The sequence below is a fragment of the Arcicella lustrica genome (assembly GCF_034930985.1).
Classification (GTDB): Bacteria; Bacteroidota; Bacteroidia; order Cytophagales; family Spirosomataceae; genus Arcicella; species Arcicella lustrica.
Window position 1 is genome coordinate 173,015 of record NZ_JAYGIM010000014.1, and the last position, 57,671, is coordinate 230,685.

Here is a 57,671-nt window from a genome sequence, read left to right on the forward strand (position 1 = left end):
CTTCAATCAAAGCAATGTTTTGCTGAATCACCTGCTGAATATCAAAAGCTATGGTATTTACTTGCATACCGTCCATTTGGCTTCTTGCCCAATACAATAAATTATCAAGCAAATTGGCTGTTACATGAAGACTCTGAGAAGCTTTTTCGATAAAATATTCTTTTTCTTCCTCATCCATACTTTCAGTTTTCAACATATCCATCATTCCTGAAATAGAATGAACAGGTCCACGAAGGTCATGCGCAATGATAGAAAAAATCCTATTTCTTACTAGAATCAATTCTTCTAAATGTTGATTTTTATTACTGATGTCTCTATTTTGTTCTTCTAATTGCTTGATAAGCTTCTTTTTATCAACAAAGTTTTTCACCAAAAGCAAAGCCAGTACCAATAAGAATAAAGCTACCGCAGTAATCAAATTCCGTTTTAGCTCGGTATTTTTTAATTCTTCTTGTTTAATAATGGCACTTTTTTTCAGTAAATTAATTTGTTGCTGCTGCTTTTCAAGACCATAACCAGATTGAATTTTTGTGATAGCCCTTGTTTTCTCGACACCGCCAAGGCTATCTTTCAAGGCTACTTCCAAATTCCTAATTTGCAGTGCTTCTTTATAATTCCCAAGTTTAAGGTGAATCAAATACAATACATTATACACTTGCTTTGAGATTTCATTAATCCCAATTTTCTTATTTTCTTTCAATGCCATTTGGGCATATTCTAGGCTCTTTTTATATTTCCCAGTATGATAATAAACCAAAGCAAAAGCACTATGACAATAAGTGATACCTTCGTCATCGTTCATTTTCACGGCTAAAGGCAATGCTTTATTAAGGTAATTTTGGGCGAGTTGATAGTTTTTTAGGGCAATGTAATTCTCACCAATATTGTAGTATGTAACAATAATTCCAAAGGTATCTTTCGCTGCTTGGGCAATTTTAAGGGCTTTTTGATTGTAAGCAATTGTAGAATCAGCGTGATTTTTGTACTTAAATACTTCACCAATATTAACCAATTCATTGAAGGTAGGATAGTTATGTTGAAGCGCAATATTATAAGCCTTTTTATAATAAAAAAGAGCATTATTGTAATCTTCCATGTCGGCATACACGATACCAATGTTATTAAAAACATTCTGAGAAAGACCAATCAATCCTAATTTTTCACTCATGCGAAGACTCTGAAAAAGGCATTCGAGTGCTTCGGGCAAGCGTCCTTTCGAAACTAAAGATACCCCCTTTGTAAGATATGCCAAAGCAATTCCTTTATCAAAATGGTTTTTTTGAGCAAGAACAAGCGATTTTTCTGCCATAAAAAGGGCAGTATCTGCATTTTTATTCCAGTAATATCTTGAAAGGGAATAATATGTATTTACTCTGTCGGTATCATGTTTGGCAGTTCTGAGTTTCTCTTGCAAGGTTTTCAAACGACCTGTTTGAGCATGACAAACTAAGGAACAACACAACATTAATCCCAATATAAAAAAGAAGCCTTTTTTAACCATATTTCTTGTATGAAACCCAGATTTGTAAATGGTAGGTTTACCCATATAAACTTTAATTTGCGTGTGTTATTTCAAGAAAAACATAAGGCGAAACTATTGTTGTGAAACAAAAAAGAATTAAGAATATAAGTTTTTAACTCTTTAATCAGCAATCATTTAATATACTTTGACAATGTTTTAATAATAAACTTATACAGAATGGCTTAAAGCTACAAGGCTAATCGTTATTTTTTTCTATGAGTTTTATCATACTATTATCATACCAACATTAAAAAGGTAATTAAGAACAAATCATTCAAATTTGGTAAAAACAGAAAAATGCCCTTCAATCCCGAAAAGACAGGTTAAAGGACATTTTTTATTTTTTTCAGAAGAGATTATTTTGTTAAAATATTGCTTTTCAAGTTGTTAGAAATCTTAATTAAGATCCTCATAAATTTCACAAATAAATACTATTTACTTCTCCTAAAATTAGGAAAGTAAATCAATTTCGAAATTTACTTCAATCAAAAAAGGCTTAGAAAATGCTGTTAAACAATTTTCTAAGCCTTCATGATAATACTTATTGAATCCTTATTTTTTCTTTTTCTTCGGGTCAGCTTGTTGAGCTTTCTGTGTTTCCTCAACCGCTTTCATTTGCTTTGAAATATACTCTGAGAAACGAGATTTCTTCACACCACCCGCAGCAATTTTCTTGCGATTTTCTTCTAAAACTGCTTTGATTTTATCTTCATCTACAAATTTACGAATACCAATTTGTTGTCCTATAGTCACTAAGTTAGAAACGAAGTAATAGAAACTCATACCTGCTGGAAGTGAGTTCATCACAAACATAAAGATTACTGGAGTGATGTATGCCATTTTCTTCATGTCAATTGGTTGTCCTGTTTGGTCTGGTGTATTTTGATTATTATAATAACCGTAAGCAATACTTGAGACCGTCATCAACAAAGTAAACAAACTGATATGATTTCCGTATAATGGAATACTGAAAGGTAAAGTAGCGATAGAGTCAAAAGTAGAAAGGTCATTTGCCCACAAGAAAGACTGCTGACGCAAATTAATCAAGTTCGGGAATAACATAAACACCGCCATCAAGATTGGCATCGTAGCTAAGACAGGAATACAACCACTCAGTGGACTTACTCCTACTTCGCCATACAATTTCATTTGTGCTTGTTGTTGCGCAGCGGCATCATCTCCAACTTTTTCTTTGATAGCATTCAATTCTGGTTGTAGAATTCTCATTTTTGCCATACTTACATACGATTTATAAGTAAGTGGAAGTAAAGCAAATTTGATAATTAAAACCAAAGCAATGATTAATAAACCGTAGTTATTAAATACTGTTTCTAAAACATTGAATAACGGAACGAACACATAACGAGTAATTGGCAAGAAAATATCATAACTCAATTTCACGTTTTTGCCGAAACCTGGCGCTACGTTTTTGATAAGGTTATAATCGTTTGGACCGAAGTACCATTGATAATTTCCTTTTCCAGATTTTAAGTCAGCTAAATCTAAATCCATGTTAGCTCTTAAAGTCTTGATATTTACAGAATCTGTTTCGTTGGCAGTTGCTACGATATTCGCTTTCTGGATTGGAGCATTTTTAGTGATAAAACCAGAAAGGAAGTATTTCTTTTTGAAAGAAACCCATTTCACAGGTTTTTCTAAAGATTCTTCTTTTGAACCTGTTGGTGTTTCAGCCAATTGGTCAAATTCTTCATCTTCATTCAATAAGTAATTAACAGTTGCTTTACGGTTTTCTGTTAAATCTTTTTCAGTTGGACGAACATTCTCAATCCAATTCAATTTAACTGATTCGTTTTTCAACAAACCATCCAAACCTTGTAATTTAACGTCTTGGTCTAACAAGAAACCTTCGCCAGCTAAAGTATAAGTTTGTTCAATACTTTGTCCGTTCGCTAAGTTTAAAGTAAAGCTAACTTTTTGTGTTTGTCCTTCTGCAACTACTCCACCTTTTGAAGAAGTATTGAAGTACAATTTGTTTAAATCAACATTTCCTTTAGTCGTTGGCAATTCGAAAGTTACTTTATCAAAAGCTTCATCAAAAATCAAAAGAGGTTCTTTTTTCTGTGCCGCAAATGAATTGTACGTTTCGTAATTCTTTAATAATACTTGTTTCACTTTACCACCTAAAGTAGAGAAAACCACTTTGATGTCTTTATTTTCTAACACAAGCTCTTGTGCAGTACCAATAGCAGCCGATGCAAAATCGCCAGCAGCGGCTTTTAAAGCAACTGAATCAACCGTTGTAACTTTAGCTGCTGTGGAAGTTTGAGCTACTTTTGCTTTTTCAGGTGCTTTTTCTGGTTCAACTTTAGGGGCTAGGAAAAACTGGTATCCCAGCAACATCGCCATTATCAACAACAGCCCCGTGACTTGATTTTTGTCCATCATTATCTTTTGAATTTGTCTTTTTCGAGTTTAAGTACTTTCGTACATCAATTCGTTTGTCTGTTAATAGTATCGGTTTTATTTCTAAAGAGTTTCTATCTCTAAAAAATAAGAACGAAACATAAAAAACTTTCTATCAAATAAAACCGCCAAAGCTTTTGACTTTAGCGGTGCAAAATTACTACTTATCTTTAATTAAATCATTTTAAATGATAAAAGGTTACTTAGTAGTTCCTTTCATTAAAGGAATAGCGTTTCTTAAAGCTGCCTTTACAAAGTGAACAAATAATGGTGCTGGATTAGCAACATTCGATTTATACTCTGGGTGAAACTGCACACCAATAAAGAAAGGATGGTCTTTAATTTCAACGATTTCTACTAAACCTGAATCTGTATTAATCCCTGTTGGAATCATACCAGCAGCTTTAAATTGCTCTAAATAAGCATTATTGAATTCATAACGGTGACGGTGACGCTCCTGAATATTCAATTTTCCATATACATGATGCGCCAAAGAACCTTTTTCTAACTTACAAGCATAAGCACCTAAACGCATAGTACCGCCTTTGTTAGTTACTAATTTTTGTTCTTCCATCAAGTCGATTACTGGATATGGTGTTTCTTTGTTCATTTCAGATGAATGAGCATTTTCAAAACCAACCACATTTCTAGCATATTCAATAACGGCACATTGCATACCCAAACAAATTCCGAAGAAAGGAACTTTGTTTTCACGAGCATACTTTACTGCATTGATTTTCCCTTCGATACCTCTTTCTCCAAAACCCGGAGCAACCAAAATACCATCAAGGTTTTCTAATTTCTTTTGATAATCGCCTTCAACTAAGTTTTCAGATGAAATCCAAACAACATTTACTTTTGTTTCATTTACTGCTCCAGCATGAATCAATCCTTCAGCAATAGATTTATATGAATCTTTCAGCTCAACGTATTTACCAACCAAACCGATTGTAATTTGTTCCGTTGGGTTTTTCAATTTGCCCAAGAAATTTTTCCATTGTTCTAAATCAGCGTCTTTGTCATTATAAATATCTAATTTATACAAAGCACGTTGGTCTAATTTCTCTTTACGCATCAACAAAGGCACATCGTAAATTGTCTCAGCATCCATTGCTTCAATTACATCATTTGGCGAAACGTTACAGAAAAGAGCAATTTTACGACGCATTTCCTGTGGAATTGGATGTTCTGTACGACAAACAATAATGTCTGGCTGAATTCCGTATTCCGACAAAGCACGTACTGAGTGTTGTGTTGGCTTAGTTTTTAATTCACCAGCAGCAGCGATATATGGTACTAAAGTAAGGTGAATGAAAAGTGTATTTTTCTCACCTAAATCCCATTTTAATTGACGAGCGGCCTCGATAAAAGGAAGCGATTCAATATCACCTACACAACCACCTAATTCAGTAATAACAATATCATACTGACCTGTAGCACCCAACAAAAGAATATTTTGTTTGATTTCGTCAGTAATATGAGGAACAACTTGAACCGTTTTTCCTAAATAATCACCACGACGTTCTTTTGTAATAACATTGAAGTAAACTCTACCAGTAGTAATGTTATTTGCCTGAGAAGTTGGTACGCCCAAAAAACGCTCATAATGACCCAAATCAAGATCCGTTTCCGCTCCGTCGTTGGTTACATAACATTCACCATGCTCATAAGGGTTTAACGTTCCCGGATCAATATTGATATATGGATCCAGTTTTTGGATAGTTACTGATAGCCCTCTAGCCTGTAATAATTTGGCTAATGATGAAGCAATAATTCCTTTTCCTAAAGATGAAGTTACACCGCCCGTAACGAAAATATATTTTGCGGTTTTAGGTTGCCCTTTACCTGACATTGTAATAAAATTGAAGTTTGAATTTTTCTAAGAGGATGTGTACAAAAAAAGTACAGAGGAAGAATGGAGTTCCGCAACCCTTAGTTACGGGATACAAAGTTAGCGTATTTTCATGGAAGTATTTTGCCTTTTTTTGAATAAAGACTGAAAACTTTCGCTAAACAACCCAATAAATCACTGTATAACAATGCTTTACAATTGTAAATTTTTAACAATTAAAATTTCTGTTACATCAAAACTAAAAGCTGATTAAAGAATCTAGTGAATCATCCTTACTGATGAAAGAAAGCTTACTCTGCTATTTTTATCAATACTTTAATCGACTTCTTAACAAAATCCTAAAGGCTTTATCTCTACTAATTCAGCAGTCTTTTGTACTTTTGTCAGTATAACCAGAAATTATTCCTTTAAAATAACAAAAGCAATTATGTTAAAATCTGTTCCTTTCGACCAAACTCATGCTTTTTCTTTACTGACAAAGCACAAATCTGAAATTGATGCAACTTCTATAAAAGAACTCTTCGCTAACGACCCAGAGCGTTTTGATAAATTCTCAATCCGTTTTGAAGATATTTTAGTGGATTATTCTAAAAACATAATCAACGAAAAAACGAAAGCCATCTTAGTAGCGTTGGCAAATGAATGCGAATTGGATGATGCTATCGAAAGAATGTTTACTGGCGATACTATCAACAAAACTGAAAAGCGTGCTGTTTTACACGTAGCATTAAGAAATCGTTCAAATACTCCAATTGCAGTTGATGGCAAAGAAATTATGTCAGATGTAAATGCTGTTTTGGAAAAAATGAAAGGCTTTTCAGAAAAAGTAATTTCTGGTGCTTGGAAAGGATACGCTGGCGAAGCGATTACAGACATCGTTAATATCGGAATTGGTGGTTCGGATTTAGGTCCAGTAATGGTGACTGAAGCCTTGAAACCTTATAAAAACCACTTGAATTTACATTTTGTTTCAAACGTTGACGGTACGCATATCGCCGAAGTATTGAAAAAAGTAAATCCTGCTACTACCCTTTTCTTGATTGCTTCTAAGACTTTCACGACGCAAGAAACAATGGCGAATGCGCACTCTGCTCGTAATTGGTTCTTGGCAAATGGTGGTTCAATTGAGAGCGTTGCCAAACACTTCGTAGCAATTTCTACCAACGAAAAATCAGTTGTTGAATTCGGAATTGACGCTGATAATATGTTTGGATTCTGGGATTGGGTTGGTGGTCGTTACTCATTGTGGTCGGCGATTGGTTTATCAATCGTTTTATCAATTGGATTCGAAAATTTTGTAGAATTATTAGAAGGTGCTCATGCCATGGACAAGCACTTCCGTACCGCAGATTTCAGCGAAAACATTCCTGTTACTTTAGCTTTGTTAGGAATTTGGTATAATAATTTTTACGGAGCAGACACCCAAGCAATATTACCTTACGACCAATACATGCATCGTTTTGCAGCTTATTTCCAACAAGGAGATATGGAATCAAACGGTAAATATGTAGGACGTGATGGCAATGCAGTAGCTTACCAAACAGGTCCAATCATTTGGGGAGAGCCAGGAACAAATGGTCAGCACGCATTTTATCAATTAATTCACCAAGGAACTAAATTAGTGCCATGTGATTTTCTAGCACCAGCTGTTTCGCATAACCAAATCGGTGATCACCATACTTTATTGTTGTCAAACTTCTTTGCACAAACAGAAGCTTTGATGAATGGTAAAACATTGGAAGAAGTAGTCGCTGAATTTAAAAAAGCTGGAAAATCTGACGAAGAAATTGCTGAATTGGCGGCTTTTAAAGTATTCAAAGGAAACCGTCCGACAAACTCTATTTTGTTTAAACAATTAACGCCAAGAACTTTAGGAAGTTTGGTAGCGATGTATGAACACAAAATTTTTGTTCAAGGAGTAATCTGGAATATTTTCAGTTTCGACCAATGGGGCGTAGAATTAGGGAAACAATTGGCAAACAAAATTTTACCAGAACTTACCAGCGAAGAAAACATTACTTTACATGATTCTTCAACAAATGCTTTGATTAATGCTTATAAGGCTTGGAGATAAGGCACAGTTGTAAAATTGAAATATCCATAACAAAAAATCCACGTGAGCTTAGCGCAATTCACGTGGATTTTTTTGTTAGTTTCATTACTATCTTGAACCAGTCAGTTTATAAGATATTGGTAAAGTAAATCTTGAGCGAGCATTTTTTCCACGTTGTTTTCCAGCAATCCATTTTCCACTTGATTTTTTTACTACTCTTAAAGCTTCTTCATCACAGCCATATCCTACACTTTTCAGAATTTTATAGTCACACAAGGTGCCATCAGTACAAACGGTAAATTGAACATAAACTTTTCCTTCAACATTTTTCATCTGAGCATCTCTAGGATAATGAAGATTTCCTTGTAGAAAACTAGCATAAGCATTGAATCCACCTTTAAATTCGGCCATTTCCTCAGTATTTTTATAAGCCACCGAATCGGACTCCGTATAAGCAATACCTTCAATTAGTTTACCTTTTCCATATTGCTCAATAAATTCTATCTTATTTCCCAAAGTTTTTCCTATCCATTTTCCTTCTTTTAATCCTTCCTTGATTAGTCCAGTTTCTTGAATGGTATTTTCAAGTTTATCAGAATATAAAGTACACAATCCACTACCATCTTTCACTAATTGATTTCCAAGCGTATCCCAAACTGCAATATATTTTTCTTCATTTAGCTCCTTATCTTTAGAAGAGCTTCTTGTTTTTACATAAAAAAGTTGTCCGTTAGCATGCCAGTTAAATTCTTTAGTAAATGTTATGTTGCTATCGTTCTCTTTTGAAGTATCTTTTTCAACAACCTTTTGGATTCTTCCATTTGGATAAAAAAAATAGTTTTTATCATCTGTCAATCTACTTTCTAGTTGACCATTCTTATAGAAAGAATTAGTAAAAACAGGGAAATTATAATTATTGAAAGCTGTCTTTTGGTAAATCTTCAAATCATCTGTTTTCTTTTCACAAATTGAAAGACTAACTCTTTCAAGAGAATCTAATCTCAAAGGCGAAAAATCTAGGTATTTCGCTTTTTTATCTTCCAAAATGTAATAAGTTATCCCTTTTTCGATAATTCCTGTCAAAGTATCTAACTCATAACGTGCCATATATTTTGTTTCACCATCATCATAAACTCTCTTTTTAGCTTTATCAAAAAGCATAAATACTTCTCCATTATCGTACAAAACCTTTTCCGACGTAAAAAAAGGAATCGAAACAGCTATTCTTTTTTTACCATTTAATCTTTCCTGTAAATTTTTGACATTGATTAATTTGGCAACTCTTAAGGCTTCAGCATCACAGTCACTCCTGAGACTTTTAACAATTTCATAGCGCACTGGCAAATTATCTTCTCCCACAGAAATACGAACCGTCACATCACCTTGGACATCAGCCACTTGAGCCAAGAAAGGAATCTTAACAGTTGCACTGATAAATTTTTGAATAAGGTCGATTTCCTCTGATTGGTTTTGAGCAAAAGAGCTAAAAAAGAAGAGTAATAAAATAAAAACTTTAAGTGTAATTTTCATTTTGAGAGTTGTTAAAATTTATTTGAAATTCATAAAAATATTCATTAGAAAAATTATTGACTCGTAACAAAACTAATCGGCATAGTCATCTTTGATTTCACGGCTTTTCCTCTTTGCTTACGAGGATTCCATCTCCCACTTGTCAATTCTATTACTCTTGATGCCTCTTCGTCACAACCAAAGCCAACACTTTTAATGACATTAACATCACTTAAAGAACCATCTGTAAGAACTGTAAATTGTACATAAACTTTACCCCCAGCATTTGCTCGTTGAGCTTCAGCAGGAAATTTCAAGTTCCGTTGCAGATGTTTTAAAAATGCTTGCATTCCTCCTTCAAAATAGGCTTGTTCATCTTGCATGCGATAAACAGTTCGTTTTTCTTTCTCAAAAAAAGTCCCTTTGATAAATACTCCTTTATCAAAAAATTCTTCATAAACCATTTCACCCTTTGTATCTCTTATTTTCCAAATGCCATCTTTAACCCCAGAAGTTATTAAACCTGACTCTGCCAAAGAATCATCATTTCTTGACTTACAATATTCACAAAAACCTTCACCATTTTTTACAATTTGGTTTCCTAATGAATCCCAAACAGCAAGGTATTTATCTGCCACTTCATCGTTTTCTTGATTTGTATTTGGTATATGAGTAATAATTGAAGCCATCAGTCCATTGGGATGCCATTTTATTGTATAATTCTTGATAAACTTATCTTCCTTTACTATTTTATGAAAAGATGAAATCCTTCCATTTGGATAGTACTCATAGTTTTCATCATTAAAATTTCGATACACAGCTCTTCCATTTTTGTAATAAGATTGGCTCAGAGCAGGAAATTTAAACTTGCTAAATGCTGTCAGTGTGTAAATTTTGTTTGCATCAATTTTGTCAATCAATTCTGAAGAATTTTGCTGAGAACTATCAATCTGTAATTTAGAAACCTCAATCAATGATGGCATTTTATCTTTAATGACAAAATACTCTACATTACCAATAAGTCTTCCAGAAAGCGTATCTACCAAATATCTTCTAGCATACATCGCTTCGCTTCCAAAATGTCTTTTTTGATATTTATCAAAATAATCCATTTGGTAGCCTTTACTATAAAAGACATTGAAAGAATTCAAGAAAGGTACTTCTAAAACAATTCGTTTATTCTCCGCTAATTTATCTTTTAGATGTTTAGGGTGGATTAATTTGACTACTCTAAGTGCTTCTTTATCACATTCATCAGTCAAGTTCTGAACTATTTCATACTTATCTGGCAAATTATTTTCACCCATCGTAACAGCAACCGATACGATTCCTTTGATATTAGCAACTTTAGCCATGAAAGGTACTTGAGTAGTAGCGCTAATGAATTCTTGAATGGGGTCAATTTCCTCTGTAGGGTTTTGAGCAAACGAAGTAAAAAAGAAGAGGGTAAGAACAATGCTTGTTAGTGTTTTTTTCATTTTGAGGGTGTTTGTATTGATTTGGTTGAACAATCTCCAAAAATAAAAATAATCTGATAAAATAATAGTTGCTCCAAAGAAAAACGGCATTAACAAATATTAAATTTATTAATGCCGAAAGCGTTTTATTGTAATTTGCTGATTACTTCTTCAAAAGTCAATTTCTCTTGTTCTCCTGTAATCATGTTTTTCAAAGTCAATTTTCCGGTTTCCATTTCTTCAGAACCGATGATGCAGACATAAGAAATTTTCTTTTTATCAGCATAATCTAATTGTTTTTTGATTTTACTGACATCAGGATAAACTTCTGTATTTATTCCTGCCAAACGTGCTTTTTGCAAAAGTGGCAAAGCAAAATTCAACTCTTTTTCTCCGAAATGACAAAGTAATAATTTAGTCGTTACAGAATTATTTTCAGGGAATAAATTCAATTCCTCTAAAACATCGTAAATTCTATCAACACCAAAAGAAATTCCCACGCCTGATAAACCCGCTACACCAAAAGTACCTGTCAAATTATCGTAACGTCCTCCACCTGAAATAGAACCCATTTGAACCTCTAAGGCTTTTACTTCAAAAATCGCTCCTGTATAATACGAAAGTCCACGAGCTAAAGTAATGTCTAATTCAATATTTTCTTCTGTTTGACCAAAAGATTGAAGCAAATTCCAAACGGCACGTAATTCTTCGATTCCCTTTTTTCCAGTTTCTGAATCTTGTAATAATTCCTCTAATTTGATAAATTTCTCTTGGTTCGTTCCTGAAATTCCAAAAACTGGGTCTAGTTTAGCCAAAGATTCCATTGAAAATCCTTTTTCGGCTAATTCTTCTAATACTTTTTCTTTCCCAATTTTATCTAATTTATCAATGGCAACGGCAAGATTTCCTTCTTGTCCAGCCGCTCCAATCGCTTCCGAAAGTCCAGTAAGAATTTTACGATTATTGATTTTTAAAGAGAAATTGATACCAAGATTTTTGAATACTTCATGAATCATCAATACGATTTCAGCTTCACAAACCAGAGAATCAGTACCTACTACATCGGCATCACATTGATAAAATTCACGATAACGTCCTCTTTGTGGGCGGTCGCCACGCCAAACGGGTTGAATCTGATAACGTTTGAAAGGCATCGCCAAATCATTGCGATTCATTACTACAAAGCGAGCAAAAGGAACTGTTAAATCATATTTTAAGCCTTTTTCAGAAATTTTTAACGTTAACTTCTTTGCTCCTTCATCTAATTCATTTTGTGTAATTTTCTCAGAAAAATTACCAGAATTCAAGATTTTAAATAATAATTGGTCTCCTTCTTCACCGTACTTCCCCATCAAAGTTGAAAGGTTTTCCATCGCTGGCGTTTCGATTGGCTGAAAACCAAATTTTTGAAAAACAGCTTTGATTGTATCAAAAATATAATTGCGACGAACCATTTTATCTGGTCCAAAATCTCGTGTACCTTTTACTAAACTTGGTTTCATGGAGTATAAAATCGGGCAATAAACCCGAGAACGTGAAAACGGACAGGATTGTCCAATGACTACAAAATTACAAAACCCATGAAGTTTTTGGAAACTTCATGGGTTTTATTTCTTCTTAGACTAAGTGACTGAAAGACTTCTGGACGATTGATACTAGTTTTTTTACTTAACCTTACTCCTAATCCTAAAGTATCAAATCTTAAAGTCTAATTATTAATTGCCTATATGTTTGTTTCAAAAAGATATTATTCCTAATTTTGCACCTCAATTTAAAACTCTGTTCGCAATGGCTGTTACAAGACTAAAAAGAAAAGACAGAAGAAACAAGGCTATAGCCACTAACAAAATCAATGCAATTAAGCATTTGACTCAAACTCCAGAAATTAAATTGGTGGACATTGAGGCAATCAAAGCTGAGTTTGCTGCGAAGGCTGCGAAGTAATTTGTACAATTTCTTCTAAGAGATCTAAACCTCGTCTAAATAGACGAGGTTTTCTTTTTTACTCTTTTTTATCTTTATCACCAGTTTTAGCTTTTTTCTCCTCTTTCTTATCTTCTTTTCCACGAAGTACTTCACCTAAATGATTTAACTTTTTAATCTGTTTCATCATTTCTTTTTCCTGCCTGCTAAAACGCTTATTAATATCCATCAATACTCTAAAACGAATCGCTTGTCCAAACGAGAATAGCCCTAAACTTGAGATAATTAAACCATAAAGTCCCCAAATAAACCATCTAAAAAATGGCACATTAGGTTCAGCCCTAATCGTTGATGCAGTTCCTACGACTGAAATACCAAAACCAAAAAGTAATAAACCCATTACGGCACACAAAATCCATTTGGTGCGTAAAGGCATTCTTTTTACTAATTTTTGACCGGGAGCTTTTTTAGGAATATCAGGTTTCATATTGGTTATCGTTTATATTTTTAGAAAATCATTGCCAGCTAGCTCCTATTAGGGTTTCTATTGCCTGAAATTCATCTTTTAAATTATTGGGAATCGTATGTTTTGAATACGTAAAACCATGTTCTTGCCATAAAATTATGGTATAATAATCGGTTTGATAAACACCTTTTGCCATATTTCTTATAATTGCGACTTTATCGGCAGGAAGCTTTTTTTCAACAGTCATCATAAAAAAAGCTTTGGTTTTCATCATCAGTACTTTCTTTTTACCAATCGTTTTAGTGACTACACTTGCTCTGCTATCAATACTTTTTAAAGCTGTTTGTGGCAAAAAAATATCTTGATTCCTTTCTATATAAAAATTACTTCCGTTTGCACGCATCGACCAACCTTTAATCAATTGACTTCTAACCAATTGTATTTTCTTGTCTCGTAATATTACATTCAAATCTAAAACAGCCTGCGCATCTTTCCCTCCACTAACAGTATTAACAAAAAGCATAAATCCACACAGAAAAGCTAATTTTATCCAATTTCTTTGAGTAATTTTCATAAATAAATTATTATTTCGCAAGATATTCTTGAATATTGCCGTTCAGTATAAAGCATGAGATTATTTATCCAGAAACAAGAATAGCTTATTTTACGCAAATTAAAATTAAAATAAACATAAACTATAATTCAATGACGATCAACAAGAAATTTATTTTGGGTTTAAGCCTTAGTTTGGCGGCTTTTTCAATGAATTCTGCCAATGCACAAGATTTCCGTTTTACTCAAAAGAATCCTGATAAACCAGAAGCGACAGAATTCTGGGATCCAGAAGTAAGAGTAGTGACTCCTGGGGCTGTTCCATCTGATGCAATCGTTTTATTTGATGGAAAAAATGCAGACAGTTGGGAATCTGCGAAAGACGGTTCTGCTGCAAAATGGGATGTAAAAGATGGTATTCTGACAGTAGCAAAAGGTGCAGGTACAATTTCGACCAAAAAGCACTTTGGTGATTGTCAATTACACATCGAATGGCGTTCACCAATCGAACCTGAAACCTTGAAAGGACAGCAAAAAGGGAACAGTGGTATTTTCTTTGCTGGAATTTATGAAGTACAAGTATTGAATTCGTATCAAAACCGTACTTACAGAAACGGACAAGCAGGTTCAATTTATAAACAAACGGCTCCATTGGTAAATGCTACGTCTAAAATGGGTGATTGGAATGTTTATGACATCATCTATACAGCTCCACGTTTTACGGCTAATGGTGGTATTGAAACTCCTGCTTATGTAACAGTTATTCACAACGGAGTTATTGTACAAAACCATACTAAAATTCAAGGTGCAACAAACTATATTGGGCAACCAACGAACCCAGTTCACGAAAAAGGACCGATTTCTTTACAAGACCACGGCAATTTGGTAAGTTACCGCAACATTTGGATTAGAGAAATATAGTATTCAGCTTCTTGATTTTTGATAATCAGATATTGGGAATGATTTTTTACCTTTGTGTAAAAATCATTCCCTTTTTTAGTTTGTAACATTTTAAATCATTCAAAACGGAATCCAAAACGTTTCAAGTTTAAATTATGAAATCAATTATTAGCTGGACACTCAGAAATATTCCACGTAAATATCTTCAATTAGTTTCTCACTTTGCTATGAAAATCTATGCCATCTTTTTAAGAGGCACTAGAGTATCCTGTCCAGTATGTAAATCTAAGTTTTCAAAATTTGTTCCTTATGGTCGTTTAGAGCCAAGAGACAATGCTTTATGTCCAAACTGTTTGGCATTAGAACGCCACCGTTTGATGTACATGTATTTACAACAAAAAACGAATTTCTTTCAAGCAAAACTGAAAGTGTTACACGTAGCACCAGAATATTGTTTCATCGACCGTTTCGAGAAAATGAAAAATCTGGATTATATCACTGCTGATATTGAATCGCCTTTAGCTAAAGTAAAAATGGATTTGCACCATATTCCTTTTGAAGACAATACTTTTGATGTAGTATTCTGCAATCACGTTTTAGAGCACGTTGAAGACGATATTCAATGTATGCGAGAAATGAGAAGAGTATTAAAACCTACAGGCTGGGCAATTATGCAGTCGCCACAAGATTGGAGTTTGGCTACTACTTTTGAAGACAAAACCATTACAGACCCTAAAGAACGTGAGCGTCTTTTCAAGCAAGATGACCATTTTAGAATTTACGGAAGAGATTATAACAAACGCTTAGAACAAGGTGGCTGGAAAGTAACAGAAGATAAGTTTGGCGTAAATATGCCACCAGACCAAATCAAAAGATTTGCTTTGCCTAAAGACGAAATTATTTATTTGTGCCAGAAATAATATCTTTTAAAATATGAAATACTTACCCATCAACAACTCGCTATTCATTGAAAACCGTCAGCGTTTAGCACAACTTTTAAAACCAAAATCTATTGCTATTTTTAATTCCAACGACCCAATGCCAACTAATGCAGACGGAACGATGGGATTTCAACAAAACTCAGATTTATTTTACCTTTCAGGAATCGACCAAGAAGAATCTATTCTTTTATTGTTTCCTGATAGTCCAAATCCTGCGCACAGAGAAGTATTATTTTTGAGAGAAACCTCAGAATTAATTGCCATTTGGGAAGGTTATAAATACACAAAAGAGCATGCTCGTGAAGTTTCAGGCGTGCAAAGTATTTATTGGATGAGCCAGTTTGAGGCTGTTTTAACAACTTTGGTCTTTGAAGCAGAACATATTTACTTGAATTCAAACGAACATATTCGTAATCATTCTGTTGTTCAAACTCGTGATGCTAAATTCATTTTATGGGCAAAAGAACATTTTCCTTTGCATAAATTTGAAAGAGTTGCTCCGTTGATGCACCAATTGAGAGTCATCAAAAATCCAATTGAAATTGAGCAATTGAGCGAAGCAATGCGTATTACTGAGCTTGGTTTCAGAAGATTGTTGAATTTTGTAAAACCAGATGTTACTGAGTATGAAATTGAAGCAGAACTTTTACATGAATTCGTAAGAAATCGTTCAAAAGGTTTTGCTTATCAGCCAATTATTGCTTCTGGCGCCAATGCTTGCGTATTGCATTATATCGAAAACAGTCGTCCATGTAAAGATGGTGATGTTATTTTACTAGACGTTGCCGCTGAATATGGTAATTACAATGCTGATTTGACCAGAACAATTCCTGTAAATGGCAAATTTACACCACGCCAACGTCAGGTTTATGATGCGGTTTTGCGTGCTTTTAAATTTGCTAAATCAATTTTAGTTGTTGGCAATTTATGGGATGAATATCAACAAGCTGTTGAGAAATTCATTGAAGAAGAACTTATCGGCTTAGGCTTATTTACTCGTGAAGACGTTGAAAAGCAAAATCCAGAAGCTCCTTTATTCAAAAAATACTTTATGCACGGCGTTTCACATCATTTAGGACTTGATGTTCATGATGTTTGGAACAAGTACCGTCGTTTTGAAGCAGGGATGGTCTTTACAATTGAACCGGGAATTTATATTCGTGAAGAAGGTTTAGGCATTCGTTTAGAAAATAACATTTTGATTACAGAAGATGGTAACATCGATTTAATGGCAAATATTCCAATTGAAGCAGATGAAATTGAAGCTTTAATGAATAAGATTTAAGAACTGTGCATTAATTGAGATGAGTAGTGACTTAAAAATAAATATGAGAATACTTTACGACCATCAAGCATTTACAGGACAGAGATATGGAGGCGTGGCTCGCTATTTTCATGATTTGATGGAATCTTTACTTGAAATGGGTGTCGGCGTGAAATTATCCTTACCTTTTTCAAATAATGAATATTTAAAAAATAGTTCTGTTCGTCGCCCAAATAAGTTTAAGCATATTTTTGGCTTTATGCCTACCAATATGTTGGTTTCCAGAACCAACCGTTTAAACAGTATTGTACAGCTTCAAAGAGGTAAATTTGATGTTTTTCATCCTACTTTTTTTCATAATTATTACCTCAATTATTTAGGGAAAAAACCTTTTGTATTGACCTATCACGATTGCATCAAAGAGCGATTTAACCTAAATCACATCGATAATGCAAGTCATGCACAGAAACAGGATTTGCTGAACAGAGCCGCTAAAATTATTGCTATTTCTGAAAATACCAAAGCAGATTTATTAGAGTTTTATCAAATAAAGCCTGAAAAAATAGCAGTAATTTATCATGCTACTTCGTTCAGAAATCATGAATTGCCCAAAGATTTTCAAGTAAAAACACCTGAAAAATACTTGCTATATGTTGGTGCTAGAAATGACTATAAAAACTTTACTGGTTTTGTTACATCAATAGCCTCTGTTTTAAAAGAACATTCAGACGTCTCTTTACTTTGTGCAGGTGGTGGCGATTTCAATAAAACTGAACATGAATTCATAGCGAGTTTGGATTTACAAAATCAAGTAAAACAATTTAGTTTTCAGAGCGACGATACGCTTTTTTACTTGTATCAACATGCTATCGCTTTCGTTTATCCTTCATTGTACGAAGGTTTTGGAATTCCAATCCTTGAAGCTTTTGCTTGTGCTTGTCCAGTGGTTTTGAGTAATACTTCCTGTTTTCCAGAAGTAGCCCAAGATGCAGCTTTGTATTTCGACCCCAACAATCAAGAAGATATCGCTGATAAAATCACCGAAATTATTCAGAATGAAGCTTTAAGAAAAAGTCTTATTCAAAAAGGTACGATTCGTCAGGAATACTTCTCTGCTGAAAAAACAGCTACCCAAACCTTAAATGTTTATAAAAGTATTCTGTAGCAGCAAACACTTATCATCTCATGTCTTTTCAAAAAACAGTTTTAATCTTTGAACCTGATGCCAGCGGACATCATCCCGGCTATCTGTATCATTTGCTAATTCATTTTTTAAATGAAAAATATGATTTTCGTTTAGCTGTTTTGGTGAATCCAGATTTTTTTGAAAAGCATCCTGCCATTATTCAAAATACTTCAGCAGAAAATATTGAATGGTTAAGTACCTCAGAAACAACTTATAACGACTGGAAAAATAGCAAAAGTGATGTAATCAAAAGAGCAAAATTAGAATGGACAATTTGCGCTGAGTATGCTAAAAACTTACAAGCCATTCACATTTTAATGATGTATTTCGACCATCTTCAACTGGCTTGTTTAACCGAACAAAAACCGATTTGTCCAATTTCAGGCATTTTGTTTAGGCCAACGCTAGTTAATTATCCTGTTAATTCTGTAAAAGAAAAGATTAGTTTTTGGCGTAAATATTTGTTGCTTAAAGCCATTTTACATCGAAAAGCTTTAAGTACTTTATTTTGTCTTGACCCTTTTGCCGTTGATTTTATTCAACAAAATTGGAGAAGCGACAAAGTTAAATTCTTGCCAGACCCCGTACAAGTTTATCCTAACAAAAAATCTATTCGTTTAATAAAGGAAGAATTGGGAATTACTGAAAGCAAGAAAGTATTCTTAATTTTTGGGCATTTAGATGATAGAAAAGGTATTTCAACAGTAATGGATACTTTCGCAAAACTCTCTGATGGTAAAGCAAAAGATGTTTGTTTATTGATTGTTGGTCCTTGGGATGCACAAGAAAAATCGCTCTTCGAACAAAAGCTTGCTGTACTCCAGCAAAAAAACAGCGTACAAGTTATTACTCGCAACCATTTTGTAGCCGACGAGGATATTCAGTCTTTTTTTGAAGTATCAGATTATATTTTGGCTTTGTACCAAAAACACATCGGCATGAGTGCCATTATGGTAAGAGCAGCCAGTGCGCAAAAACCTTTAATTACTTTTAATTATGGCTTGATGGGAAAAATTACAGCTGAAAAACAGTTAGGCTTACTTATCGACGAAGCCATTGAAGATGATTTTCAACATAAATTAGAAGCTCTTCTAAATAGCAATTCACAAATTGGTAATCAAAAAAGTATGAAAGAATTTGCTGATTTGAATCAAGCAAAAAATTATGCAAAAGTGATTCTTGATAGTTTTTGAGCTTTAAGTTATAAGCAGTGAGCGTAGAGATTTTCAGCCTGTTATAATCAAAAAAACTCAAAATTAATATCTCATTACTAAAAGTTTAGAGACACAAATCTTCTAAATCTTCTTGAGTACCTAAAAAAACATTAAAATCTACTGTACCTTTTACACCTTCACACCAGCCACGTTGGTTATGTTGCCAAAACCAAAGATTGGAATTATAACCTTTCAAACTTTCTCTTGAATAATCTGCAATCCAAAGCGGATAATCATCAAAATTCCCTTTAATAAATTTCTTATAAAAATTGGGATTCGTATAAATAATTGGTTTTTTGTGGTAATGATTTTCAACAATTTCCAACCAAGTTTCTAATTCTTCAATAATTTGTTTGTCGGGTTTCAAAGAATTTTGTTCAATATCCAATACTGGTGCCAAATCTCCTTCTTCCAAATCTACAGAATTAATAAAGTTTTTAGCTTGTCCAACGGGCTCACGCCAAGCGATATAAAAATGGTAAGCACCCCGTTTTAGGCCGCTCTTTTTTACTTGTTCCCAATTTCTTTCAAACTGGCGGTCGGCATGGCTCATACCTTCGGTTGCTTTCAGAAAGCAAAAACCTAGTTTTAAATCTTCCTCCGAAAACCTCATTTTTTTTACTTTCTTCCAATTGATAACACCATTATGATGCGAGACATCAATGCCATGAATTTTATAGCGCAAAGGCAAAGTAATTCCTAATTTGGATACTTTCGTCCAACCATTAGGATTAGGGCGTAAGCTAATATAAACGACAAAAGACAGAAAAAGGAAAAGTATAGAAATAAGTACAATCCTTACAGTTCGAGGGAGTAACCGATAACGCTTTCTTAGTAGTTTTAGATAATTCATGTCACAAAAATACAAAAAGGCAAGAAAGATATTTCATCTTCTTGCCTTTTCTAGTCAATGATTTTAAATCATTCAACGATTATTTGTTAGGTTGAGGCGTTGTTCTCAAATAAGGTTTGATGATTGTAAACCCTTTTGGGAATTTAGCCGCTGCATCTTCTGTTTTTACAGCTGGCGTAATGATAACATCTTCACCATCTTTCCAGTCTGCTGGAGTAGCCACTTGGTAATTAGCCGTCAATTGAAGTGAATCAATTACTCTTAATAATTCTTGGAAATTACGTCCCGTTGAAGCTGGATAAGTAAGTGTTAATTTCACTTTTTTATCTGGTCCGATAATAAATACCGAACGAACAGTTGCTTTTTCAGAAGCATTTGGGTGAATCATATCATACAAAGTAGCCACGTTGCGGTCTGCATCTGCAATGATTGGGAAATTCACTTTAACACCATTTACTTCTTCAATATCTGGAACCCATTTATTGTGTGAGTCTAAATCATCTACAGAAACTGCAATTACTTTTACTCCTTTTTTCTCGAATTCACCTTTTAATAAAGCTGTTTTGCCTAATTCAGTCGTACAAACTGGCGTAAAATCTGCTGGGTGACTGAAAAGTAAAGCCCATGAATCACCAATCCATTCATGAAAATTAATCGTTCCTTGAGTTGTTTCCGCCGTAAAGTCGGGTGCGATATCTCCTAATCTTAATGACATAGTTTTAATCAATTTAAAGTTTATAAATACTTACTCTATTGGAATACAAGATTAGCAAAAAAAAGGTTTCAAGATACTGGCTAATTGATATTTTTTTAAGAAGTCGGCTTTCAGCTCTCGGTCATCAGATTTCAGATTTCAACGCTACTTTCTGATTTAATTATATAATGAAAGTAAATAATCAAAAAGCTGAAATCTGAAAGCCAACGACCGAAATCCGAAAACCTACACTGGCTTTTCAATAATAAAGTTATGATTCGTATAAATACAAATATCTGCTGCGATGGTCAATCCTTCACGAACAATTTCCTCCGCACTTAAATGAGGCGCATGTTTACGCATTGCCAACGCTGCCGAAAGTGCATAATTACTTCCTGAACCAATGGCCGCAATACCATTTTCTGGTTCAAGCACATCACCAGTTCCTGAAATAATTAAGGTTTCTTCTTTGTTAGCCACAATCATCATAGCTTCCAACTTGCGTAAATAACGGTCTGTTCGCCAATCTTTAGCTAATTCGATACTTGCACGCTTCATATTGCCACCATAAGCATTTAATTTTTCTTCAAAACGCTCCAACAAAGTAAAAGCATCAGCCGTTGAACCCGCAAAACCAGTTACGATTTTCCCATCTAACATTTTTCTGATTTTTCGCACATGATTTTTCGCAACGGTATTTCCCATCGTCGCTTGTCCGTCTGCACCAATCGCTACTTCGCCATTATGCACTACCGCCAGAACGGTTGTAGATCTAATTTTTTCCATTTTAGGTAATTATTTTACAAGGTTTTAGACACCAGTCCACCTTTTTTACTATCGATTTCGACAGTAAATTTATCACTTTTACCTTTAACAATCCAACGTACTTTTACAACTCCCATTCCCGGAATACTTGGAACAGCAATTGTTTGAGGATTATTGATTTGTTCTTTTGTAAGATTTGTATCTTCATTTTCAACAATCATTCCAGCTACAACCGTTGCATTTTTTAAGCTGATAAAATCGGGACGTTCAATTTTGTATTTTACATCGTGTGCCGAATGCGTTGGAATTACTTTTTCGTTTACAATTGTAGCCGTTACTTCTGTAAAACCACCCGCCAAAGCTTTTTGCTTTACTTCTAATACATCTAATTTCGGCATTTGTGAAGCGTGTAAAATTGTAAAAGCCATATTTCTATGAGCATCTTCTTCCAATAAAAAACCCGGATGCGCTCTTACATAATTTTTCTTCGAACCACCAATTTCAATATCACCATATTGTGGATGTTTGAAAGGCTTCCAAGTAACATAAGCATCGCCAAACAACATCAAACGACTGAATTCATCAAATTCATTATTTTGGAAACGACCCTCTTCGGCAGTTTTATTGAATAATTTATAAGAAGTCATCAACTCAGTAGAGAAAGTAAAAATTCCTCTTCCTAAAGCCAACCAATCTATTTCACCTCCATAAACAGTATATAAATCTTTATAAATCACAAAGTACTTATAACCCGGATTCATTTTTTCACCAATCTTTCCGAAGTAATCATATACCGATGCATCTTGTGTTGAATAAAAAGGTGCATCTTCTTCCGCACCCGGTCCACGCAAAAACATCCCACCATTATTATGATAACTCTGCGCACCTGCAATATTTGGATGAGTCATGATAAAATTCTTGATATTTTGTGTTTCTGACAAAGTTCCCGGATAAAATAATGCCCCACGTTGCACGTAATCTGGCTGCCAATTCCAAGCCCAATCACGGTTCGGATCATAATATCCCAAAACATCTTCGTTGATTAAACCATCGCCATCATTATCAATTCCTTCATAACCAAGCATTTCGTAGTCTCCTTTTTCATCCGCTTTAACAGGAATCATTCTCTGCGGATTTTCTGGATCTACTTTCCAACGACCCGTCGCCGAACGTCTTCGCATCATGACAATGTTGCCATCACCATCTAAATCATCATACTTATCTTCGTCAGCTTGTCCGTCGCCATCATCATCCATCGCCATCATACCCGAACGTGGAGAATTGGCATTGTTAGGATTTTTCAAGAAATCTTCACGAGCATCAGGGTTAATTGTTGGAGTAATATAAAATACTTTATCTTGTAATAATTGCTTGATAAATGGTACTGAAGCAAAGTTTTCAACCAAATACCAAGCTGTGTACATGGCTACTTCTGTTCCTTGAATTTCGTTTGAGTGAATATTTCCGTCGATATAAAAACCTGGTTTCCTAGCTACATTGCCAGTTTTGGTATCACTGATAGTCAATACCCACATTTCTTTGCCTTGATAGGATTTTCCCATCGATTCTACTTTTACTAAATCGGGATACGCTTTGGCTAAATCCTGACAGAATTTCGTAATCATGGCATAATCATTATAATGATTCCAAGCCATTTTTACTTTTGGGTTCGCTGGTGAGCCAATAGCTCTTAAACCAGTAAGGTCATCATTCTGAATTTTCTCTTGAGAAAAAACTGAAAACGAGCAGGTTAAAAGAATTAAGATGATATATTTTTTCATTGATTTATTTCGAATTTAAATTGAACGTTTAAGTAGCCTTACAATTATTTCAAGCTAACATTTACCGTTTTCACCCCAGTTGTTGGGCAACCTGTTTCAATGCTGATTGAACCATTTCCACTGATTAACCAAGAGTATTCTTGTGTTTCGCCAGCAGCTAAAGCACTTCTTAAATTAATTTTCTTGCCAGAAACAATTGCTTGATTTCCTGTTAATTTCAATTCAGTTTTTACTTTCTGAACCCAACGCACTTTGTCGCCAATTTCAGCATAAGTTGGTAATAAACCTGTGTTGATTACTTTGATAGAAACACGAGTAAGTCCCGTCGAAACAGTTTCAGCATTAACATCAACAATTTGTAATTCAGGCATTTGAGATGCTAAAGCAGATACAAACTTCAAATGTTTATTCGCAGATTCTGTTAAATAATTTACAGGAGGATTCATTTTTGCATAAGGAGCGATTCCTCCTACTTCTACGTTTTTACCCACAAAATCCGGATGTTTTATTGATTGCCAATTCACAAAAACATTGCTTAGCTTTTGTGAGTCTGCCCATTTTAAATATTTAATTTCTTCATTATCAGAAGCTTTTGCCAACGGGTTTACTTCTTTTTTGGTAGAATCTTTCGCTACTTGTACTTTGGGTGCCCACCAACCCGGACTTGTAAAACTGAATCGTCCTGCATGAAAATAAGCAGTTTGTGAGAAATTTCCTTTTGTTTGTGGCAAAACTGGAGCGTCTTTCAAACCCGTTTGAGCATTATATAATTTTGAAATTTGCTCACCAACACTTGCATCTTTTTCAAGTAAACCTGTGATAATTCTCTTTGCAGTTTTACTTCTATCAAATTTTATTGCTTCTGTTAAATTGTTCGCAGGACCAAAAGTAAGTACTGCAAAAATGTTATTTGCTTTGTACAAGAAACTCAATAAAGCTTTTGTTTCAGGTTCAGAAGCTGCAAAATCACCAGAACCTAGTGTAAAAATTGGATAATCGTAAGTCATGTTTTTATCAATATTCACGCCTCCGATTCCATCTTCATTAAAAGAACCATCTTTATCATTATCAATACCTTCTGTCAATAATAAATATTTGCCCTTTTCACCTTTTGCTGGGTCGGCTTTTATCAATACTCTTGGGTCTTCTTTACTGATGATAAAATTCCCAGTTGGATCTTCCACACGAATTTGTGTAATAATTCCATCACCATTCAAATCTTCAAAAGAGTCTTCATTGATATAACCATCACGGTCATCATCAGTTTCTGTATCGTTCCCTCCTCTTTCAAATTTTAGCTTTGCAAAAAACTGTTCTTGAGCATCAGGATTCACACTTGGAATAAAGTAAAACGTTTTGGAATCTAATAATTTAGCAATAGAATCTGTACTTGCTCCAGCCAATTTTTCAGCCATTTGTATCGCCAATTCTGTTCCTGCTAAATGAGTACCTTCTACACCCGCAATAATCGCAATAGCAGGTTTGTTATTTGCATTGCCTTTACTGATTGCTAAAGCCCAAATGTCTCGATTGCCTTTACTTTTTCCGATAGATTGAAGAGTAACATTGGAAGCAAATTTTGAACTCAATGCCTTGATTCTTGCAGAAAGCTGTGTGTGGTTTTGGTAAGAATTTTGAGCGGATGTCCATATTGAAATCGACAATAAACCCGACAAAAGGAATAGTTTTTTCATATTTTGTTATGAAGTTTGTTTGAAATGTAATTTAACGCAAAATACTTCTTTGCATCGACTTTTACTATTCTATCTTATGAGATTAGATGTATAGCCCAAGTTCGCAGTTATAAGGAGATAAACAGAAGATGAAATAGAATCGGAAAAGCCATAAAACAAAACAGGTATCACATTAGCTGCGATACCTGTAAACACTCTACTATTATCCAATTTAATATTTTAAATGACTACCTGTTTATTTCTTGGGTTAAACAAGTGCATAATTCCCCATGCTAAAAGGTATGCACCACCACACAAGATAAAAATAATATTATAACCAGCAGTAATATTTCCTTGCGCTTTGTAGGTATCTAATAAATAACCTACGATTAATGGGAATAAAATACCTCCTATTGAACCTGCCATACCACCTAAACCAACTACCGAACTTACGGCTTTTTTAGGAAACATATCAGAGGCTGTAGTAAAAATATTTGCACTCCAAGCTTGGTGAGCCGCAGCTGCTAAACTGATTAACACTACAGCTTGCCAAATGTTTGTACAATATTGTGCAAAAACGATTGGAACAACCGCAATAGCAAAACTCAACATCGCTGTTTTACGAGCTTTGAATACTGGCCAACCTTTTTTGATTAAATAACCAGAAATATAACCTCCGCCAATACTTCCAATGGTAGTTGCAGTATAAACCACGATTAATTCTAAACTTGGTTTCTTTAAATCCAATTGAAAAGTTTCTGAAAAATAAGATGGTAACCAGTAAAGGAAAAACCACCAAATTGGGTCAGTAAGCATTTTACCAAAAATAAATGCCCAAGTCTGACGAATGCCTAACAAATTTACCCATTTTACTGGTTCTTCATGCGAAGTATCTGGTTCATTATCTGACTGAATATACAATAATTCTTCTTTAGATAATTTATTTTGTCTAGCTGGTAATTCATAGCCAATCCACCAAAAAATTAACCAAATAAAACCGACACCACCAGTAATGATAAAAGCAACCTGCCAACCAAAAGTAGCTAAAATAAACGGAACCATTAAAGGAGCCGCTACTGCACCAATATTAGCACCAGAATTAAAAATACCAGTAGCTAAAGCTCTTTCTTTTTTAGGAAACCATTCTGCTACACTTTTGATAGCTGCTGGAAAATTTCCACCTTCGCCCAAACCTAATAATGAACGAAATACGCCAAAACCAAAAGTACTTCCGGCAAAAGCTGTTAAAACACCCGCAGTACTCCACCAAGCTACAGCGATAGCATAACCTAATTTTGTACCAATTTTATCAATAAATCCACCAAAAATCATTAACCCAACGGCATAAGCTGCTTGAAATGCCATCACTAAATTACCGTAATCACTTTCAGTCCAGCTAAATTCTTTTTCTAGTGTTGGTTTTAACAAAGCAATTACTTGTCTGTCAAGATAACTAATTGTGGTCGCAAAAAATAGCAACGCTACTACTCTCCAACGGTATTTACCTAGGGTATTTTCCATGAATTTTTATAAAATGAGGTAAGCTAAATAAGAGTTATGAATGATGAGTGATGAATGGTGAACAGGTCTGAAATATTGATTTATTCACAAAAAACATCGTTCATTTTCCATAGACTACTTAATTTAAAAGATTATTTTTTAGATTTTAAACCTTCAACATATTCCATCAAAGAGGCTACTGTATGAGTCAATTCATCAAATTTAGCACTTGCCAATAAACTAGCAGGGAATAACTGAGAACCCATTCCTACCGCTGTTACACCAGCAGAGAACCATTGTTTTAAACTTTCTTCTGTAGGTTCTACGCCACCCGTTACCATTACTTTCACGTTTGGCATTGGTCCTTTCATTGATTTTACAAAACCAGGGCCAACAACGTTTCCTGGGAAAATCTTCACGATTTCTGCACCTAATTGCGTAGCTGAGTAAATCTCATTCAAAGTAGCTGCTCCTGGAAACCAAGCTACTGCATTTTCTTGACAAAATGCTCCAACTTCTGCTGTGATGACAGGTTGAACAACAAAATCAGCACCAACTTCTATAAAAATTTTAGCTTGTTCTACTGTAAAAATTGTACCAATCCCTAATGCCATTTCTGGGCAATTCTCACGAATAAAAGGGTAAATCGCTTTAAAAACATCTAAGGCTTTTGCTCCACGATTGGTAAACTCAAAAGCACGCATTCCACCATCGTAGCAAGCTTTGATTACATTTTGAGTTAACGCAATGTCTTCATGATAAAACACTGGAACTACTGGAAAATCAGCCAGTAATTGATTTAATATTTTGGGTTGAAAAAAAGCCATGCTTGTTTTTTAATTTTTTAAGAAAATTGTTTGTCCATTTCTTTACAGCATTCCTCAATGGCTTCAACCATGCTCGACGAACCAATGTATAATGGCGAGCGTTGGTGAAGATTTTGAGGCTGTATTTCTAAAATTCTCTGTTTACCGTCCGAAGCTTTTCCTCCTGCTTGTTCAATAATAAAAGCTAGAGGTAAACATTCATAAAGTAACCTTAATTTACCATCAAGGTTATGACGAGTTGGAGGGTATAAATATACTCCACCTTTCAAAAGATTTCTATGAAAATCTCCAACCAAAGAACCAATGTATCTACCTGAGTATCTTTTTTGTTTACACTCTGTCAAATACTCTTGAATACATTCAGGGAAATCATAGAAATTACCTTCATTGCAAGAGAAAATTGTTCCTTCTTGATTTACTTGCATCTGTGGATGAGAAAGGAAATACTCTCCCAAAGAATTATCATAAGTAAATCCGTTTACTCCTTTACCAGTTGTATAAACTAAAATGGTTGAAGAACCATATAAAATATACCCAGCCGCTACTTGCTCGTCACCTCTTTGGATACAATCCTTTAAAGAAGGTACTGAACCGATAGGTGTTTTTCTACGAAAAATTGAAAAAATTGTACCAATTGAAACGTTAGAATCAATATTCGATGAACCATCCAGCGGGTCAATTGCTACGACATACTTAGCATGATTATTTCCAGTCAGAATGATTTCGGGTTCTTCCTCCGAAATGATAGCACAAACTTCTCCACCATTTTTAAGGGCTCTCAAAAAACGAATATCAGCAATGACATCCAATTTTTGTTGGGCTTCACCTTGTACATTTTGCGAACCTAACAGCCCTGTTACATCAGCCAATCCAGCACGATTGATTTCTCGATTCAGGATTTTACTTGCCAAAGCAATATCTCTCAATAATTGCGACAATTCCCCAGAAGCAAATTGAAATGCTTCTTGATTGCGCATAATGAATCGATCTAAAGTAATACCAACAGGTAAAGCTAAGTTTTCATTTTTCATAAAAAAAGCCAATATTAATTGTTAAACAAATAGGTTATTTCAAGTTTACGAGCTGGTTTTGAATACAACTCGTAAACGTCAATGACTAAAGGTAATTTTCAAGAATTAATTTTACTGCTTCCACTTTTTGTTGGGTTGCATCGCCGTACTCTTGGAGTTTTCCATAAGCAGCGGCAGCGGCAAAATTGATTACTTCTTGAGCTTCTTGTTTCTGAGATAAACCATAAATTAAGCCTCCCATAAAACAATCTCCACTTCCGATTTTATCTACTACTGAATCAGCAAAAAATACTGGTGACTGATATTGATTTCCCTCTGTAAAAAGAGTTGTATAATATTCAATGCCCGTTTTGTTGTGATCAAATCTATACGTATTGGCTACAAATTTACATTTTGGAAATGCCTTTTGAATGGCTTCGGAAGTTGCTTTCCCATGTGCTGGATAATCATAAGCATCCTGTTTTTCCAAACTTGTTAATAATAATGGGTCAATTTCTATCCCTAATAAAGTATTGGCGGCCCAAAGATTACCCATGATTACATCACAATACTGTGCTAATTCTGGCATAATTTCAGTTGGCTTTTTGCCGTATTTCCATAGTTTTGAACGGTAATTCAAATCTACAGAAATAGTAATATTCATTTCTGAGGCTACTTTCAATACTTCCAAACAAACATCGGCCGCATCTTGATTTAAAGCTGGACTAATGGCACTGAAGTGAAACCAAGAAACATCTTTCAAAACTGTTTTCCAATCAATTTGACCAACTTTCAAAGAGGCAAATGAAGAGTATGCTCTGTCATAAATCACTCCTGCATTCTTTAAATCAGCTCCTTGTGGAAGATAATACGTTCCAATTCTTTCACCAGAAGTATTTATAACCGAAGTATCAATGCCTTTATCAGCTATGTAATTTTTAATATCGTTCGCTAAAGAATTTTCAGGTAATGCCGTAAAATAACTCGCATTGATTCCCCAATTTGCTAAAGCCGTAGCCACGTTCAATTCTGCTCCGCCTACAAAAACTGGCATTGAGGTTTCTTTTATCCAAACGCCATTAGCTTTTGGTGAAAGACGCAATAATAATTCTCCGAAACAACAAACTTTGTTCATGATATATCAGCAGTGAGCTGTGAGCCTCTAGCCATGAGCTTAAGAACTCATCGCTCATTTCTCATCGCTAATAGCTCAAAGCTTACATCAATTTAAAATTTAAAATACTCCTTTGCATTATTATAACAGATATTCTGAACCATTTTACCGATCCATTCAATATCGTTTGGTAATTCACCATTTTCGATTTCGTTTCCTAATAAATTACAAAGAATTCTACGGAAATATTCATGGCGAGGGAACGATAAGAAGCTACGTGAATCTGTTAACATTCCCACAAAGCGACTCAATAATCCCATGTTCGACAATGCATTCATTTGTCTTTCCATGCCATCTTTTTGGTCTAAAAACCACCAACCAGAACCGAACTGAATTTTACCAGCTACAGAACCATCATTGAAATTTCCAATCATAGTTGCCATTAACTCGTTGTCACGTGGGTTAAGGTTGTAAATAATTGTTTGCGCCAATTGGTCGTATTCATCTAAACGACCTAAAAACTTAGATAAAGAAGCTGCCTGAGAGAAATCTCCGATTGAATCCCAACCAGTATCTGGACCTAATAAGCGCATTGCACGAGTATTGTTATTTCTCAAAGCACCTAAGTGGAACTGCTGAGTCCAACCTAATCCATGATAAATTACACCTAATTGATGTAAAATTGCCGATTTGAATAATAGAGACTCTTCAGCACTGATTGATTCGCCCGCTATTTTTTTCTTCAATACTTTATTAGCATCTTCTTCGGTGAAATCTGCTGCATAAATTTGCTCCAAACCGTGGTCAGCTAATCTTCCACCCATTGAAGCAAAGAATTCTGCACGAGTTTTCAAAGCTGAAACTAAAGCTTCAAAACTACTGATTTCAGTATTGACAAGTACTCCTAATTTCTCAATGAATGAAGCATAATTAGGATTATCAATTAAAATAAATCTGTCTGGACGAAATGTTGGTAATACTTTAGTATCCAAAGTTCCATCTTCTTTAATAGCTTGGTGATATTCTAATGAATCTAAAGGGTCGTCTGTAGTACAGGCAACTTTTACATTCATTTTACTTAATAAACCTCTAACGGCATATTCTGGTGACTGTAATTTTTCAGAACACTCATCAAAAATTTTACGAGCCGACGATGGATTTAAAATTTCATGTACATCAAAATAACGCTGTAATTCAAGGTGAGTCCAGTGATACAAAGGATTTCTCATTGTATATGGAACCGTCTCAGCCCATTTTTCAAACTTCTCATAATCAGATTTATCACCTGTACAATAGCTTTCATTGATACCATTCGCACGCATTGCACGCCATTTGTAGTGGTCGCCATAAAGCCAAATCTGTGATAAATTTCCAAAACTTTTGTTCTGAGCAATTTGGTCTGGTGGCAAATGGTTATGATAATCAATAATTGGCATCTCTTTAGCAAACTCATGATACAGTTTACTAGCAGTTGCAGTTTGTAAAAGGAAATCTTCGTCTAAGAATGTCTTCGTGTACAGCATTTTTGTTAAAATTTTGATTTAGTATTGAGAAATTAAATAAACGAGGATTGATTTTGAATCTTAAAATTGAAAATCAATCCTCGATACTCAATTTTCAATCCTATAAAGATACTCCTCGTTTCCAAGGAATAAAATCATCTTGTCCATTTCTAACGGCACAAATTTCAATTTCGCCACTAGCTACTTTTATTGCGTATTCTAAAATACGTTCGCCAGCCTCCTCAATCGTTTCTTCACCTTCAATAATTGTACCCGTGTTGATGTCGATAATGTCTGACATCTTTTCGAATAACTTTGTATTTGTTGCAATTTTCACAACCGGAGCAATAGGATTTCCTGTTGGCGTTCCTAAACCAGTGGTAAATAAAACAAGGTTTGCACCCGATGCTACTTCAGCAGTTGTCGATTCCACATCGTTACCCGGTGTACATAAAAGAGTCAATCCTGCTTTTTTTACTGGTTCTGGATAATCTAAAACAGAAGTAACTGGAGAAGTTCCTCCTTTTTTAGCCGCACCAGCCGATTTAATAGCGTCGGTAATCAAGCCATCTTTGATATTTCCAGGCGAAGGATTCATATCAAAACCTGACCCTACAGCCTTAGCACGGTCGTTATAAGTATTTACTAAATGACTGAACAATTTAGCATCTTCTGGGTCTAAACAACGGTCAGTTAATTCTTGCTCAACACCGCACAATTCTGGGAATTCAGCTAAAATTACCGAACCACCTAAACCAATCAATAAATCTGAAGTATAACCGATTGCTGGGTTTGCTGAAATACCAGAGAACCCATCAGAACCTCCGCACTCTAAACCAATACATAATTTACTTAATGGTGCTGGTTTACGGGTATTTTGGTTTGCTTCAATCAATCCAACAAAAGTTTGTTTCAATGCCTGAGCCATCAATTCAGACTCTGTACCAATATTTTGTTGTTCTAAAATATATAAAGGCTTTTTGAAGTCAGCATCACGTTTAGCAATTTCTTCTTGTAGAATACTCGCTTGTGCATTCTGGCAACCTAAACTTAATACTGTAGCACCTGCGCAGTTTGGATGCGTGATATAACCCGCTAATAATCCACAAAGTGCTTGAGCATCTTGACGAGTACCACCACAACCGCCATCGTGTAGCAAGAATTTTACGCCATCAACATTTGGGAAAAGTTTTTGCTTAGCGTCTTTCTCTCCTTGACTTTGTAAATCTGCTTGTAAAATTTCTTCAATCGTTTTTCCTGCTTTGTATAATGCAATCAAATCATGTGTTTGACTTTGATATTCATGTTTACGAGCATAACCTAAATCATCTACCAAAGCTTCACGAAGTACTTCAATATTACGGTTTTCACAAAATACCAATGGAATTACTAACCAATAATTAGCCGTTCCAACGCTACCATTAGCACGATGATAACCGTTGAAAGTTTTGCCTTCAAATTTTGTTAAAGATGGTGCTTCCCAAGCAGCATGGTTTTCACGTAATTCAAAAGAATCTACCGCATGTTTTACATTGAAAATATTGATACTTCCACCTTTTTTGATAAATGATTGAGCTTTCCCTACTAATACATTGTACATTCTAATCTCTGCTCCTACTTCAAAATCTTGCATAGCAAATTTATGTTTAGCAGCAATATCTTCTGTCAGTGTATAAGTCTGACCATCCAATTCCACAGTCTGACCTTTCGATAAATCTGCTAAAGCGACAATCACGTTGTCGTTCGGATGAATTTTTAAAACGTTTCTTTTCACGATGAATATTTGATGATTGGTTAAAATTTTAATTCTTTGAGTTCACAGAATAATTAAACTTAAAAGTAAGACTATGCTCTACTATACTCAACCAATTCACCTTTATTAAGATATGATTTTAAAGAAGCCTTCACTGTTTTTTCAATCATAAGATTTAAAAACGTTGCAACGCTTTCAGCAAAACCTGTAATACTTGTCAAATCTGTTTCCCAAAGATTTTTATCACTCAAAACCGATGTTACCAATTCTTCACTTGAGAAATTAGCCCATTTAGTATAGAAATACTCTGCTTTATCGTCTTGAATTTGATAATATTCCCCAGCGTGAATTCCATAATATTTACCATTTTCTTCTTTCACAGCCTTCATAAACAATAAATAAGCGGCAAATCCAAAAGCAATATATTCGGGTACGCATTGATAAATTTTATGATATTGCAAAAGCGTTGGAATATTTCGCATGCGCATTTTAGACGTGTACTGCACCGTAATACTTAACCATTGGTGGTCAAGATTTTGGTTACGGAAACGGTCTAGTACTTGCATACCAAATCTTTGTGCTACTTTATCATCTACTTTATAAGGAATACCTAAGCCAATTTCAGCCAACATTAAATTACTGACAAAAGCTGACATTACTTCATTTTGCATGGCTTCTTTCACCGTTTTGAAACCTGCTAAAAAGGCTAAACCACAACTCAAAGTATGTGTACCGTTGAGTAAACGTAATTTTAATTCACGGTATAAATCAATGTTGGGTTCAATGATTACTCCTTCGTCTGCTTGGTGAAATGATAATACATTTTTTACCTTCTGATTCCCTTCAATTGCCCACAAACGATATACTTCTGAAACAATCAATAAATCGTCTTGATAGCCTAATTCCACTTCGATATTGGCTTTTACGTCAGCACTTGGTTTTCCGGGTACAATTCTATCAACTAATGAATTACAGAAAGTTACCGATGATTCTAGCCAATCAATAAATTCTGATTCTAGTGCATTTCTATGTGCTAATTCAAAAATGATACCTTCTAATTTTTTACCATTATCAGTGATTAATTCTGTAGGAACAACCACCATTCCATGTTCTTTACTTCCTTCAAACGCTTTGAATCTAGCATGAAGAAATGCCAATACTTTGCCCGGAAAAGAAATTGGCGGACTTTGCTTAATATCATCCTGCACCAATTGAATTCCTACTTCGGTGGTATTTGAAGTAATAATCTGTAAATCAGGATTTTTAGCACATTCTAAAATAGCATCCCATTCTGTTTTAGCAGACAATACTCTACTGATAGCAGATGAAATGGTATTTTTCTCAAATACATTTCCTTGTTGAATACCTCTTTCACAAATGGTATAAAGGTTATCTTGGCGCTCAAAAGCTTCAGCATCGCCTCCGTCTGTTGATTTCACCACGACGATTCTACCATTAAAAATACCTTGCTGATTGGCTTTATTAATAAAGTAATCTGGCAAGCCTCTTAACAATACGCCCGTTCCAAATTGTAATACCTTTTCAGGTAAATTGAACAAAGATTCAGGAAGAGCAGCGTTGCTTTTACTGAGATTTTTATGATTTTGAGAAGTATTCATGATGATTGAAAATCTTTAATAGAGGATACTTTAGTTGGATTGTGAATTTCGACAACCCAACTATTGATTTATATTAATTAATAATGCTTGATTCTTTTTTTAGCTATTAGCAGTGAGCGATGAGCCATGAGCTTTTAAATATTTTAGACTTTAGACTAAAATATTTAAAGATGAAGAGATTTCTAGTGTTAGAAAAACAATCACTAAATCACAATTCACTAATTCCTTACACAAAGTCTGCTCGCATCGGTGAAAAGACATCTATCAATTCTCCAGCTTCTAAGCAAGCTGCCCCGTGCAATACTTCGGATGGAACAAAGTAAACATCGCCTTCTTTCAGTACCTTTTTGTCGTCGCCAATGGTGATTTCAAAAGCACCTGCGGAAACGTAACTTATTTGCAAATGTGGATGAGAATGAATCGCTCCGACCCCACCTTTTTCAAAAGCTACTTTCACCAGCATAATGTCATCGTTATAAGACATTACTTTTCTTTTAATGCCTCCTCCGAGTTCCTCCCAAGCTACTTGTTCATCAGTCACTAAGGTTAATTCTTTTACTGACAACATATTATTTTTGATTGCTATAATTGCTATATATGTTTTTGGATACTTTTTTACCGAACTCTACTTCCTTCTTCGCTTTTGAAGTATTAGTATTCGATAATTTAATGCCTTGTGAACGCTCACCAGAGATTTTCAACAGTACCTCAGCATTTTCATAGCGAATATCGTCAAGACTTATGTTTTTACTGTTCTGTACCTGCATGGTCGTTTTATCTTTTGTTATCAACGTAACATTTTTCAATGAAATATTTTCCGCTTCAATACAAAGTAAACCAGTATTGACTTGTAAAACAGCATTTTCAATCAAGACATTCTTCACACTCATTTCAGGTAAACCTCTCACTTTGATGCCAGTTTCTGCTCCTAAGCAATTAATATTAGTTACATAAAAATCTCTGAATTGTGGCGTTGCTTCTGATAAAGGTTGAGCATCCATTTCTGGTAATTCATCTGATTCTCCATTTAAAGCAATAGGGTCTTTTTTAGCGTAATACATATCAAATAACACCGCATCACCAACAATTTCTGTCATTTGAATATTGTTAACGTAGATGTTTTCTACGATTCCACCTCTTCCTCTTGCCGTTTTAAAACGTAAACCCACATCAGTTCCCAAGAAAGAACAATTAGAAACATACATATTTCTTACTCCGCCCGACATCTCCGAACCAATTACAAAACCACCATGAGCATGATATACTTTGCAATCTTTAATGATAAAGTTTTCTGTGGGTACTCCTCTTTTTCTACCTTGCTCATCTCTTCCAGATTTAATTGTAATACCATCATCACCAGTATCGAAAGTACAATTTTCCATGATACCATTTCTGCAAGATTCTAAATCAACACCGTCACTATTTTGAGCATACCAATAGTTTTTTACATCTACATTTCTCATCGTGATATGGTCACAAAGTAATGGATGGATTGTCCAAGCTGGTGAATTTTGCAAATGAATATTTTCTAATAAAATGAATTTACAACGAGTAAGACTCAACATGTTTGGTCTCAAGAAACCTTTAATATCTTCGTAATCTTTAGCCGTTTTTCCATTTGTAAGTTTAGTTCCACCAACAACTTTAGCACCTTTTCTTGATTGTTCGTTTGGATACCAAGTATTTTGCTCTTCATCTAAAACACCTCCAGATTTTATCAATTTTTTCCATTGAGGTTCTGTTTGTTTACGTTTTTGGATAGCTCTCCAAACATCTCCACCACCATCAATTACGCCTTCACCAGTTAAACCAATATCAATTAAATCAACACCTGAAATAGGTGCTTGACAACGATAAGCTTCTTCGCCTTCCCAAGTTGTTGCTATGATTGGATAATCATCAATATTTCTACTGAATTGTAATATTGCTCCTTTGGCAACATGTAAATTCACATTCGATTTCAACACAACTGGACCAGTCAACCATAAGCCACTTGGAATTAAAACTGTACCTCCACCCGACTCTGCACAAATGGTAATGGCATGATTGATGGCTTCCGTATTTAAAGTAATTCCATTTGACTTTGCTCCATAACGGATGATATTAAACGTATCCTTTTTAAAGACTGGCGTGTAATACTTTGGCAATTCAAATTCATACTTTTCATGAAACTCTGATTTCTTTAAAAAACTCTTCAAACCAACATTCGCTTCTACAACTCCTTCAGCCACTAAACTAGCCATAACCGATGCACCATACTTTGAAAAATGTGTATCGTCAGTAACTCCTTTTGGAAATTTACCAAAAACGCCACCAATGTAGTGCATAAATAATTTCTTTGAACCTTCTATGCCATGTTGTTCAATCACTGCTTTACTTTTAGCATGAAGGTCAATCAAGGCTACTCCAAATTCTTTTGCTACAGCTTTTACCACAGCAGGATACTCTCCATGCTGATCGACGAACTGTCCATTACTATCAAACTTTCTACGCATTACGGGTGTAATCAAAACAGGATTTGCCCCTTTTGCTCTAGTTTCATTGATAAATTTAATCAGGTTATTTCTATAAGTTGTTTGCGGAGCAGCGTAACGAGTACTATCGTTAATCTTCTGGTCGTTGTGACCAAACTGAATTAAAACCCAATCTCCTTTTTTCAATTGTTGGCTTACTGCATCCCAACGTTTTTCAGTGATAAAACTTTTAGTACTTCTACCATTTACAGCATGATTCTGTACTTGAACAGCCTCATTAAAGTAATTTGGAAAAACCATTCCCCAACCCGTTTCTGGACTATCTGCTGGAGCTTTATTGGCACAAGTTGAATCTCCAATGAGAAATACAGTTACTTTATCATCTGCGCTTTTGAAAGCCATCAGGATAACACAAAATATGATACCTAATATTTTTTTCATTGTTAATAGAGATTGTAATTTTTTATAAAATCTTGAGAGTGAAATAAACTGTCGGTTTCGATAGTTAAACAAAACCGACAGGTAAGCAAATTAAATATTCTTATCTTAAAGATGGAATTTCTACAAAATCCATATCTGTAAATAGTTGATTTTCGCCAGCCATTGCCCAAATAAATGAGTAATTTGCCGTACCACAACCTGAGTGAACCGACCAAGGTGGTGAAATAATAGCTTGGTGATTTGAAACAAACAAATGACGAGTTTCCTGAGGTTGTCCCATCAAATGCAATACTGCTTGATTTTGAGGAACATCAAAGTAACAGTACACTTCCATTCTACGGTCATGTGTGTGTGCAGGCATTGTATTCCAAACACTACCATTTGCCAATACAGTTAAACCCATTACTAATTGACAACTACGGATACCATCTAAATGAATATATTTATAAATCGTTCTTTCATTAGAAGTAAGATTACTTCCCAAATTCACTGGCGAAGCCTCTTCTTTTTTCATCAAACGTGTTGGATAAGCTTGATGAGCTGGAGAAGAAATCAAAAAGTATTGAGCTGGATTATTGGCATCGATACTTTCGAATGAAACTGACTGAACGCCTTTTCCTAAATACAAACAATCTAATTTATTAATCAAAAACACTTCCCCATCAGCTGTAATTTTGCCATCACCACCAACATTGATAATACCTAATTCTCTTCTTTCCAAAAAGTATTCACTTTTCAAAGCGTCATAATTTGGTAAACTTACCGCTTCACCAACTGGCATTACACCACCAGTGATTACTCTATCGTAATGAGTATAAGTTAAACTTACTTGGTTCGCTTCAAACAATTTTTCGATTAAAAAATTAGCTCTTAGGCTTTCCGTATTCATTCCAGCCACTTCTTTTGGGCTACTTTCGTATCTACTTTGCATAGGATTAAATATAAATAATTGAATAATAAAAATATAAGATGATTAGCGTCCCATCCAACCACCATCTACAACTAAAATCGTTCCGTTTACATAAGCACCAGCTTCTGAAGCCAAGAATACTACTGGACCCATGAAATCTGTAGGCTCGCCCCAACGACCAGCAGGAATACGATCTAAAATTGATTTACTTCTTTCAGCATCAGCTCTTAAAGCAGCAGTATTATCTGTAGCGATATAGCCTGGAGCAATCGCATTTACATTAACCCCTTTTGAAGCCCACTCATTTGCCAAAGCTTTTACCACACTGCTAATTGCACCTTTTGAAGCTGCATAACTAGGAACGTTAATACCACCTTGAAAACTTAATAAAGAAGCCGTAAAAATAATTTTACCTGAACCTCTAGCTACCATGTCACGACCGAATTCACGAGCCAAGATAAACTGAGCATCCAAATTGATTGATAAAACTTTATCCCAATATTCGTCAGAATGTTCAGCAGCTGGGTTTCTTAAAATCATTCCGGCATTATTAATCAAAATATCAATATTACCATGTTTAGTTTTTACTTCATTAATAAAAGCATAAAGTGTTTCTCTCTCACTTAAATCTACATTATAACCTGTAAAATTTCTACCAAAACCTCTCACTCCTTTTTCAATTTCACTATTTTCTGGTTCAATGGTAAGGGCTGCACCTACGATGTCTGCTCCTGCTTCTGCCAAAGCCAATGCCATTCCCATTCCGATACCTCTGTCACAACCAGTAACCAAAGCCACTTTACCTTCTAAACTAAATAATGATGATAAACTCATAAGTTCCGTTTTTTTTAATTATTCCAAGATTTTAAAAAATTAGTAAGAAATTAGTCCTACTAAGCCCTGAACAAACCTATACTTAATAAATACAGCGTTCAAGTAAATATTGGAATATTTTTATGCAAACGTTATCGGGAACGTTCTCATTCAGAAACATTTTTATACTTATTCAATAGATTTTGATACTTTTAGTAGAATATCATTATTTTAGGTATTTTTAGCTCATAAAAAACTTATACTTTTGTAATTGTACAAATCAAAGAACAAAACATTGGAACTGATTACAATCAAAGATATTGCTAAAGCATTGAATTTATCCACTTCCACAGTGTCAAGAGCTTTGCGTGGAAGCTACGAAATTAATCCTGATACTAAAAAACTGGTTATTGAATATGCTGAAAAGTATAACTACCGCCCAAACCCAATTGCACTGAGCTTAAAAGAGAACAAAAGCAGGTCGATAGGAGTAATTGTTCCTGAAATTGACAACCCTTTTTTCTCGCAAGTAATTAATGGAATCGAAGCAATTTCATACAATCGTGGTTATCACGTTGTAATTTTTCAAAGTCATGAATCTTTTGAAAGAGAAAGTATCAATCTAAAACATATTGCTTCAAGAAGAGTTGATGGTTTGCTGATTTCTTTAGCTGGCGAAACGAATGATGTTTCTCAACTCAAAGAACTTCATGAGAAAGGAATGCCAATTGTTTTGTTTGATAGGGTTTCGGATGAAATTAACACTCATAAAGTAATCTCTGACAATTTTGAAGGAGCATTTACGGCTACGGAACATCTTATTCGTGAAGGAAGAAGAAGAATTGCGCACATTACAGCTTCGCCTTATTTATCAATTACCAAAGAAAGAGTAAAAGGTTATATCGCTGCGCTAAACAAATATGAAATTCCAGTCGATGAAGCCATGATTAAATACTCCAATTATTCTTCAGAAAATATGGAATTAATCATCGATGAACTTTTATCTGAAACGAATCCACCAGATGGAATTTTGACGGTAAGTGATAGACTCGCTTTAGGTTGTTTGGCTACTTTAAAGACGAAAAAAATCACAATTCCTGAACAAATCTCAATTGTTGGCTTTACAAATCTCAAGGCTGCCTCTATGCTAGAACCAGCCTTGACGACCGTCGTTCAACCTTCTTTACAGATGGGTCAACGTTCTGCGGAATTACTGTTGGATTTAATTGAGCGAAAGACTTCAAGTATTCCCACGACTTATCAAACATTCAAACTTTATACAGAATTGATTATTAGAGAATCGTCGGTGGTTGGATAAATTTCTCAGCTTTCGGACATCGGACATCAGTCGTCGGTTGTATAAGCAACTAAAGGCTTACACAAATTGAAAGAATAGAAATTTTAACAATAACTTGCTCTCTTTTAATTTAGAAATCAGAAATCAGAAATCAGAAATCAGAAATCAGAAATCAGAAATCAGAAATCAGAAATCAGAAATCAGAAATCAGAAATCAGAAATCAGAAATCAGAAATCAGAAATCAGAAATCCTAAACCGTCACCATCGCCTTAATCACTCTTGAACTTGGATCAAGCCATGATTCAAAAACATCAGGTAATTCTTCAAACGCTGCTTCATGCGTAAGCCAAGCCTGTGTTTGAATATTTCCTTCTTCCATATTTTTAATAATCATTTTAAAATCAGCTGGAAGTGAGTTTCTACTAGCAAATAGTGTCATTTCCTTGCGGTGAAAATCTGGGTCAAAGAAAGTAACATCTCCTTGAAATAAACCAACGAAAACTAATTTTCCACCAAAAGCTAAATATGAAAATGATTTCATCATCGACTGAGGATTACCCGTAGCGTCAAAAACCACCGTTGGTAATACTCCATTCAAAGTAGCTTTTAAATCATCAGCAGTGAAACCTTCTTTCGCCAAAACTGAAACATCAGTATCAAACAATTGCTTCGCAAAATCAAGTCTTTGTACATTAAAATCCATCACCACAATTTTAGCTCCATGCAATTTTGCAAACTGAATGACAGATAAACCAATCGGACCAGCACCAATCACCAACACAATATCATTCTGACTAACACTTGCTCTTTGTACAGCATGAGCGCCAATACCCAAAGTTTCTACCAAAGCCAATTGTTCATAACCTAAAATCTTTGAACGGTGTAATTTATGAGCAGGAATTTTCACGTACTCAGTCATTCCACCGTCGGTATGCACACCCATTACTTTGATGTTCTCACAACAGTTTTGTTTGTTATTCAAACAAGCTTGGCATTTCCCACAGTTTAGATAAGGTTCAACCGATACTTTATCACCAATACTTAATTCACTTGTATCAACAGCTTTTCCTAAAGCAATAACTTCTGCTCCTAATTCATGGCCAAGTACTCTTGGATACGAAAAAAATGGTTGTTTTCCTCGATAAGCATGATAATCCGTTCCACAAATACCAATTTTATGAATTTTGATAAGCGCTTCGTTATCGGCCAACTTATCATCTATTTCCCTTGAGATTAACTGAAACTCGCCAGGTTGATTTAGAATAATTGTTTTCACTACTTTTAATAAATTTAATTATGCTTGATTAAAAATTGTTCCGAAATCATTTGTAAAGACATTAGGTTTCCAACTGCGAACAAATGAGTTCGCAGTGATTTTAACCAAACATTACAAATAACTATTTGATTAGACCTATATGGATTTTCGTAATTGTCTTATAATAAGATTTTAGAACATGAATCCTTATAGGATTATGCTCTAAAAATCAAGTTTATGCTTTTACTTTCGAACCTTTCCAACCGAAGTAAAAAACAACAAAAAAGCAAAGCAATGGAACAGAATAAGCCACTTGAATACTCATCAAATCTGAAATTCTACCCATGATAAGTGGAAAAATTGCTCCGCCCACGATTGACATAATTACTAATGATGAGCCAATTTTAGTTTCTTTTCCTAACGATTGAATACTTAAAGAGAAAATTGTTGGAAACATGATTGACATAAAGAACTCTACACCAATCAAGCCATAAACCGAAATCATTCCGCCATAAATAACTACTACAGTCAACAAAACAATATTTGCTAAAGCGTATATGGCTAGAAGTATATTTGGACTGATGTATTTCATTAAGAAAGTACCTATGAATCGTCCAACCATAAAACATAATAGCGCAGCAGATAAATAATTGGCAGCTGTTTTTTCATCAATACCAGCCGTTTTCCCTAAATAGCGAATAAAGAAGCTAGATACACACACTTGTGCGCCTACATAAAAAAACTGAGCTGCAATTCCCCAAATTAAATGTTTATGACGCATAATCGACTGACTTCCTGTTGGTAACTCAATATCATGCCCAGCTTCAGTAATTTCAGGCAATTTACTTTTGTACAATAAAACAGCAACCAATAAAACGATAATCCCGATGATTAAATAAGGCAATTTTACAGTTGCTGCTTCGCCATCTAAAAATGCACTCATTTGCTCTGTCGTCATTGAAGCGGTTTCAGCACTGGTTAAAGTATTGCCAGATAAAATAAAAAGTCCTCCTAATAACGGAGCAATCGTAGCTGCCAAACCATTGAAAGATTGAGCAAGGTTTAATCTTTGAGCTGCCCCTTCTGGTTCACCTAACACAGTCATATATGGATTGGCAGCTGTTTCTAAAAATGTTAACCCACTAGCAATCACAAATAAAGCTGTTAAGAAAAGTCCAAAAACTCTTGTATTAGCAGCAGGAATAAATAAGAAAGCACCAATAGCAAATAAAAGTAAGCCTGCAATGATACCAGTTTTATAACCAAATCGTTTCATTACCATACCTGCTGGTATAGCCATGATGAAATAAGCAATAAAAAAAGAGCCATCAATTAATGAAGATTGAAAATCAGATAACTGACAAGCTTTTTTAAGGTGTGGAATTAGAATTGGATTTAAATTATGTGCAAATCCCCAAAGGAAAAACAAGGTAGTCAATAAAATAAAAGGTACTAAATATCTGTTTTTCATAAATAAATATTTTAATAGTTTAAGATTGATACATGTTGAATCGTCTATAACAAGTAGAAAAAATCATAAAGTACTCTTCTTTTTCATTAATAATTTGATAATACAAAGAAAAAACATTTACAAACATATATCATTCACATTATTATCAAAGATTTATGGTATTTTAGCATGATTCTTTCAGCTTTGCCTCTTAAATAGAGATTTTTATATAAAAATTAAGATAGTAGGTAAAAGTACAAAACCAATAGGTCAAAAAAGCTCATGGCTCAAAGCTACCAGCTCTTAGCTTAAATTAAAGATATGTTTTCATTTTTTAAAAAATCATCAGATACTCCTAAAGTCACAGATTTTTCATTTATTGGTACAGATATTCATTCTCATCTCATTCCTGGAATTGATGATGGCTGTACAAATATTGAGAACTCAATTATTTGTATACAAAAATTAAAAGAATTAGGCTTCTCTAAAATCATTACTACGCCACATATCATGGCTGAAGTATATCCTAATACGCCTGAAGTGATTAAAGACGGATTAAAAACCTTAAAAGAAGCACTTGTTGAAGCTAATATTGACATTGAAATTGAAGTAGCAGCAGAATATAAAATTGATGAGCAATTTACAGGATTATTAGAGAACGATAATTTATTAACCTTTGGAGATAAATATATTCTAGTAGAGTTTTCATTTGTGGCAGCCCCAATCAATTTAGAAACTACCATTTTTAATTTGCGGACAAAAGGTTATCGACCAATCATTGCACATCCTGAAAGGTATTTATACCTGAGTGAAAACCTTAGTAAATTTGAAGAATTAAAAGCATTAGGCTGTCATTTGCAACTAAACTTAATGTCTTTAGTAAATCAGTATGGAGGCAAAGCCAATGAAGTAGCTAATAAATTATTAGATATGAATGTCTATGAGTTTTTTGGAACAGATTTACACAGACCAGAAGATTTGAGAATATTAAATAAAGTATTACAGTCCAAAAGTATTCTCAGTAAAATATCAAAATTGAAACATTTAAATCAAAAAGTATAAAATAAAAAAGGCTTTAGAATTTAGTTCTCAAGCCTTTTTTATTTCTATTAATATGCCATGTCTTCACCTCTGAACATATTATAGACAGTCATAATTACTATCTTAAAATCAAGCCAAGGCGTCCAGTTTTCGATATACCAAATATCAAATACAACTCTTTTTCTCATCAAACTGAAATCTTTTGTTTCACCTCTCAAACCGTTTACTTGCGCCCAACCAGTTACTCCTGGTTTTACCCAGTTACGTAAAGCATAATTATTTATCAAAGCCTGACTTTCAATGTTATGTTGTACTGCATGTGGTCTAGGTCCAACAACTGACATTGAACCACCTATTACATTTAAAAACTGTGGAAGTTCATCTAAATTAGTTTTTCTCAGGAATCTACCGATTTTAGTAATCCTTGGGTCATTTTCAGTAGTTTGTTGAAATTTACCATCGACTATTACTTTGCTTTCGCTATACATAGTCCTAAACTTCAAACAACGAATGATTTCTCTATTTCTTCCCCATCTTTCTTGAATAAAGAAAATACTTCCTTTTGATTCAAGTCTAATCAGTAAGGCTATTATTGGGAACAACCAAGAAAAAATAAATATCGACAGCAATAAACTAAAAATCAAGTCAATGGTTCTTTTAATTAGTCTCCAATGCAATTGATTCAGAGGTTCGTCTCTTACTGTAATCATCGGAAAATTACCGAACATTCCCATTTTAAATTTATTCGAGCTAAATCTGAAATAATCAGGAATAATTCTAGTTCGAATAGCATTCCGTTCACCAGCAGCTATAATTTTATCTAACTGTTGTTTATTGAACTGAGGCATTGCAACAACAATTTCATCAATGCTATTCTCAATAATAATTTTATCAACCTCCTCAAAATTACCTTTATACAAACCGTTGAGATACACAGACTTTGTTTCATCTATAAAACCTACTGGATTATAACCGAATTGAGTATTATTCTTTACAAAATCAAAAAACGAAATACCCATTTCTGAGCTACCTACAATTAACAAGTTCCTAGTATTTCTACCTTTTTTTCTAAGGAATTGGAAAAACTTTTTTAGTAAATATTTTTTGATAGCAAGAAACAAAAAAAGCATTCCGCAATATTCCACAACAAACCTACGAGCATTATCTCTATCATTAAGAAAAAATAAAAAGAGGATTATAACTAATGCTTGAATAGCAATAACTGGTACTAATAGTAGAAATTCATCAATAAATTTAAGCGTTCTAAAATCATCATAAACATGAATAATTTTACTAGAAAAGTACCAAACTATTACTAAAATCACAAAAACCTCTCTATCGTGAATAAAATTATTACGATTACTAACTACTGAAGTCAGATAAAAAGAAAGTGACAACACTAAAATATCAGTGAGTAATCGTAAATAATAATGTTCTCTTCCAAAGTAGTCTTTCATCATAAATTTATATTTAATGTGCTATTGATTGATTTCTCATGGGGCAAATTTACAATCTATGTTGGATAGTCACAAAAAAATCTATTAAACGGTATATTTATAAGAGTGTTACAGTTTTAAAAAACTGAGTTTAAGCATGTAAAAAAGAAACAACAATTTATAAGTATCTGATAAACAACGCTGTAAAGAATTATTTTTCCTTAAATTTCAATTTACATTGAAAATAAAATATTTACAAAATAAACACAATAAAAATCAAAATATTACAATATTTTGATTTTTATGACAAAAAGCAATACAACATAATATCGTATTGCTTTTTGTTATGATTGAAACACATAATTCTCAATAAATTAATATGCCATTTCTTCTCCTTTAATTACATTATAAACTGTCATGAATATAATTTTGAAGTCTAACCCTAAAGACCAATTTTCGATATACCAAATATCATATTTTACTCTTTGTTCCATCTGCTCAATAGTTTTAGTTTCTCCTCTATATCCATTTACTTGAGCCCACCCAGTGATTCCCGGCTTAATCCAATGTCTCACTAAATAGCTATCTACCTCATCTTTAGTACGAATATTATGTTCATGCGCATGTGGTCTTGGTCCAACTATTGACATATCACCTAATAAAACATTTATAAACTGAGGTAATTCATCTAAACTTGATGATCTCAAAAACTGCCCTAATCTAGTAATTCTTGGGTCATTCATTTGAGCCTGATTAAATGTACCTTTCTCAGTAACATCCTTACTTTCAGCTTTCATCGACCTAAATTTAAAACATTTGAATTTCCTATTATCCTTACCCCAACGATATTGTCTAAAAAATACAGGTCCTTTAGAATCCAACTTAATTAAGATAGCAACGATTGGAAATAACCATGAGAAAATAAATACAAAGACAAATAATGAGAATACAATATCAAAAACTCTTTTTACTAATCTCCAATGATATTCCTGTAGAGGTTCACTTCTAAAAGTGATTAATGGATAATTACCAAAAAACTTGAATTGTAATCTACTTGGATAATAAGTAATATAGCTTGGAACAATTTTAGTTCTAATCGCCCTTCTTTCTGATAATACAAATATCTTTTGCATCAAATGATTGGAAATCTCTTCAGTAGTGATAATGATTTCATCAATTTTATAGTCTTCATTCATTATTAGGAATTTTTGCAAATCTCCTAAATAAGTGTTTCCACCAAAATCATAACCCTCTTCCTCTTTAGCGATAATACCAATTACTTTAAATCCATAATGAGGGTTATCTTGAATTTGTGATATTAGATTTGAAGTAATTTCATTATAACCGACAAAAACTACATTTTTTATATTCCCTCCTTTTTGACGATACTTCAATAGTATTTTTTTAATAATGTAGTTTTTAATAATTAAGACGATTGATAGAATGATAATGTAAGCCAGAACAAATCGTCTAGTATATTCATGCCTATTCAAAATAAATAAAACCTGTCCAGCTAATATAGACTGTATTAGTACATTCTGAAAAATCAACAACAATTCTCCTATATACCTTTCTGTTCTAAAATCATCATAAGTACTAGAAATTTTAGTAGAAAAGTACCAACCTATAATAAGTAATATTAATAATATGCTATCACTTTTTTCAAATTCAGGTTTAGTGATAAACGAAGAAAATACAAAAACACATACGATAGCGATGATATCAGACAACAACCTGAAATAGCTCACTTTACTTATACTTTGAGGCATAATAGAAAATATTTATTTGGATGTTAGCGAATTATAAATGCTGAATGACAATAATTGAATTTAAACTTTTAGCCCAAAATGAAAAACAATTATTTCTTAGAATATTCACAAAAATGGCACAATCGTTACCGTTTAATAAATAGATGAGGGATTTCTAATAAATTTAACTTAAATAATCGTAAATTCGAATACTATTTAATATTGTTTATCATTTACACATCTTAACCTTCTTTACATTATGAACAATGAATCAAAATACACACTTCAAATATGGGGACGAATTACTTTAATCATCCTTTTGGCAGCACTGACTTATTTTATTAATTTTTAAAGAATAAAATAAGTATTAAAAAAGCCACCATCTTTAGAGATTGGTGGCTTTTTTATTTTTTACCTTTATATAAAAAGAATAGATTAAATAATCCTACTCACCAATCTTGTTTAGGATTTAAGTTCTTTTATACAAACTGTTAAACTATCTCTCCAATAAGGAATTTGAATTCCTAATGAACTTTTAATCTTACTTTTATCCATTACAGAATAAGTAGGTCTTGTTGCTTTTGTAGGATATTCAGAAGTCTTAAGTGGTTTTACTCTAACAGAATAATCAGACAACTCAAAAATTGCTTTTGCAAAGTCATACCAAGAAGTCACGCCTTCGTTACTGTAATGATATAAACCATAAGCATCACTTTTAGAAGTAATTATTTCCAAAATACAACCTGCTAAATCAACTGCATAAGTTGGCGAACCTACTTGATCAATAATAACCCCTAATTCATCTCTTTCTTTGCCTAATCGTAACATCGTTTTAACGAAATTATTAGCAAATTCAGAATACAACCAACTAGTTCTTAATGTAAAATATTGACTAGTAATCTGTGAAATCCCTTGTTCCCCTTCTAATTTTGTCAAGCCATATACGTTGATAGGTTCGGCAATATCTTCCTCATTCAAAGCTTTGGCAAGATTTCCTTCAAAAACGAAATCTGTAGAAATATGGATTAAGGTTGTATTAAATTGAGCACAAGCTTTAGCAACGTTTTCAGCCCCTGTTTTGTTAATTAGCCTTGATAAATCTATTTCATCCTCAGCTTTATCCACGGCTGTGTATGCTGCACAATTAATAGCATATTTAGGTTGATATTGCTCAAATAGACCTTTTAGCAATTCTTTATCAAGTATATTACCTTGAATTTCATCTAAATAAATCAACCCTTCTATTCCACGGGTATCTGCTACTTTCTTTAGACATTGACCTAACTGTCCAACACCTCCAAAAACTAAAATATTCATATTATCTTCAATTAAATAAAGTATGATTCAAATGTTGGCAATATCAAGTCTTTATCAGATATATTAGGATTTTCAACTGGCCACTCAATCTTCAGAACAGGGTCATTCCAAATGATTCCACCTTCAGATGCTTTATTATATCCTGCGGTACATTTGTAAGAGAATATACTATCTTCTAAAGCTAAAAAACCATGAGCAAAACCAACTGGGATATAAACCATCTTGTTAGATTTTCCATCTAATTCAAAAAACTCCCATTTCCCAAAAGTTGGAGAATCAGGTCTAATATCAACTGCCACATCCAGTACTCTTCCTGTAATTACTCTAACAAGTTTCCCTTGGGCAAACTCTCCTTGCTGAAAATGCAAACCTCTTAAGACACCCTTTACAGAGAAAGACTGATTGTCTTGAACAAATTCTGATGGCAAACCTTGTTTAGCCCATGTAATGCTGTTGAATGATTCAAAAAACACTCCCCTAGCATCTTCAAACACAGGAGGTTCTAAAATCAAAACGTCTTTTAAACTTGCTTCTGTTACTTTCATTTTGATAAATTTAGTGTGTTGCTACAGCTTTATTAAAACATTACGCTTTCAACAACCCCAAAAGATATTTACCATATCCACTTTTCACCAGTGGTTCTGCTACTTTTCTGAGTTGTTCTTCATCAATGAATCCCATTCTGTAAGCTACTTCTTCAATACAACCTACTTTTAATCCTTGTCTTTCTTCAATTACTTGTACAAATTGTCCAGCTTGCATCAATGATTCAAAAGTTCCAGTATCTAACCAAGCTGTTCCTCTATTCAATACACCAACTTTTAGTTTTCCTTGTTTCAAGTATTCTTTGTTTACGTCTGTGATTTCATATTCTCCTCTTGGTGAAGGTGCTATGTTTTTAGCGATTTCAACCACTGAGTTATCATAAAAATACAAACCTGGAACTGCATAATTTGATTTTGGTTCAACTGGCTTTTCTTCAATTGAAAGTACATTGAAATCTTCATCAAATTCTACTACTCCATATCTTTCTGGATCATGGACTTGGTAAGCATATACCACACCACCTTCTGGGTCGTTGTTAGATTGAAGTAATTTACTTAATCCACTTCCATAAAAAATATTATCTCCTAAAACCAAAGCAACTTTATCATCACCAATAAACTCTTCTCCAATTACAAAAGCCTGAGCTAATCCATTTGGTAAAGGTTGTTCAGCATATTCAAATCTACAACCCACTTGCGAACCATCTCCCAAAAGCTTTTTGAAATGTGGTAAATCGTGAGGAGTTGAAATAATTAAGATTTCTTTAATGCCCGCCAACATCAGAATTGAAAGTGGATAGTAAATCATTGGTTTGTCGTAAACAGGCATTAATTGTTTACTTACTGCTAAGGTTAGTGGATGAAGACGGGTTCCCGAACCACCAGCTAGAATAATTCCTTTCATTTTTTCTTGGTTTATCGGTTTGTGTACATTGAATCGTAATATTTCTGATAATTTCCAGAAGTAACATTATCAAGCCATTCTTGGTTGTTCAAGAACCAATCTACGGTTTTCTCGAGACCCTCTTCAAATTGTAAAGATGGTTTCCAACCTAATTCGTTCATGATTTTTGTAGCATCAATGGCGTATCTTAAATCATGTCCAGCACGGTCAGTTACATAAGTAATTAACTGTTCAGAAGTACCTTCTGGTCTTCCAAGTTTACTGTCCATCGTTTTACAAACCAACATAACGATGTCTATATTTTTCCATTCGTTAAAACCTCCAATATTATAAGTTTCGCCTAGTACTCCATTATGGAAAACTGTATCAATCGCTCTAGCATGGTCAACCACAAACAACCAATCTCTTACATTTTCACCTTTTCCATAAACAGGTAATGGTTTATTGTTCAAGATATTGTGAATCATCAATGGCAATAATTTCTCAGGAAAATGATTTGGCCCGTAATTATTAGAGCAGTTCGTAATAACAACTGGCAATTTATAAGTATTACCATAAGCTCTTACAAAGTGGTCAGAAGAAGCCTTTGAAGCAGAGTAAGGAGAACGAGGGTCATAAGGAGTTGTTTCTGTAAAGAAATCTTCTGGATTGTGTAACTCTCCATAAACCTCATCCGTAGAAACATGATAAAAACGCTTTCCTTCATATCCAGAGGCTTTCCAAGTATTTTTAGCAGCGTTCAATAAATTACAAGTACCTACAACATTGGTCATGACAAAAGCCATTGGTTCAGAGATAGAGCGGTCAACATGAGATTCAGCAGCTAAGTGAATAACCCCATCAAACTGATGTTCAGCAAATAAAGCGTCGATAAAACTAGCATCAACAATATCGCCTTTTACAAAAGTATAATTAGGTTGATTTTCAATATCTCTTAAATTCTCCAAATTTCCAGCATAAGTCAATTTATCCAAATTGAAAATTTGATAATCGGGATACTTTGTAACAAATAGTCTGACAACATGTGAGCCAATAAAGCCCGCTCCGCCTGTGATTAATAGTTTCTTCATAGGTTTAAATTAATATTTAATAATAAACTACCCACACAAGTATAGTTTATTATTAATAAAAAAATTACTTTGTGAATAATTTAATATCAGCCTCCATCATATCCTTCACCAGAGCAGGTAAGTCATATTTAGGTTCCCATCCTAATTTAGTTTTAGATTTAGTTGGATCTCCAATCAATAATTCTACTTCCGTCGGTCTGAAATAACGTGGATCAACAGATACTACCACTGTACCTACTGGAACTTGATATAACGGGTTAGAGCATGCCACAATCGTTCCTACTTCATCCACACCTTCTCCAGAGAATGCTACTTCAATACCAACTTCAGCAAATGCCATACGCACAAATTCACGTACTCTTGTTGTTACTCCTGTAGCGATAACATAATCTTCAGGTACTTCTTGTTGTAAGATTAACCACATCGCCTCAACATAATCTTTTGCATGTCCCCAGTCACGTTCGGCATTTAAGTTTCCAAGATATAATTTTTCTTGTTGTCCCAAAGCAATCTGAGCTACTGCTCTTGTAATCTTACGTGTTACAAAAGTTTCACCTCTACGTGGCGATTCGTGATTAAATAAGATACCATTCACAGCAAACATATTATAAGCTTCACGGTAGTTAACAGTAATCCAGAATCCATACATTTTAGCTACTGCATAAGGTGAGCGTGGATAAAAAGGAGTTGCTTCTGACTGAGGCACTTCTTGTACTAATCCATACAATTCAGAAGTAGAAGCTTGATAAATTTTTGTCTTTTCAATCAAACCCAATAAACGAACAGCCTCCAATATACGTAATGTACCAATACCATCTACTTGAGCAGTGTATTCAGGTTCGTCAAAGGATACCTTCACATGAGACATGGCACCTAAATTATAAATCTCATCTGGTTGTACTTCTTGAATAATACGAATGATATTAGTTGAATCAGAAAGGTCTCCATAATGCATAATAAAACGGACACCATCTTCATGTAAATCTTCATATAAATGGTCAATACGAGCAGTATTGATTAATGAACTACGACGTTTGATACCGTGTACCTCATATCCTTTTGATAATAATAATTCTGCCAAATAGGCTCCATCTTGTCCAGTAATACCAGTAATAAGGGCTTTTTTCATACTAATTTTTGATTAATTTACTGATAAAATCATCAGTGTGTTAATTAGAAAGATTTAATTTATATTTCAGTTTTAAAGATAAGTATTTGTTTTTCAGATAATAATATATAAAATAAAACTAATCTTTTATAACCTTAAGTTTGCATGATTATCAAGAAAATCTTGATAAGCTAAAGTAATACCATCTGATAAATCAATGGTATGCTTCCAACCTTTTGAATGTAATTTTGAAACATCCATTAATTTTCTTGGGGTACCGTCAGGCTTGCTACTATCCCAAATAATTTCTCCTTCAAAACCTACAATATCTTTAACAGTATTGGCTAACTCTTTAATAGTAACATCTACACCAGTACCAACATTTATCAATTCAGCTTCTGAATAATTATCCATCAAATAAATACAAGCTGCCGCCAAATCATCGGCATGAAGAAACTCTCTCATTGGAGAACCAGAACCCCATAAGATTACCTCCTTAACTCCTTTTTCTTTTGCCTCATGAAATTTACGAATCATCGCAGGTAATACATGCGAATTTTGCAAATCATAGTTATCATTAGGCCCATACAAATTAGTAGGCATCACCGAGATAAAATCACATCCATATTGCGCTCTATAAGCTTCACACATTTTAATTCCTGCAATTTTAGCAATGGCATAGGGTTCATTGGTTTGCTCTAATAAACCTGTCAATAAATACTCTTCTTTTAAAGGCTGGGGAGCCAATTTTGGATAAATACAAGAAGAACCTAAAAACATTAACTTCTTCACATCGTTCAAGTAAGAAGCATGAATAATGCTGTTTTGAATAGCTAAATTTTCATACAAGAAATCTGCTCTATAAGTATTATTAGCAACAATTCCTCCTACTTTAGCCGCCGCTAAAAAAACATAGTCAGGCTTTTCTACAGCGAAAAAAGCTAGTACTGCTTCTTGATTTCTTAAATCTAGTTCTTTTGATGTTTTTAATACAAAATTTTTGTACCCTTCTTTTTGCAATTTTCTAAGAATAGCAGAACCTACCATACCCCTATGACCTGCTATATATATTTTGGAGTGTTTTTCCATTTCGATAATTATCTGAATTTAATTAAGATTTTTTCTTTTACTATAAGAAATATAAATGCAGTGTTAGTTATAAAATATCTCTTAAATAATCTCTTCGGGTCTTGCATTAATCTATAAAACCATTCAAGCATATATTTTTGCATCCATAAAGGTGCCCTTTTTTCTTTACCTACCAACATTGGAAATGCTCCACCAACTCCTAACATTACAGCATTGATTTTTCCTTTCATAGCGCTCATCCACTTTTCTTGTTTAGGACACCCTAGTGCTACAAATAAAATGTTAGTTTCTACATTATTAATATTGTTAATATGTTCATGTATCTCAATATCGGTTAGATTTCTAAACGGTGGAGAAATTGCTCCTACTATGTTTAAAGATGGATATCTATAAGAACAAAAAGACACTAAATCAAGTAGAACTTCTTCTGTTGCACCATAAAAAAAAACATTTAATTTTTTTATAGAAGCACTCTCCAATAAAGATGGCATCAAGTCAGGGCCAGAAACTCTGTCTTGTTCTATTCCATAAAGCCATTTAAGTGATTTAACTAATGGCAATCCATCTGGAGTAATTATATCTGCACTATTAACTATGTTTGCAAATATAGGGTTGTAATAAGCTTCAATACACATATGTACGTTTGAAACACATACATATGCTGATTGTCTTAATTCAGCAATTGAGACAATCCTTGAAACAAATTCATGATATTTACCTAATGAAATAGTAATACTTAATAGTTTATGTCTGTTCATAAGATTTGAGGTTCATTCTATTTTTCTAGAAATAATTCAGAAATTGTCAAACCTGACACTGAACGAAATTTAGAAGTATAAACCCATTCATTTGAATTGAATCGTTGAAAAATCATAAAAGTTTTCTTCCATGTAAGTAATCTTAGTAAAAAATTGAGTTCAGTAAATTTTCCAAATAGCCTGTATAATATTGGAAGTTTTTCTAAGTTTGAGCAAATCTCATCAACTTCTTTTATGTATCTCTCTTTGAGCACAATTGATCTACTACTTTCACGGAGTCTAAAAGAAGATAATGGCAAATTGATTGTCCATAATTCAGCATACTTTGAGAATTTAATCCATAGTTCATAGTCAGCTGCTAGCTTGTAATCCAAACTTAGCCCTCCTACTTTTTCCCACAAGCCTCTTCTCCAAAACATTGACTCCTGTTGAAGAAAACCAAAACCACCTTCTTTATACCAACCATTACTAATTCCATATTTATACTTTGCTGAAGCATGATTATAATTTTTTTTCAAAAAACCATCTTCCGTCAAAAAAGAAGGAATTCCACATATCCAATCTATGGTATTATTTTTTCTAAATACTTCAGCTATCATTTTAAATGTCCAAGTGTGGTAAACATCATCAGCATTAAGCCAACAAAATATATCACCATTAGCAAATCTAAAGCCCTTGTTAATAGCATCATATTGTCCATTGTCTTTTTCAGAAATAAATGTGTCTATATATTTTCTATATTCGGATAATTTCTCAATTGTTCCATCTGTAGAACCACCATCAACAAATATAATCTGTAAATTAGGGTATCTTTGATTAATAATACTTTCCATTGTTGAAATAATATAGTTTTCCATATTATAACAAGGAACCACAACTGAAATTTTAGGAAATGTAGTAGTATCGACATTCATATGATTTAACCAATTTAATTTAATAAAAGACTACATTACTGATTTAAAAAAAGTTTCACCTATTATTTGTTCTTTCTCTAAATATCTTCTTCTTCTCTTACTTTGATTTTCCTTTATTTCTTTATATTCAGTATCATTTAAATCAAATACTTTTAGCAATGTTGTTCGTAAGTCGTTAGAATTATTTTTTTCAAAAATGAATCCATCAATCCCATCTAAAATGTGATGCTGAAAACATTCAAGATTACTTGCAATAACAGGTAAATTATAATTTATAGCTACAAGAAGTGGTCCACTTTGAGTAGCATCCTTATAAGGTAATACAAGAAAATCAGCGTTACTAAAATATTCTTTTATTTGATCATTACTAACAAAACCTAAATGCAGATTTAAACTTAAGTTTTCATAAAGATATTCCTTGTAAAAATCCCAATTATCAGCCTCTCCTGCAATAGTTAATTCATAAAGGCTACTATCAACTCCATGTAATGCTTTTAACAGTATATCAAGCCCTTTGTAACTTCTAATATAACCAAAAAAGAGGAGGCGAATCTTTTTCTCATCCCCTTTAAATAAATGCGTAGAACTTGTTGGTTGACCATAACCTTTTAATGGCATTTCAGAATAAAAACCAACTTTTATTGGATGTTCCTTTTTGAACTTATCATATTCTAATGGAGAATAAAAATGAAATATAGAATTCGAATTTAATATTATAGATTTTAACTTATTTCGTAAAAAACCATCCATTCCTTCATGGTTTTCATAGTCGTGTATGGCAACAATTTTTTTTAAAAAAAAACCAAAAATAATAAAAATAAAATTTATGTACGGATCAAACATATAGACATAATATAATCTAGTATCTTTATTACTAGACTTCCTGATAGTAAAGAATAACCTAATAAATAATAATAGATTTGATATATTTCTAATCCTGCCTTTTCGTCTCCATATACATACTTTAATTCCTAAAGATCTCAAATAATTGACTTCCTCTAAATTGAACTTATCTTTATTACGTTCCGCAACTAAATACACTTCAATGTCAAAATAATCCTTCAAATAAGGCAACATTGTATAATCTGTGTCCCACCAACCTGATTCTGTTAGATAACAAAGTTTAGTTTTCATATCATGTATAATGTTTTAATTCCTGCATTTCTCCCAGCCTGCAAATCACTTTCTTTATCTCCAAACAAGACGCTTTCTTCTAAATCAAGATTAAATTCCTCTTGGGCTTTTAATATCATACCCGGATTTGGTTTACGGCAAGAACATTCACCCGTAAACTCAGGATGGTGAGGACAAAAATATACTTTAGTTATATAAACCCCTCTTTCTTCAAACTGACTTAGCATCCAATCAGTTAAAAGATTAAAATCATTTTCAGTATAATAACCACGAGCAATACCAGCTTGATTCGTAATAACAAAAATTAAATATCCCTCATCTTGATACTTTTTACACACTTCAAAAATTGAGACCCTAAATTCAAAATCACTAATGCGATATACATAATTTTTATCAACATTAATCACTCCGTCTCTGTCTAAAAAAATCGCTTTTCTCATTAGGTTTAAGATTTTTAATTAATAATGGATTCAGCTCTAGCATAATCTTCTGGAATACCTATATCAATGAATGGTTGTTCAAAAATTTGCCCCGATAAGTTTCCTAATTGTGCTTCTTTCTCAAGAATCTCTGTTTCAAAAGAAAATTTTTCAGGAAATATTTTTCCTTCCAAAAAATTTCTTTTTATTAAATAAATACCACTATTGATTAAACCTTCCTCACAAAACTTTTTTTCATTAAATTGAATAATGTTATGACTCACATTATCTATTAATACAGTTCCATATCTATCAAATCTAAACATTTTTTTTAAAGCAACAGAAAAGTTAGACTTATAAAGTCTACTAACATTAATAAAGCTTACAATGTCAATTGGAAAATAAGAATCTCCATTTAGGACTAATACATCTTCCGACTTGACGTAATTTAAAGCTTTAACAATAGCCCCTCCTGTACCAAGAGGGGCATCTTCAACTGAGTAATTGATAGATATTCCCTTAAAGTTTTCTCCAAAATGTGATTTAATTACTTCATTTTTATACCCTACGGCCATTATGATATTATCAATGGGTACTGTAGTAACCCAATTTAAGAGATGTTCTAAGAATGGAACATCTCTTATTGGAGCCATTGGCTTTGGTATATCTTGAATAACTTCACGTAATCGCGTTCCTAATCCTCCAGCAAGTATAATTACATCCATTTATTTAACAGTTTTATATTCTCCAAAAATTTCTTCCTCTACTATACAGCAAATAATATGACCTATTAAAATATGTACCTCTTGGATTCTAGGAGTTTCATTTGAAGGAACTTTTATACAATAATCACAAATATCTTTCATTTTTCCTCCGTTCTGACCAGTAAGTCCTACTGTAATTATTCCTAATTCTTTACAGGTTTCAAAAGCTTTTATTACATTAGGAGAATTCCCTGATGTAGAAATTCCGATAAAGACATCTCCTGATTTACCTAATGCTTGTAGTTGACGAGAAAAAAGTTTTTCATAACCATAATCATTTCCAATAGCAGTAATAATCGACGTATCTGTCGTCAATGCTATTGAAGCTAAACCTGGTCTATCAAAATAAAATCTACTAACAAATTCTCCAGCAATATGTTGAGCATCAGCAGCACTACCTCCATTACCTGCCAATAATGTTTTATTTCC

The 57,671-nt window shown here is 33.7% G+C and carries 50 protein-coding genes (2 of these 50 running past the window's edge); 10 read left to right on the forward strand and 40 right to left on the reverse strand.

What is annotated here, in order from left to right:
* From VB798_RS18280 to VB798_RS18290, 3 genes are all read right to left on the reverse strand, one after another.
* On the reverse strand, nt 1-1,546 hold the 5' portion of the coding sequence (locus VB798_RS18280) for a tetratricopeptide repeat-containing sensor histidine kinase (protein ID WP_323260970.1). 440 nt of this gene lie to the left of the window's left edge; the window shows 1,546 of its 1,986 coding nt (coding positions 1-1,546); the start codon lies at nt 1,544-1,546; its stop codon lies beyond the left edge, outside the window.
* 528 nt (nt 1,547-2,074) lie between these two features.
* Nucleotides 2,075-3,928: a membrane protein insertase YidC gene (yidC, locus tag VB798_RS18285; RefSeq protein ID WP_323260972.1), complete on the reverse strand. Its 1,854-nt coding sequence runs from the start codon at nt 3,926-3,928 to the stop codon at nt 2,075-2,077.
* 217 nt (nt 3,929-4,145) lie between these two features.
* Nucleotides 4,146-5,798 (reverse strand): CTP synthase, encoded by a 1,653-nt coding sequence (locus tag VB798_RS18290; protein WP_323260974.1) that lies wholly within the window; start codon nt 5,796-5,798, stop codon nt 4,146-4,148.
* 427 nt (nt 5,799-6,225) lie between these two features.
* Between VB798_RS18290 and pgi the strand changes: the two genes are divergently transcribed.
* Nucleotides 6,226-7,872 (forward strand): glucose-6-phosphate isomerase, encoded by a 1,647-nt coding sequence (gene pgi / locus VB798_RS18295; RefSeq protein ID WP_323260976.1) that lies wholly within the window; start codon nt 6,226-6,228, stop codon nt 7,870-7,872.
* Between the two features lie 87 nt (nt 7,873-7,959).
* Here pgi and VB798_RS18300 read toward each other — a convergent pair whose 3' ends face one another.
* From VB798_RS18300 to hisS, 3 genes are all read right to left on the reverse strand, one after another.
* Complete coding sequence (locus VB798_RS18300; protein ID WP_323260978.1) at nt 7,960-9,381, reverse strand: energy transducer TonB; 1,422 nt, start codon at nt 9,379-9,381, stop codon at nt 7,960-7,962.
* Between the two features lie 53 nt (nt 9,382-9,434).
* Complete coding sequence (locus VB798_RS18305; protein ID WP_323260980.1) at nt 9,435-10,838, reverse strand: energy transducer TonB; 1,404 nt, start codon at nt 10,836-10,838, stop codon at nt 9,435-9,437.
* 125 nt (nt 10,839-10,963) lie between these two features.
* The gene (gene hisS / locus VB798_RS18310; RefSeq protein ID WP_323260981.1) at nt 10,964-12,319 is read right to left on the reverse strand and encodes a histidine--tRNA ligase; all 1,356 of its coding nucleotides are present in this window, start codon (nt 12,317-12,319) and stop codon (nt 10,964-10,966) included.
* 286 nt (nt 12,320-12,605) lie between these two features.
* Between hisS and VB798_RS18315 the strand changes: the two genes are divergently transcribed.
* On the forward strand, nt 12,606-12,761 hold the full coding sequence (locus VB798_RS18315; protein ID WP_309918619.1) for a hypothetical protein: 156 nt from the start codon (nt 12,606-12,608) through the stop codon (nt 12,759-12,761).
* 58 nt (nt 12,762-12,819) lie between these two features.
* Here VB798_RS18315 and VB798_RS18320 read toward each other — a convergent pair whose 3' ends face one another.
* The gene (locus VB798_RS18320; RefSeq protein ID WP_323260983.1) at nt 12,820-13,227 is read right to left on the reverse strand and encodes a hypothetical protein; all 408 of its coding nucleotides are present in this window, start codon (nt 13,225-13,227) and stop codon (nt 12,820-12,822) included.
* A 28-nt stretch (nt 13,228-13,255) separates the two neighbouring features.
* Nucleotides 13,256-13,780: a hypothetical protein gene (locus VB798_RS18325; protein ID WP_323260985.1), complete on the reverse strand. Its 525-nt coding sequence runs from the start codon at nt 13,778-13,780 to the stop codon at nt 13,256-13,258.
* A 131-nt stretch (nt 13,781-13,911) separates the two neighbouring features.
* Between VB798_RS18325 and VB798_RS18330 the strand changes: the two genes are divergently transcribed.
* The 5 genes from VB798_RS18330 (at nt 13,912) to VB798_RS18350 (ending at nt 19,242) form a co-directional block, all read left to right on the forward strand.
* On the forward strand, nt 13,912-14,679 hold the full coding sequence (locus VB798_RS18330) for a 3-keto-disaccharide hydrolase (protein ID WP_323260987.1): 768 nt from the start codon (nt 13,912-13,914) through the stop codon (nt 14,677-14,679).
* Between the two features lie 134 nt (nt 14,680-14,813).
* On the forward strand, nt 14,814-15,578 hold the full coding sequence (locus VB798_RS18335; RefSeq protein WP_323260989.1) for a class I SAM-dependent methyltransferase: 765 nt from the start codon (nt 14,814-14,816) through the stop codon (nt 15,576-15,578).
* Nucleotides 15,579-15,591: 13 nt separating this feature from the next.
* Nucleotides 15,592-16,884 (forward strand): aminopeptidase P family protein, encoded by a 1,293-nt coding sequence (locus VB798_RS18340; RefSeq protein ID WP_323260991.1) that lies wholly within the window; start codon nt 15,592-15,594, stop codon nt 16,882-16,884.
* A 43-nt stretch (nt 16,885-16,927) separates the two neighbouring features.
* Nucleotides 16,928-18,028, forward strand: coding sequence for a glycosyltransferase family 4 protein (locus VB798_RS18345; RefSeq protein ID WP_323260993.1), 1,101 nt, complete (start codon nt 16,928-16,930; stop codon nt 18,026-18,028).
* A 20-nt stretch (nt 18,029-18,048) separates the two neighbouring features.
* A complete protein-coding gene (locus VB798_RS18350; protein ID WP_323260995.1) occupies nt 18,049-19,242 on the forward strand; it encodes a glycosyltransferase in 1,194 nt (397 codons plus the stop codon).
* Nucleotides 19,243-19,327: 85 nt separating this feature from the next.
* Here VB798_RS18350 and VB798_RS18355 read toward each other — a convergent pair whose 3' ends face one another.
* The 16 genes from VB798_RS18355 to kduD all read right to left on the reverse strand — a co-directional run bounded on the left by VB798_RS18355 (nt 19,328) and on the right by kduD (nt 39,013).
* Entirely contained in the window at nt 19,328-20,116 is a 789-nt protein-coding gene (locus VB798_RS18355; protein ID WP_323260997.1) for a glycoside hydrolase family 25 protein, read from the reverse strand.
* 79 nt (nt 20,117-20,195) lie between these two features.
* Nucleotides 20,196-20,831 carry a peroxiredoxin gene (locus tag VB798_RS18360; protein WP_323260999.1) on the reverse strand — a complete coding sequence of 212 codons (636 nt, stop codon included), beginning with the start codon at nt 20,829-20,831 and terminating at the stop codon, nt 20,196-20,198.
* Between the two features lie 225 nt (nt 20,832-21,056).
* Nucleotides 21,057-21,596 carry an ATP-dependent protease subunit HslV gene (gene hslV, locus VB798_RS18365; protein ID WP_184131466.1) on the reverse strand — a complete coding sequence of 180 codons (540 nt, stop codon included), beginning with the start codon at nt 21,594-21,596 and terminating at the stop codon, nt 21,057-21,059.
* A gap of 14 nt (nt 21,597-21,610) precedes the next feature.
* Entirely contained in the window at nt 21,611-23,356 is a 1,746-nt protein-coding gene (locus tag VB798_RS18370) for a M14 family metallopeptidase (protein ID WP_323261002.1), read from the reverse strand.
* A gap of 44 nt (nt 23,357-23,400) precedes the next feature.
* Nucleotides 23,401-25,050 (reverse strand): M14 family metallopeptidase, encoded by a 1,650-nt coding sequence (locus VB798_RS18375; RefSeq protein WP_323261004.1) that lies wholly within the window; start codon nt 25,048-25,050, stop codon nt 23,401-23,403.
* A 219-nt stretch (nt 25,051-25,269) separates the two neighbouring features.
* Nucleotides 25,270-26,550: an MFS transporter gene (locus tag VB798_RS18380; RefSeq protein WP_323261006.1), complete on the reverse strand. Its 1,281-nt coding sequence runs from the start codon at nt 26,548-26,550 to the stop codon at nt 25,270-25,272.
* Nucleotides 26,551-26,681: 131 nt separating this feature from the next.
* Nucleotides 26,682-27,356 carry a bifunctional 4-hydroxy-2-oxoglutarate aldolase/2-dehydro-3-deoxy-phosphogluconate aldolase gene (locus VB798_RS18385; protein WP_323261008.1) on the reverse strand — a complete coding sequence of 225 codons (675 nt, stop codon included), beginning with the start codon at nt 27,354-27,356 and terminating at the stop codon, nt 26,682-26,684.
* Between the two features lie 17 nt (nt 27,357-27,373).
* The gene (gene fbp, locus VB798_RS18390) at nt 27,374-28,387 is read right to left on the reverse strand and encodes a class 1 fructose-bisphosphatase (protein WP_323261010.1); all 1,014 of its coding nucleotides are present in this window, start codon (nt 28,385-28,387) and stop codon (nt 27,374-27,376) included.
* An 85-nt stretch (nt 28,388-28,472) separates the two neighbouring features.
* Nucleotides 28,473-29,501 (reverse strand): sugar kinase, encoded by a 1,029-nt coding sequence (locus VB798_RS18395; RefSeq protein WP_323261011.1) that lies wholly within the window; start codon nt 29,499-29,501, stop codon nt 28,473-28,475.
* A 92-nt stretch (nt 29,502-29,593) separates the two neighbouring features.
* Nucleotides 29,594-31,003, reverse strand: coding sequence for a glucuronate isomerase (uxaC, locus tag VB798_RS18400; RefSeq protein WP_323261013.1), 1,410 nt, complete (start codon nt 31,001-31,003; stop codon nt 29,594-29,596).
* Nucleotides 31,004-31,103: 100 nt separating this feature from the next.
* On the reverse strand, nt 31,104-32,756 hold the full coding sequence (locus tag VB798_RS18405; RefSeq protein ID WP_323261015.1) for a UxaA family hydrolase: 1,653 nt from the start codon (nt 32,754-32,756) through the stop codon (nt 31,104-31,106).
* A gap of 71 nt (nt 32,757-32,827) precedes the next feature.
* Nucleotides 32,828-34,354: a tagaturonate reductase gene (locus tag VB798_RS18410; protein ID WP_323261017.1), complete on the reverse strand. Its 1,527-nt coding sequence runs from the start codon at nt 34,352-34,354 to the stop codon at nt 32,828-32,830.
* A 226-nt stretch (nt 34,355-34,580) separates the two neighbouring features.
* The gene (locus VB798_RS18415) at nt 34,581-34,922 is read right to left on the reverse strand and encodes a cupin domain-containing protein (RefSeq protein WP_323261019.1); all 342 of its coding nucleotides are present in this window, start codon (nt 34,920-34,922) and stop codon (nt 34,581-34,583) included.
* A 1-nt stretch (nt 34,923) separates the two neighbouring features.
* Nucleotides 34,924-37,269: a glycosyl hydrolase family 28 protein gene (locus VB798_RS18420; protein ID WP_323261021.1), complete on the reverse strand. Its 2,346-nt coding sequence runs from the start codon at nt 37,267-37,269 to the stop codon at nt 34,924-34,926.
* 100 nt (nt 37,270-37,369) lie between these two features.
* Entirely contained in the window at nt 37,370-38,200 is an 831-nt protein-coding gene (gene kduI, locus VB798_RS18425) for a 5-dehydro-4-deoxy-D-glucuronate isomerase (RefSeq protein WP_323261024.1), read from the reverse strand.
* A gap of 42 nt (nt 38,201-38,242) precedes the next feature.
* A complete protein-coding gene (kduD, locus tag VB798_RS18430; RefSeq protein ID WP_323261026.1) occupies nt 38,243-39,013 on the reverse strand; it encodes a 2-dehydro-3-deoxy-D-gluconate 5-dehydrogenase KduD in 771 nt (256 codons plus the stop codon).
* Between the two features lie 274 nt (nt 39,014-39,287).
* Between kduD and VB798_RS18435 the strand changes: the two genes are divergently transcribed.
* Together VB798_RS18435 and VB798_RS18440 are read left to right on the forward strand one after the other, a co-directional pair.
* Nucleotides 39,288-40,310 carry a LacI family DNA-binding transcriptional regulator gene (locus tag VB798_RS18435; protein WP_323261028.1) on the forward strand — a complete coding sequence of 341 codons (1,023 nt, stop codon included), beginning with the start codon at nt 39,288-39,290 and terminating at the stop codon, nt 40,308-40,310.
* Between the two features lie 94 nt (nt 40,311-40,404).
* Complete coding sequence (locus VB798_RS18440) at nt 40,405-40,563, forward strand: hypothetical protein (RefSeq protein WP_323261030.1); 159 nt, start codon at nt 40,405-40,407, stop codon at nt 40,561-40,563.
* Here the strand turns inward: VB798_RS18440 and VB798_RS18445 are convergent.
* Nucleotides 40,541-41,566, reverse strand: a complete 1,026-nt coding sequence (locus tag VB798_RS18445) for a zinc-binding alcohol dehydrogenase family protein (protein WP_323261031.1) — start codon at nt 41,564-41,566, stop codon at nt 40,541-40,543. The two genes, VB798_RS18440 and VB798_RS18445, sit on opposite strands and share 23 nt — an antisense overlap.
* A 214-nt stretch (nt 41,567-41,780) precedes the next feature.
* The gene (fucP, locus tag VB798_RS18450; RefSeq protein ID WP_323261033.1) at nt 41,781-43,016 is read right to left on the reverse strand and encodes an L-fucose:H+ symporter permease; all 1,236 of its coding nucleotides are present in this window, start codon (nt 43,014-43,016) and stop codon (nt 41,781-41,783) included.
* Between the two features lie 300 nt (nt 43,017-43,316).
* Here fucP and VB798_RS18455 point away from each other — a divergent pair, with 300 nt between their 5' ends.
* Nucleotides 43,317-44,057: a tyrosine-protein phosphatase gene (locus tag VB798_RS18455; protein WP_323261035.1), complete on the forward strand. Its 741-nt coding sequence runs from the start codon at nt 43,317-43,319 to the stop codon at nt 44,055-44,057.
* A 47-nt stretch (nt 44,058-44,104) separates the two neighbouring features.
* Here VB798_RS18455 and VB798_RS18460 read toward each other — a convergent pair whose 3' ends face one another.
* From VB798_RS18460 to gmhA2, 14 genes are all read right to left on the reverse strand, one after another.
* On the reverse strand, nt 44,105-45,496 hold the full coding sequence (locus VB798_RS18460) for an undecaprenyl-phosphate glucose phosphotransferase (RefSeq protein WP_323261037.1): 1,392 nt from the start codon (nt 45,494-45,496) through the stop codon (nt 44,105-44,107).
* A gap of 350 nt (nt 45,497-45,846) precedes the next feature.
* Nucleotides 45,847-47,241 (reverse strand): undecaprenyl-phosphate glucose phosphotransferase, encoded by a 1,395-nt coding sequence (locus VB798_RS18465; protein ID WP_323261039.1) that lies wholly within the window; start codon nt 47,239-47,241, stop codon nt 45,847-45,849.
* 441 nt (nt 47,242-47,682) lie between these two features.
* Nucleotides 47,683-48,537 carry a dTDP-4-dehydrorhamnose reductase gene (gene rfbD / locus VB798_RS18470; RefSeq protein WP_323261041.1) on the reverse strand — a complete coding sequence of 285 codons (855 nt, stop codon included), beginning with the start codon at nt 48,535-48,537 and terminating at the stop codon, nt 47,683-47,685.
* A gap of 11 nt (nt 48,538-48,548) precedes the next feature.
* Nucleotides 48,549-49,082 carry a dTDP-4-dehydrorhamnose 3,5-epimerase gene (gene rfbC, locus VB798_RS18475; RefSeq protein WP_323261043.1) on the reverse strand — a complete coding sequence of 178 codons (534 nt, stop codon included), beginning with the start codon at nt 49,080-49,082 and terminating at the stop codon, nt 48,549-48,551.
* A 40-nt stretch (nt 49,083-49,122) separates the two neighbouring features.
* Nucleotides 49,123-49,986 (reverse strand): glucose-1-phosphate thymidylyltransferase RfbA, encoded by an 864-nt coding sequence (gene rfbA, locus VB798_RS18480; RefSeq protein ID WP_323261044.1) that lies wholly within the window; start codon nt 49,984-49,986, stop codon nt 49,123-49,125.
* 11 nt (nt 49,987-49,997) lie between these two features.
* Complete coding sequence (rfbB, locus tag VB798_RS18485) at nt 49,998-51,056, reverse strand: dTDP-glucose 4,6-dehydratase (protein WP_323261046.1); 1,059 nt, start codon at nt 51,054-51,056, stop codon at nt 49,998-50,000.
* 64 nt (nt 51,057-51,120) lie between these two features.
* Nucleotides 51,121-52,185 carry a GDP-mannose 4,6-dehydratase gene (gene gmd / locus VB798_RS18490; RefSeq protein ID WP_323261048.1) on the reverse strand — a complete coding sequence of 355 codons (1,065 nt, stop codon included), beginning with the start codon at nt 52,183-52,185 and terminating at the stop codon, nt 51,121-51,123.
* Between the two features lie 126 nt (nt 52,186-52,311).
* A complete protein-coding gene (gene fcl / locus VB798_RS18495) occupies nt 52,312-53,253 on the reverse strand; it encodes a GDP-L-fucose synthase (RefSeq protein WP_323261051.1) in 942 nt (313 codons plus the stop codon).
* An 8-nt stretch (nt 53,254-53,261) separates the two neighbouring features.
* A complete protein-coding gene (locus VB798_RS18500) occupies nt 53,262-54,011 on the reverse strand; it encodes a WecB/TagA/CpsF family glycosyltransferase (RefSeq protein ID WP_323261053.1) in 750 nt (249 codons plus the stop codon).
* A gap of 17 nt (nt 54,012-54,028) precedes the next feature.
* Nucleotides 54,029-54,925, reverse strand: a complete 897-nt coding sequence (locus tag VB798_RS18505) for a glycosyltransferase family 2 protein (protein ID WP_323261055.1) — start codon at nt 54,923-54,925, stop codon at nt 54,029-54,031.
* Nucleotides 54,926-54,955: 30 nt separating this feature from the next.
* Nucleotides 54,956-56,059: a glycosyltransferase gene (locus VB798_RS18510; RefSeq protein ID WP_323261056.1), complete on the reverse strand. Its 1,104-nt coding sequence runs from the start codon at nt 56,057-56,059 to the stop codon at nt 54,956-54,958.
* A complete protein-coding gene (locus VB798_RS18515; protein WP_323261058.1) occupies nt 56,056-56,499 on the reverse strand; it encodes a D-glycero-alpha-D-manno-heptose-1,7-bisphosphate 7-phosphatase in 444 nt (147 codons plus the stop codon). Before VB798_RS18515 ends, VB798_RS18510 begins: the two co-directional genes overlap by 4 nt.
* 14 nt (nt 56,500-56,513) lie before the next feature.
* A complete protein-coding gene (locus tag VB798_RS18520; protein ID WP_323261059.1) occupies nt 56,514-57,203 on the reverse strand; it encodes a nucleotidyltransferase family protein in 690 nt (229 codons plus the stop codon).
* Nucleotides 57,204-57,671, reverse strand: partial view of a D-sedoheptulose 7-phosphate isomerase gene (gene gmhA2, locus VB798_RS18525; RefSeq protein WP_323261061.1) — the 3' portion only. Its footprint extends 129 nt past the window's final position; 468 of the gene's 597 nt are visible here — the last part of the coding sequence; its start codon lies beyond the right edge, outside the window — the gene reads right to left on this strand; it ends in the stop codon at nt 57,204-57,206. It abuts the gene before it with no gap.

What these genes read in the sequence shown, in the direction of transcription:
- VB798_RS18395 (WP_323261011.1), bottom strand. Translation starts at nt 29,501, where the DNA reads ATGAACAAAGTTTGTTGTTTCGGAGAATTATTATTGCGTCTTTCACCA.
- VB798_RS18410 (WP_323261017.1), bottom strand. Translation starts at nt 34,354, where the DNA reads ATGAATACTTCTCAAAATCATAAAAATCTCAGTAAAAGCAACGCTGCT.
- rfbA (WP_323261044.1), bottom strand. Translation starts at nt 49,986, where the DNA reads ATGAAAGGAATTATTCTAGCTGGTGGTTCGGGAACCCGTCTTCATCCA.
- hisS (WP_323260981.1), bottom strand. Translation starts at nt 12,319, where the DNA reads ATGAAACCAAGTTTAGTAAAAGGTACACGAGATTTTGGACCAGATAAA.
- hslV (WP_184131466.1), bottom strand. Translation starts at nt 21,596, where the DNA reads ATGGAAAAAATTAGATCTACAACCGTTCTGGCGGTAGTGCATAATGGC.
- VB798_RS18510 (WP_323261056.1), bottom strand. Translation starts at nt 56,059, where the DNA reads ATGAAAACTAAACTTTGTTATCTAACAGAATCAGGTTGGTGGGACACA.
- rfbD (WP_323261041.1), bottom strand. Translation starts at nt 48,537, where the DNA reads ATGAATATTTTAGTTTTTGGAGGTGTTGGACAGTTAGGTCAATGTCTA.
- VB798_RS18375 (WP_323261004.1), bottom strand. Translation starts at nt 25,050, where the DNA reads ATGAAAAAACTATTCCTTTTGTCGGGTTTATTGTCGATTTCAATATGG.
- rfbC (WP_323261043.1), bottom strand. Translation starts at nt 49,082, where the DNA reads ATGAAAGTAACAGAAGCAAGTTTAAAAGACGTTTTGATTTTAGAACCT.
- VB798_RS18320 (WP_323260983.1), bottom strand. Translation starts at nt 13,227, where the DNA reads ATGAAACCTGATATTCCTAAAAAAGCTCCCGGTCAAAAATTAGTAAAA.
- VB798_RS18500 (WP_323261053.1), bottom strand. Translation starts at nt 54,011, where the DNA reads ATGAACAGACATAAACTATTAAGTATTACTATTTCATTAGGTAAATAT.
- fucP (WP_323261033.1), bottom strand. Translation starts at nt 43,016, where the DNA reads ATGAAAAACAGATATTTAGTACCTTTTATTTTATTGACTACCTTGTTT.
- VB798_RS18370 (WP_323261002.1), bottom strand. Translation starts at nt 23,356, where the DNA reads ATGAAAAAATATATCATCTTAATTCTTTTAACCTGCTCGTTTTCAGTT.
- VB798_RS18420 (WP_323261021.1), bottom strand. Translation starts at nt 37,269, where the DNA reads ATGAAAAAAATATTAGGTATCATATTTTGTGTTATCCTGATGGCTTTC.
- fbp (WP_323261010.1), bottom strand. Translation starts at nt 28,387, where the DNA reads ATGAAAAATGAAAACTTAGCTTTACCTGTTGGTATTACTTTAGATCGA.
- VB798_RS18330 (WP_323260987.1), top strand. Translation starts at nt 13,912, where the DNA reads ATGACGATCAACAAGAAATTTATTTTGGGTTTAAGCCTTAGTTTGGCG.
- VB798_RS18460 (WP_323261037.1), bottom strand. Translation starts at nt 45,496, where the DNA reads ATGATGAAAGACTACTTTGGAAGAGAACATTATTATTTACGATTACTC.
- VB798_RS18360 (WP_323260999.1), bottom strand. Translation starts at nt 20,831, where the DNA reads ATGTCATTAAGATTAGGAGATATCGCACCCGACTTTACGGCGGAAACA.
- VB798_RS18340 (WP_323260991.1), top strand. Translation starts at nt 15,592, where the DNA reads ATGAAATACTTACCCATCAACAACTCGCTATTCATTGAAAACCGTCAG.
- VB798_RS18325 (WP_323260985.1), bottom strand. Translation starts at nt 13,780, where the DNA reads ATGAAAATTACTCAAAGAAATTGGATAAAATTAGCTTTTCTGTGTGGA.
- VB798_RS18290 (WP_323260974.1), bottom strand. Translation starts at nt 5,798, where the DNA reads ATGTCAGGTAAAGGGCAACCTAAAACCGCAAAATATATTTTCGTTACG.
- kduD (WP_323261026.1), bottom strand. Translation starts at nt 39,013, where the DNA reads ATGAGTTTATCATCATTATTTAGTTTAGAAGGTAAAGTGGCTTTGGTT.
- VB798_RS18415 (WP_323261019.1), bottom strand. Translation starts at nt 34,922, where the DNA reads ATGTTGTCAGTAAAAGAATTAACCTTAGTGACTGATGAACAAGTAGCT.
- fcl (WP_323261051.1), bottom strand. Translation starts at nt 53,253, where the DNA reads ATGGAAAAACACTCCAAAATATATATAGCAGGTCATAGGGGTATGGTA.
- VB798_RS18505 (WP_323261055.1), bottom strand. Translation starts at nt 54,925, where the DNA reads ATGAATGTCGATACTACTACATTTCCTAAAATTTCAGTTGTGGTTCCT.
- VB798_RS18300 (WP_323260978.1), bottom strand. Translation starts at nt 9,381, where the DNA reads ATGAAAATTACACTTAAAGTTTTTATTTTATTACTCTTCTTTTTTAGC.
- VB798_RS18380 (WP_323261006.1), bottom strand. Translation starts at nt 26,550, where the DNA reads ATGGAAAATACCCTAGGTAAATACCGTTGGAGAGTAGTAGCGTTGCTA.
- VB798_RS18345 (WP_323260993.1), top strand. Translation starts at nt 16,928, where the DNA reads ATGAGAATACTTTACGACCATCAAGCATTTACAGGACAGAGATATGGA.
- uxaC (WP_323261013.1), bottom strand. Translation starts at nt 31,003, where the DNA reads ATGCTGTACACGAAGACATTCTTAGACGAAGATTTCCTTTTACAAACT.
- pgi (WP_323260976.1), top strand. Translation starts at nt 6,226, where the DNA reads ATGTTAAAATCTGTTCCTTTCGACCAAACTCATGCTTTTTCTTTACTG.
- VB798_RS18515 (WP_323261058.1), bottom strand. Translation starts at nt 56,499, where the DNA reads ATGAGAAAAGCGATTTTTTTAGACAGAGACGGAGTGATTAATGTTGAT.
- rfbB (WP_323261046.1), bottom strand. Translation starts at nt 51,056, where the DNA reads ATGAAGAAACTATTAATCACAGGCGGAGCGGGCTTTATTGGCTCACAT.
- VB798_RS18465 (WP_323261039.1), bottom strand. Translation starts at nt 47,241, where the DNA reads ATGCCTCAAAGTATAAGTAAAGTGAGCTATTTCAGGTTGTTGTCTGAT.
- VB798_RS18455 (WP_323261035.1), top strand. Translation starts at nt 43,317, where the DNA reads ATGTTTTCATTTTTTAAAAAATCATCAGATACTCCTAAAGTCACAGAT.
- VB798_RS18315 (WP_309918619.1), top strand. Translation starts at nt 12,606, where the DNA reads ATGGCTGTTACAAGACTAAAAAGAAAAGACAGAAGAAACAAGGCTATA.
- VB798_RS18355 (WP_323260997.1), bottom strand. Translation starts at nt 20,116, where the DNA reads ATGAATTATCTAAAACTACTAAGAAAGCGTTATCGGTTACTCCCTCGA.
- VB798_RS18520 (WP_323261059.1), bottom strand. Translation starts at nt 57,203, where the DNA reads ATGGATGTAATTATACTTGCTGGAGGATTAGGAACGCGATTACGTGAA.
- VB798_RS18305 (WP_323260980.1), bottom strand. Translation starts at nt 10,838, where the DNA reads ATGAAAAAAACACTAACAAGCATTGTTCTTACCCTCTTCTTTTTTACT.
- VB798_RS18385 (WP_323261008.1), bottom strand. Translation starts at nt 27,356, where the DNA reads ATGGCTTTTTTTCAACCCAAAATATTAAATCAATTACTGGCTGATTTT.
- VB798_RS18350 (WP_323260995.1), top strand. Translation starts at nt 18,049, where the DNA reads ATGTCTTTTCAAAAAACAGTTTTAATCTTTGAACCTGATGCCAGCGGA.
- gmd (WP_323261048.1), bottom strand. Translation starts at nt 52,185, where the DNA reads ATGAAAAAAGCCCTTATTACTGGTATTACTGGACAAGATGGAGCCTAT.
- kduI (WP_323261024.1), bottom strand. Translation starts at nt 38,200, where the DNA reads ATGCAAAGTAGATACGAAAGTAGCCCAAAAGAAGTGGCTGGAATGAAT.
- VB798_RS18335 (WP_323260989.1), top strand. Translation starts at nt 14,814, where the DNA reads ATGAAATCAATTATTAGCTGGACACTCAGAAATATTCCACGTAAATAT.
- yidC (WP_323260972.1), bottom strand. Translation starts at nt 3,928, where the DNA reads ATGATGGACAAAAATCAAGTCACGGGGCTGTTGTTGATAATGGCGATG.